Origin of the sequence: Flammeovirga sp. EKP202 (assembly GCF_014534745.1) — a bacterium.
Lineage (GTDB): Bacteria > Bacteroidota > Bacteroidia > Cytophagales > Flammeovirgaceae > Flammeovirga.
This window is the reverse complement of the sequence record NZ_JACVVP010000025.1, coordinates 57,672-103,692: the sequence shown is the minus strand read 5'-3', so window position 1 is coordinate 103,692 and position 46,021 is coordinate 57,672. Positions and strand designations below refer to the sequence as shown.

Annotated in this window: 34 protein-coding genes and 1 pseudogene (1 of these 35 running past the window's edge); 32 read left to right on the top strand and 3 right to left on the bottom strand. The window is 29.5% G+C overall.

Going from position 1 to position 46,021, the window contains the following annotated elements; genetic code table 11:
• Positions 1-515 (bottom strand): annotated as a pseudogene (locus tag IC221_RS16215) (IS4 family transposase); the annotation flags it as partial.
• A 70-nt stretch (positions 516-585) separates the two neighbouring features.
• Between IC221_RS16215 and IC221_RS16210 the strand changes: the two are divergent.
• The 3 genes from IC221_RS16210 (at position 586) to IC221_RS16200 (ending at position 3,483) form a co-directional block, all read left to right on the top strand.
• Positions 586-747 carry a transposase gene (locus tag IC221_RS16210; protein WP_188169972.1) on the top strand — a complete coding sequence of 54 codons (162 nt, stop codon included), beginning with the start codon at positions 586-588 and terminating at the stop codon, positions 745-747.
• Between the two features lie 278 nt (positions 748-1,025).
• Positions 1,026-2,249, top strand: a complete 1,224-nt coding sequence (locus IC221_RS16205) for a site-specific integrase (RefSeq protein WP_188169971.1) — start codon at positions 1,026-1,028, stop codon at positions 2,247-2,249.
• Between the two features lie 166 nt (positions 2,250-2,415).
• A complete protein-coding gene (locus IC221_RS16200) occupies positions 2,416-3,483 on the top strand; it encodes a Fic family protein (protein ID WP_188169970.1) in 1,068 nt (355 codons plus the stop codon).
• A 363-nt stretch (positions 3,484-3,846) separates the two neighbouring features.
• Here IC221_RS16200 and IC221_RS16195 read toward each other — a convergent pair whose 3' ends face one another.
• Positions 3,847-4,626, bottom strand: a complete 780-nt coding sequence (locus IC221_RS16195) for a helix-turn-helix domain-containing protein (protein WP_188169969.1) — start codon at positions 4,624-4,626, stop codon at positions 3,847-3,849.
• Between the two features lie 130 nt (positions 4,627-4,756).
• On the opposite strand from IC221_RS16195, the gene IC221_RS16190 reads away from it, so the two are divergent.
• The 6 genes from IC221_RS16190 to IC221_RS16165 all read left to right on the top strand — a co-directional run bounded on the left by IC221_RS16190 (position 4,757) and on the right by IC221_RS16165 (position 9,747).
• Positions 4,757-5,038, top strand: coding sequence for a helix-turn-helix domain-containing protein (locus IC221_RS16190; RefSeq protein WP_188169968.1), 282 nt, complete (start codon positions 4,757-4,759; stop codon positions 5,036-5,038).
• Positions 5,039-5,139: 101 nt separating this feature from the next.
• The gene (locus IC221_RS16185; RefSeq protein ID WP_188169967.1) at positions 5,140-6,528 is read left to right on the top strand and encodes a DUF3987 domain-containing protein; all 1,389 of its coding nucleotides are present in this window, start codon (positions 5,140-5,142) and stop codon (positions 6,526-6,528) included.
• 148 nt (positions 6,529-6,676) lie between these two features.
• Positions 6,677-7,834 carry a DUF6371 domain-containing protein gene (locus IC221_RS16180; protein ID WP_188169966.1) on the top strand — a complete coding sequence of 386 codons (1,158 nt, stop codon included), beginning with the start codon at positions 6,677-6,679 and terminating at the stop codon, positions 7,832-7,834.
• A gap of 1 nt (position 7,835) precedes the next feature.
• Entirely contained in the window at positions 7,836-8,864 is a 1,029-nt protein-coding gene (locus IC221_RS16175) for a hypothetical protein (RefSeq protein WP_188169965.1), read from the top strand.
• An 11-nt stretch (positions 8,865-8,875) separates the two neighbouring features.
• Positions 8,876-9,532, top strand: coding sequence for a hypothetical protein (locus IC221_RS16170; RefSeq protein WP_188169964.1), 657 nt, complete (start codon positions 8,876-8,878; stop codon positions 9,530-9,532).
• A gap of 11 nt (positions 9,533-9,543) precedes the next feature.
• On the top strand, positions 9,544-9,747 hold the full coding sequence (locus tag IC221_RS16165; protein WP_188169963.1) for a hypothetical protein: 204 nt from the start codon (positions 9,544-9,546) through the stop codon (positions 9,745-9,747).
• A gap of 238 nt (positions 9,748-9,985) precedes the next feature.
• Here IC221_RS16165 and IC221_RS16160 read toward each other — a convergent pair whose 3' ends face one another.
• Positions 9,986-10,738, bottom strand: a complete 753-nt coding sequence (locus tag IC221_RS16160; protein WP_188169962.1) for a metallophosphoesterase — start codon at positions 10,736-10,738, stop codon at positions 9,986-9,988.
• A 418-nt stretch (positions 10,739-11,156) separates the two neighbouring features.
• Between IC221_RS16160 and IC221_RS16155 the strand changes: the two genes are divergently transcribed.
• The 23 genes from IC221_RS16155 to IC221_RS16045 form a co-directional block, all read left to right on the top strand.
• Entirely contained in the window at positions 11,157-12,527 is a 1,371-nt protein-coding gene (locus IC221_RS16155) for a hypothetical protein (RefSeq protein WP_188169961.1), read from the top strand.
• A gap of 27 nt (positions 12,528-12,554) precedes the next feature.
• Positions 12,555-13,112 carry a lysozyme inhibitor LprI family protein gene (locus IC221_RS16150; protein WP_188169960.1) on the top strand — a complete coding sequence of 186 codons (558 nt, stop codon included), beginning with the start codon at positions 12,555-12,557 and terminating at the stop codon, positions 13,110-13,112.
• A gap of 95 nt (positions 13,113-13,207) precedes the next feature.
• Positions 13,208-14,389 carry a hypothetical protein gene (locus IC221_RS16145; protein ID WP_188169959.1) on the top strand — a complete coding sequence of 394 codons (1,182 nt, stop codon included), beginning with the start codon at positions 13,208-13,210 and terminating at the stop codon, positions 14,387-14,389.
• Positions 14,390-14,766: 377 nt separating this feature from the next.
• Positions 14,767-14,949 (top strand): helix-turn-helix domain-containing protein, encoded by a 183-nt coding sequence (locus IC221_RS16140; RefSeq protein WP_188169958.1) that lies wholly within the window; start codon positions 14,767-14,769, stop codon positions 14,947-14,949.
• The gene (locus IC221_RS16135; RefSeq protein WP_188169957.1) at positions 14,949-15,716 is read left to right on the top strand and encodes a BrxA family protein; all 768 of its coding nucleotides are present in this window, start codon (positions 14,949-14,951) and stop codon (positions 15,714-15,716) included. Before IC221_RS16140 ends, IC221_RS16135 begins: the two co-directional genes overlap by 1 nt.
• On the top strand, positions 15,700-16,275 hold the full coding sequence (locus IC221_RS16130) for a hypothetical protein (RefSeq protein ID WP_188169956.1): 576 nt from the start codon (positions 15,700-15,702) through the stop codon (positions 16,273-16,275). The genes IC221_RS16135 and IC221_RS16130 overlap by 17 nt, the downstream gene beginning before the upstream one ends.
• Before the next feature lie 12 nt (positions 16,276-16,287).
• The gene (brxC, locus tag IC221_RS16125) at positions 16,288-19,938 is read left to right on the top strand and encodes a BREX system P-loop protein BrxC (protein ID WP_188169955.1); all 3,651 of its coding nucleotides are present in this window, start codon (positions 16,288-16,290) and stop codon (positions 19,936-19,938) included.
• 23 nt (positions 19,939-19,961) lie between these two features.
• Positions 19,962-23,636, top strand: coding sequence for a BREX-1 system adenine-specific DNA-methyltransferase PglX (gene pglX / locus IC221_RS16120; protein WP_188169954.1), 3,675 nt, complete (start codon positions 19,962-19,964; stop codon positions 23,634-23,636).
• Positions 23,637-23,648: 12 nt separating this feature from the next.
• The gene (locus tag IC221_RS16115) at positions 23,649-25,466 is read left to right on the top strand and encodes an ATP-dependent endonuclease (RefSeq protein WP_188169953.1); all 1,818 of its coding nucleotides are present in this window, start codon (positions 23,649-23,651) and stop codon (positions 25,464-25,466) included.
• 1 nt (position 25,467) lies between these two features.
• Positions 25,468-27,708: a PglZ domain-containing protein gene (locus IC221_RS16110; RefSeq protein ID WP_188169952.1), complete on the top strand. Its 2,241-nt coding sequence runs from the start codon at positions 25,468-25,470 to the stop codon at positions 27,706-27,708.
• A gap of 9 nt (positions 27,709-27,717) precedes the next feature.
• Positions 27,718-29,769: a protease Lon-related BREX system protein BrxL gene (gene brxL, locus IC221_RS16105; RefSeq protein ID WP_188169951.1), complete on the top strand. Its 2,052-nt coding sequence runs from the start codon at positions 27,718-27,720 to the stop codon at positions 29,767-29,769.
• A 112-nt stretch (positions 29,770-29,881) separates the two neighbouring features.
• Entirely contained in the window at positions 29,882-34,102 is a 4,221-nt protein-coding gene (locus IC221_RS16100; RefSeq protein ID WP_188169950.1) for a DEAD/DEAH box helicase, read from the top strand.
• Between the two features lie 8 nt (positions 34,103-34,110).
• Entirely contained in the window at positions 34,111-39,255 is a 5,145-nt protein-coding gene (locus IC221_RS16095) for a DarT ssDNA thymidine ADP-ribosyltransferase family protein (RefSeq protein WP_188169949.1), read from the top strand.
• Positions 39,256-39,265: 10 nt separating this feature from the next.
• On the top strand, positions 39,266-39,961 hold the full coding sequence (locus tag IC221_RS16090) for a macro domain-containing protein (RefSeq protein ID WP_223241406.1): 696 nt from the start codon (positions 39,266-39,268) through the stop codon (positions 39,959-39,961).
• Positions 39,962-40,622: 661 nt separating this feature from the next.
• The gene (locus IC221_RS16085; RefSeq protein ID WP_188169948.1) at positions 40,623-41,846 is read left to right on the top strand and encodes a tyrosine-type recombinase/integrase; all 1,224 of its coding nucleotides are present in this window, start codon (positions 40,623-40,625) and stop codon (positions 41,844-41,846) included.
• A gap of 86 nt (positions 41,847-41,932) precedes the next feature.
• Positions 41,933-43,054: an ATP/GTP-binding protein gene (locus IC221_RS16080; RefSeq protein WP_188169947.1), complete on the top strand. Its 1,122-nt coding sequence runs from the start codon at positions 41,933-41,935 to the stop codon at positions 43,052-43,054.
• Positions 43,047-43,859 (top strand): hypothetical protein, encoded by an 813-nt coding sequence (locus IC221_RS16075; RefSeq protein WP_188169946.1) that lies wholly within the window; start codon positions 43,047-43,049, stop codon positions 43,857-43,859. Before IC221_RS16080 ends, IC221_RS16075 begins: the two co-directional genes overlap by 8 nt.
• 3 nt (positions 43,860-43,862) lie before the next feature.
• Positions 43,863-44,036, top strand: a complete 174-nt coding sequence (locus IC221_RS16070) for a hypothetical protein (protein ID WP_188169945.1) — start codon at positions 43,863-43,865, stop codon at positions 44,034-44,036.
• 112 nt (positions 44,037-44,148) lie between these two features.
• On the top strand, positions 44,149-44,361 hold the full coding sequence (locus tag IC221_RS16065) for a hypothetical protein (RefSeq protein ID WP_188169944.1): 213 nt from the start codon (positions 44,149-44,151) through the stop codon (positions 44,359-44,361).
• Between the two features lie 201 nt (positions 44,362-44,562).
• Positions 44,563-45,201 carry a hypothetical protein gene (locus IC221_RS16060; RefSeq protein ID WP_188169943.1) on the top strand — a complete coding sequence of 213 codons (639 nt, stop codon included), beginning with the start codon at positions 44,563-44,565 and terminating at the stop codon, positions 45,199-45,201.
• Positions 45,202-45,332: 131 nt separating this feature from the next.
• Positions 45,333-45,596, top strand: coding sequence for a hypothetical protein (locus IC221_RS16055; RefSeq protein ID WP_188169942.1), 264 nt, complete (start codon positions 45,333-45,335; stop codon positions 45,594-45,596).
• A 4-nt stretch (positions 45,597-45,600) separates the two neighbouring features.
• Positions 45,601-45,882, top strand: a complete 282-nt coding sequence (locus IC221_RS29585; protein ID WP_223241405.1) for a helix-turn-helix domain-containing protein — start codon at positions 45,601-45,603, stop codon at positions 45,880-45,882.
• A gap of 2 nt (positions 45,883-45,884) precedes the next feature.
• Positions 45,885-46,021, top strand: partial view of a hypothetical protein gene (locus IC221_RS16045; protein ID WP_188169941.1) — the 5' portion only. It continues 181 nt past the right edge of the window; 137 of the gene's 318 nt are visible here — the first part of the coding sequence; the start codon lies at positions 45,885-45,887; the stop codon falls past the right edge of the window.

Sequence of the window (46,021 nt, the reverse complement as noted above, 5' to 3'; positions counted from 1 at the left end):
ACCAAATAGTCCCACCATTTTCCTCCAATAAATTCCCTGTCAGCCGTTATATATTCTATAATAGATAAATCAAAGAGATGATGAAATCTATTGAAAAGCTCTTCCCTTTCTTTTTCATTTGAGTTACCTCTTTTATTTCCAAGGACAGTCCACAAGATAGGAAGTCCTACACCTTCATAAATCACACTTAAGTATAAGATATTGATATTCAATTGTCCAAACTTCCAATTTGTACGATCTAGCGACAGCTGTAACTTTCCTTGAATTGGTAACATTTTTAATAATAAGAGAGAAAATGCATTTTCATCAAGTTCAAATTCAGAGAAAAATCTTTGTATTCTTCTCAGTTTAGATTCAAGTTTTGCCGAAGAAGAAAATCCTTGGGAGAGTCTGTTAAAGTTGACAGTTTGGACTTTCAATAAACTTAGGATGATACAGCAAAGGCAAGTAAGTCTTGCTTTATTAAGCGTTAATGTTTTAGATAAGATTTCAAATAATGATGTATATTCGTTCATGCTAATCAGGCTGAGTTTAACTTTTTTGTGTGGTAACTTAAAATTAAACATTTTCTCTGATTAGCTTTTTTTGTCATGTACTAAAGACAAAATTACAAATTACTTCAACAGCAGGTCTACTAATGCTTATGCTGAATCATTTAATTCGAGGATAAAAGACTTTAGAAGGGAATTCAGAGGTGTAACAGATTTAAAGTTTTTCCTATTCAGAATTTCAAAGATATTTGGGTAACCTATGCCCACTTTTTGTTAGTGACCCTGTATTTTTTATATAACACCTTTCTAACAAAAAAAAACACCCTTACATTACTGTAAAGATGGTTTCTAGTGGAGTCGGAGGGAATTGAACCTTTTGTGTATTGCCGTCTATTATTGTCTTTTTTATGCTAAAAACGTAATATATCATCAAATTTATTGTAATATTGTTGATGGAAATGGATAGCAAAACAAAAATGTTATCCCCAATGTTATCCCCTTTTTTTAATCTCTCTTTTTTATTCATTGGTTATTATGGCAACTGTAAAATTATATTTGAAAGACAAAAATGCTCATAAAGTAACAAAAGTTATTTGTGCTGTGTCTGATGGAAGAGGTGTTTTTATTAAAGTTCCTACTAGTGTTTCTGTAAACCCAAAACACTGGAGTGTTAAGAATCAAAGAATCCTATCTGCGAATTCAAATGCAGTTGCTTTAAATCAACAACTTGAAAAATTTAAAAATCGTGTTTTCACAATTTATCTTGAAGCAAAAAATAATGGATTACAGGCAAATGCAAAATATATAAAGGAACAATTACATCCTAAAGAGAATACAGTTACTAAAGAAGAGAAGTTTTGGAAAGTTTTTGATAATTACCTTGAATTAAAAACAAACTCACTTTCTATATCTAGTATTAAAAAAATAAAATCTTTAAGAGTGCATTTAAGGAGTTTTGAGGAAAAGAAATATATCACTTTTGATCTTGAAAAAATGGATCAGATGATTTTTGAGAGACTTCAGGATTATATGTATAAAGATGCAGATCTCAATGTTCAAACCACTGCAAAGTATCTTGGTTTGTTTAAGACTTTCTTGAATTGGTGTAAATCAATGAAGATTGTTGATAATGATGATCACAAACAATTTTCTCTAACTCATCAGCCAGAAACATTAAAACCAATTTTAGATGATAAGGATATAGATAAGTTAAGAACTGTATCATTAACCAATAACTATTTAGATAATGCGAGAGAGTTGCTTATACTGTCCACGTTGACAGGTCTTAGATTTAGTGACTATAGTAAAATTAATTTATCTCAGATAAGAATAGATTCTGAAGAAAGAGAATATTTGGTATTAAGACAAACTAAGACTAATGAAAGGATAGAAGTCCCTTTAAATTCAGAATCCTCTCGTATTGTTCATGATCTGATTGATGGTAAAGTTAGAGCGATAAGTAATCAAAAGCTAAACCAGTATGTAAAAGAGGTCTGCAAATTAGCAGGTATAGATGACCTTTTTGAAGTGGATGAATTTAAAGGAACACAAAAAACAACTTATCAGAAACCCAAATATGAATTAATTACAACTCACACTGGAAGAAGAACATTTGCAACCCGTCTTCTTTTGAAAGGTGTTCCAACTAAAACAGTGATGAAGTTTACCGGTCATAAAGATGAAAGAAGTTTTTCTAAATATGTAAACATTCCAAAAGAGAAAGAAATGGACTTGGTAAGAATAGCATTAAGTGATTAGTAGTATTGTTCGATTAATATGTATATAAAGAAAATCAAGAAATCTTTACATAGTAAGTTTTGTATGTAAAGATTTCTTGATTTTCTTTACATAGGTTTATTTCTATGTAAAGAATTTTCAATTTTCTTTACATAGTATGTTTAGTTTGAGATAATTTTTGTGAGAAATGTGGGAATTAGAACATTTACCGTATAGAGAAATAGAACTTGAATCTAAAAAAGTTTTAAAAGCATTACCAAGAGCTCATTTTGCATTGGCTGAATTAAAAGGTGTTGCTTCCTCAATTCCCAATCAAGAAATTCTGATAAATACATTAGTACTACAAGAGGCTAAGGATAGTTCTGAGATCGAAAATATTATCACTACTCACGATGATTTATATAAATCATCACTTGACTTAGAGCGCCTTTCTTCATTGGGAGCAAAAGAAGTTCAAAATTATATTTCTGCTTTAAAGAAAGGGTACTATAAAGTTAAAAAAGAAAACCTTTTAACGAATAAGTCTATTTTAGCAATTCAAGAAGAGTTAGAAAAAAACAATGCAGGTTTTCGAAGCGTTTCTGGTACTTCATTGAAGAATGCAAAAACAGGAGAAGTAATTTATACACCTCCACAGAATAAATTTGAAATACAAGATCTAATGTCAAATTTGGAGAAATATATTAATATCTCTGAATTAGAAGATATTGATCCTATAATAAAAATGGCTATAATCCATTTTCAGTTTGAGAGTATACATCCATTTTATGATGGTAACGGAAGGACTGGAAGAATTATTAATATTCTGTATTTAATTTTATCAGGCTTACAAGATTTACCAATTTTGTATCTAAGTAATTATATCATAAAAAATAAACAAGAGTATTACCAATTACTCCAAGGTGTTAGAGATGAAGGTTTATGGGAACAGTGGTTATTATTTATGATAAAAGGAGTTGAAGAAACATCTAAAGACACAATAGCTTTGATCCATGAGATGAAAGGATTGATGATGCATTTCAAATATAAATTAAGAGAGAATTATAAATTTTATAGTCAAGATTTATTAAATAATTTGTTTAAGCATCCTTACACCAAGATAGATTTCTTAATGGAGGAATTATCAATATCTAGGGTGACAGCTTCTAATTATCTCAATAAACTTGCAACTGATGGTCTTTTAGTTAAACAAAAAATGGGTAATCAAGTCTATTTTGTTAATTATAGTTTATTTAAACTGTTGACTACCAGATAAAATATTTGAGTTGATGTTATGTGTTTTTTACCTCATATTTCACTAATTGTATTGCTTCCAAAACTTACCTATTAAGTAGGTACATCATCAATTAATTGGCGAGATTCAGAAAAGAATAGAAATGGATGGATATAAAGGAACACATAAAACAACTTGCCAGAAACCTAAGTATAAATTAATCACCACTTATACAGGAAGAAGAGCATTTGCAATCCCCGTCTTATTTTGAAAGGTGTTCTAATTTTGACTGTGATAAAGTTTACAGGTTATAAATGTAAAAGGAGTTTTTCAAAGTATTTAAACATAAGGAAAGAAAAATAAATGGATTTGGTACGTATTGCTTTTATGAATTAAAATTAAAGGTTATTTATCTCTATTTAGAGAATAATCATCCGATACTGCTCTATAGAAATCTTTAGGCCTCTTGATATTTTCATTATCCCTTTCTTTAATATATTGTGATGTAATATACCTCCAATTGAAAAAGCGTTCAACATTAAAATATTCAACTCTACTCTCGGAAACAAGCCCCCCCCCTGTAGCTAAAAATAATGGTTTTATTTTTTCTAATTTAAGTACTAATTCATTGATTTCATTAATTACAATCTCATATTCTGGGTGTAATCTTTCGGAGTCTATAGATTCATTTAGAAGACTTAATGCTTCTTCATAGGCATTTGGGTTATTTAGATTGACATTATAAATTAAAGTTGAAAAATGTTCATTAAACCAATCATTTAAAATGACAAAATAGTCTTTTAATTCTTCAGAAACAGATTGTAAGTAATCGATATAGTCCTTTAATTCATGTATTTTTGTATTTTCTCTAAAGATTGACCGACCAAAATTAACTTTATCTTTAATATCAAAAGTAGGTTGTGGTTCATCATATATTCGACGGCTCTGGAAACCAGGAAAAGAGCTATATGTGTTTACATTCTTATCAGTTTCACCATTTAAAATATAATCTGGGTTGGCACCCATTTTTATTAATGACTCAAGGATTTCGAACGTAGGTTTTTTTATATTTTTTTCAATAGCTGAGATATAAGGTTGTGTAATACCTAATTCTTTAGCAAACTCTCTTTGTGTTAGACCAAGGTCTAAACGGATTTTTTTTATTCTTTCTCCATAATTCTTCATTATTCTTCTCTTTATTTTTGAAAATGAATTCTAATTTAATAATATTGTATCACTGTTGTTGATTATAACACCACGTGATCTTTTTGATTCTAACAAATATAATAATTTATAAATTCTAGACAGGTTAATAATGATAGAAAATCCTTTTGAAGCACTATTTCTTAAGCTAAGCTCTATTGAATCGAATACAAAAATTCTTTCGGAGAAAATAGATTCTTTAAGTCAAGAGTCTAAAGAAAACAATGATATGTTGACTATTCAACAATTGTCACAAGAATACAGTCTTTGTCGATCTACAATTCACAAGTTTATGAGAGATGGAAGACTGAAATATCATAAATTTGGTCGAAAGACTTTATTTAAAAGAGAAGATATTGAAAAATGTATTACAACTAAAGGAAAACATATGTAACATTCTCTATTCAAATTAACCTGTGTATAAATAAAAAAGGTAAAACGACTGCCATCGTAATACCTTCTGATTTTATTTGTACACAGTACAAAATTATTACAATGACAAAAATAAACAATTTGCCAGACTTGAACAATATTTCAAGTCTGGAGGATACTGTATTGCCTAAAAATACAGCAAAAGAAGTCAACTATCCATTTCCTCTAGTTGTATTTCCAAAGTATATACAAGAGGCTCTATTAGAATTACAGGATGTATTTTCATTTGAGAAGCCATACACAGCGATGACAACACTTGTTGTTTTAAGTGTAATCATTGGAGGGAAAATGAGGGTGATTGTGAAAAATGGTTGGACTACAATTCCAAGTATTTATACAGCTATTATTGGTAACTCAAGTATTGGTAAATCGCCAGCTATCAAAATCATTTTGAAAGTGCTTACTTCTATTAATGAAAAAGAAATAGAAAGGTATGAAGCAAAGAAAGCAGAATGGGAAGCAGCTATTGCAGGAATGAATGAGACAGAGAAAAGGGAATTTATTTTAGAAAATAAAGAACCTACTCGTAAACGTTTAATCACTTCTGATGCTACACAAGAATCGTTATGTCATCTATTAGCAAAAGATTCTTTAGTGCTTTTTAAAGATGAGCTGATAGGTTGGCTAAAAAGCATGAATCAATATCGTCAAGGTGCTGATATCGAGTTTTTCTTGAGTGTATTTAATGGGCTTGTGGGTGAGGTAGATCGTGTAGGTAAGAATCTCTATGTAAAAGACCCTTTTCTTTCTATTATTGGAGGAATTCAACCTAGCATTTTGCCTCAACTTACAAAGAATGGAAATGGGGATAATGGATTTTTATATCGAATTCTTTTTGTCATGCCAGAGAGTGAGAGTGTGAACTACCTCTCAGAGAAAGAGCTTTCTAGTAATCGTTTAGATACGTTCTACAAGAAAATGGAAGGGTTGTATTATGCCTTACAGGACGAGGAAATGAGATATATTCCTTTATCAAAGGAAGCAAGATCCTACTTCATCAGTAGCTTCAATCATTATTTGAAAATTGCATCCGAAACTAAAGATGATGCTATTATTTCCGCTTATAAGAAAGTTGGTGATTACATGCCACGTTTTGCTTTGTTGCTTGAAGTACTTCATCAATTATTTGATGATCAAATTGGCGTATACATAGGAAGTGTATCGTTAGTAAGCATGGAGAAAGCTAAATTGCTTTGTGATTATTTCATTGGAACCGCAAATGTAGTGTTAGAGCAAACTCATGGTAAATCTTCATTCCAAGGTAATCATCAATCCTTTTTAGATTTGATACCTGAAAATACACTTGTAACAACATCTGAACTTCATAAAATCGCTGAACAAGTGGGTATTAAAACGTCAAACTTCAAAAATAGGTTGCTCCCAAAATTACTTGAAAAAGGGATGCTGAAGAAGACAGATAAAAGGGGTGAATATATCAAAACCGTCAGCTAGTGTATACTATGTAGATTTTGTATACTTAGGTGTATGTAACCCTTATTTTAGGTACTTAGAGGTAGTTTTTAGAGGAATGTTAGTCTACATTGTGTGTGTACTATGATGTAGACTAACACCCAAAAATTAATTAATCCATTCATTTAATATGACATTTTCAAACCCAAAAACATGGAGTATCAGTCTGGATACCCGAAGGGGAGATCACACCCCAAAGAAAGTGATATGCCCCAATTGTGGGAAGAAATCATTGGTACAGTATCGTAATTTCGATACAAATGAATACCTCCAAAATGATGAAGGAAGGTGTGACCGCCAAGAGAAATGTGGTTATCATAAAAAGCCTACTTATTCTAAAAATGATGTGATCTTTCGACCTAAAAAAATTACTGTCAAAGAAGAGTTTGATGTCCTAGAGAAGCGGTTACTTTATCAGCAAAAAGGAGAAAGTCAGTTTGCTAATTCGATATTAGACAAATTTGGAACAGGTGCCTATTGGCATTTACATCTGAAGTATCATTTGAATGCTTACAACTTCAAATTGAATCATACTTTGTGTGATGCCGTGATGTTCTGGCAAATTGATAAGCAGAACCGAATTCGCACTGCTAAAATAATGAAATACGACCCACAATTGAAACGAGTGAAGAGAGGATATTCAACGGATTGGTTTCATAGTATTTTAATGAAAGAAGGAAAATTAAACTCAAACTTTCATTTAAAGCAATGCTTCTTTGGAGAACACCTATTGAATCAAGATTTGAATAAAACTATTGCTATTGTAGAGTCTGCAAAAACAACGTTACTGGGGGAGCTTTGGAAGCCACAATATATATGGTTATCGACAGAAGGATTGAATGGTTTGACTCTTGATAAAGCAGAAGCATTAATAGGTCGTAAGGTAATTCTAATACCTGATTTTAGTGAACAATCTAGAGAACTATGGAAAGAAAAAGCAAAGGATATCCAATTGAAATACCAAGTGGATATACAGCTCTCAAACATAGGAGAATCATTAAATGACGGCTCTGATTTAGCCGATCTAATCTTAAGTGACAAAGAAATAATCAATAGTATCAAACAACGTTTTGGTAACGACTTAATGCTACACCCTAAAAATATAGTAGGACTTTATAAACCACTGTTTAAGAGTGGATATTCGTATTCCTTTATGGATATATATAATGTTTTAAGTGGTTGTAATACAGGTGTATATCCTGTATATCCATCTATGGATAATGTAATAATCTCATTAATCGAATGGGGTTGCAAAGAAATAATCAATGATAACAAAATAATATTTTAAAATGAGAAAAATTGAATTGGCAAACTATATAAAATTGGTCGATAGTTATGCTGAATTATTAGAATCAAGACCTTATGGAATGCGTTATAAGGCACTCTACAAAACAGTTCATGTATTGGTTTATTTTCTTCCAATTATGAGTATTTGCTCAGGAATCTGGTTTGTGAAATCAACATTTGATTTACTCTTTCAACCTATAGTCGCATTAATTACTTCAGCAATTGTGATATTGATTTGGGAGTATGCAAAGTCAGTGAGTATTTCGTCTTTGTTTCAATCTAAATATAGAAAAGAACCCATTGGTTTATTGGCAATATTAGCTTTGATATTTAGCCTAGGGAGTATTTATTTTTCTTGTAAAGGAATTGATCAATGGTATGTTGAAGTAAAGTTAGATACGACTGAAATAACCGCGAACTATGCATCTGAAAAAACTTCGTTGGATAGTATCGCTGAAACAAGGAAAAGTTTCTATGAAACAAAGCTTTTGCATTTGGATAAGGCAAGTAAGAAACGCTGGGGACAGATGCTTTCGAAGGAAGAAAATTTAAGGGTTTTACAGTATGAAGATCGTTTAAGACAAATTGATTTAAACCTTCAAAACGATAAAAAGAAGTTAGAAGGCATCTATCAAACCAAGATTAAGAAGTTAAGGAATGAAAGTGAAGAACCTAGAATTATTTTGGTGATACTTTTTCTTCTCATTGACTTAGGAATTGCATTTGGCTATTGGTTTATCGTCTACTACCAATATCAATCTGTCAACGAACTTTCCACGCTTATTAAAATAAAGCCAGATTGGAAAACAGCCTTGACAACACTACATCAAGAACTACATGACCATGACATAAAACATGGAAATCATAATGATAAAGGCGGTTTGCCTAGTACCGACCCTCTTTCTTCAATCAAAGAAAAAGAAGAAGCACTCTTGTCTGCAATACATAATGGATGCAGAGACATGAGGAAACTATGCAGTTTAGGGTTTAATCCCTCACAAGTTAAACAAGCTCTAAAGGAGCAAAACTAATTTCATTACAAATGGAAAAATTACAAGAACAAGTGATAGCCCTCTATGAAGAAGGGCTGTCCTATCGCAAAATTGGGGCAGAAGTAGGTTTGTCTCACGGAAAAGTAGGAGAGATTATAAGAGGAAGAGCCTCTTTGCAAGGAAATCCTCCTATGGATGGAACAGAACATGAACAGATTCATGATGATTTTGTTCCAACAGAATCGACTTCTAAGAAGTTGAAGAAAAAGTCTAAAAAAGACAAGGAAGCTAAAGCCATGAAAAAACAAATGGCTAAGATGCAAAGCGAGTTACAGTTTTATAAAGATGAGCTTGAAAAGAGTAAATCCAAAACGCAGGAGTTAAATGGTACCTTAGAATTTCAAGAAAAAGAAGGAAAACTTCAACAAGAAATAATAGGGCACTTTGAAGAAGTATTAGCTTTAGATGGAGTATCAATGTGCAATGAAGAGGTGTTGCATGTGTTTAATGAGCTTTGGGATTGGAAAAGGGAGGTCTCAGAAGCACCAAAACTCTTTAAAGCATTCAAAGAAGAGTATTTCCTCGTTGTCAAGCTTTCGGATTACTTTGAACAAGGACTAAGAAAATTTGACGAAAACAACTCTTTAGAGACAGTGAAATTTAACTTCTCACCAGAAGTAGTATCAGAAATCGAATCATTCATTTAAACCTAAAAACAATGCTTAATCTTATTTTAAAGAAGTATATCGATCAAGAAGAAGAATTCAACAATGAAGAGTCAATAGTAGATGTTGATCAAGAGGAAATCATAGATGATACCTCAGAAGAAGAAGAGTCAGAAGAACCACTTTCAGGAGGTTTTACAGATGATTATTACCGATTATTGGAGAAAAAAAGAAGTACAGAAATTTATATAAAATAGTACTAGCTTTTATCCCATTTTTAGAGCAGATTTTCCGCAAGGAGGTCTGCTTCTTTAGTTTTATACAGTTAGTCTACATTAAAGTATACACCGTAATGTAGACTAACTTTTATCTGAAAACTGTAAATACAGCTCAAAATTGAAGGTTTTGGAGGGTTAGTATACAAAATATACATAGTATACAGTATTTTTTTTAAACTTATTTAAAGATCTATTACGTGGTGAAGGAAATCAAAAATTATAAATGAATAACCTTCCCAATATCAAAGCTTTGATGTTCTCCTAATTGTACATACCCCAATTGATTTGTGAGCATTTGTGTATTTCCAATTTGGAAATCCATCATATTTCGGTGGCTATGACCGTATATCCAGTATTGAACTGTATTTTCAAGAATAAATTCTGTCTTATCAACACAAAATGCCTGATTTAAAACACTTCCATAGAAGTCGGGGTGGTTACATTCTTTACTTGGTAGATGATGTGTGATGACTATCTTATTTTCAGGTTTATTGATCTCAGATTGAAGGAAATCAAAACACTTTTTATGTACGTCATTATACTTTTCAATATCTATTAATTCACCATTATATTTAATACGGTGAAAATCATTCATTCTACGTTTGATGATGGTATTATGTGGTGAAATCTTAGACCAAAGCGTAGAAAAAATCAAGCGATAACCATCAATCACCATAGAGTAATTATTAACTAAATGAACATTGGGTAGTATATCCACACAATAATGGTCTAGCGTAATACTTAAATCAAACCCGTTATAATATTCATGGTTGCCAGGAATCAAAAATACACGTTTAAATTGTGTGGATACTTTTTGTATAAAATCCAATTCAGCAAAGTCTTGATCTAAGTAATAGGTATCACCTGCAATAATTAATATATCTCCTTCAACTTCTAACGGATTATCTTTTATCCATTTTCGGTTTTCCTCAAATTCAAGATGTAAGTCAGAGCAAATTTGGATTTTCATAACGTAAAATTTAGGACTTAGTCTACATTGAAGTATACAGTACAATGTAGACTAACTTTGACTTAAAAACTGTAAATACAGTTCAAAATTGAATGTTTTGGGAAGTTAGTATACGAAATATATATAGTATACATTGCCTACAAATAACCACTTAAATATAATGTTCACAACTTTTCTAAGTTTTATCTATTTTTCTTGTGTTAAACAATTGATTATTAGCTAAGTTTAAAACTACATCTTTGAATATACATCTTTTGACTTGATCGATCGATTAATAAATTATAATAAATAGGGGTTTTACCTCTTTTTTACACATTTAATAGTATAACTCTCGTATAACTTGTCAATCACATATTTAGTTGGGATAAGTACAGTTAATTGGAGTACTATTAATATTATTTGAAAGTTTAACTACAACATGCAAAATATTTTACCTTCAGATGTTAAGACTTACGATGACATCTTAAAATACAATGAAAACCTTTATATCCCATTTCGCAAAAATGCATTGGGACAAGAGGAATATCTAAATGTGTTACAAATCAAAGTTGATTTACTTAAAGAGGAACTATACAAATATAGAAATGATCTGGAAGGTGTTGAAAAAGATCTACTTGAAAGTATTGGAAAGAGGCTTCAAAAAGTATTACTAAAAGAGAAAGTATTCCCAGTAAAAGATGCACCTTATGAAGGAGATTACTTTATTACATCTTCTCCTTTTGATGAAAATCTATATTCTTTATCTACATTTCTAGATAAATTCTGTCCAAGGCAAAGTTTTTATGATCAGGTAAATTCATCTAAAGGCAGATCGTATGATGATGATTATGGTGGAGTAGCTTTAAATTACAGTAAGGTGCTTACTTCTTATGCAGATGATGATATTATCGATTTAAGAAATGAATATCAAAAGCCAGAGTACTTAGGGATTCATCTTGAAACCGGAACTTTTATTAAAGTTGTAAGAGAGAAGGAAAGATATCTCTATCTAAAAGATTTAAACCCAGTATCTAATTTATTACCGTTAGCCTTAGAGTATAAAATTACTACACCCACTAATGAATATGCTGGGCTTTTATTGGATGAAAGTTATATAACACTTCTCAATAAATACGCGGAAAAGGCTTTAAGTAATTATCGTGATGATGAAGCAAATGTCACTATTCAACTTACATCCGAGGCGTTTTTTGATACTTTAATTCAAGGAATCGAAACACTAAATGGGATGCATTCAGATGGAAAGGTTCATGGTAATTTTTATGCCGGTTGTATTGACTTCCTAGATAATAAATGGGTATTGAAAGATAGTTTAAACCTTAGCATAGGAGCAGTGAGTCCTTCAAAATACGATAAATATTTTGCACCTGAACAACTTCTTCTCCAACCTTTAGATGAAAGAACTGATATCTATTTTATAGGACTTGTGATCTTGAATTATATTGGAGCTCAACAATTTGGGAAGACATCGGATTATTATATTCCTGACGCTAATGGCATTGTAAAACATCAGATTTTACTTGATGAGCCATTTGTTTATATCTCTCCTGAGAGTTCAATTTTTGAGGGAAAAGGAGATAGTAAAAATAAATGGAGAGCTTTTTTAGAAAAGTGTCTTGCTTTTGATATGAATAATAGGTTTAGCTCAGTAGATATTCTTCTAGAGGAATTAAATATTTTGATTGAAAAATACCCTATTAAGAAATTAGATGCAAGTGGTCTTGGAGCCTTAGGACTCAAGACAGACGCCGCTTTGCTTAATGGAGAAGTAGTGTATGGGTATGATGTATAATATTTCGAGTAGTTAGTTATGATGAGAATGCAAAAGATCTTATTGATACTAGTAGTTGTGTTAGGAGTGACTCCATTAATACATGCTCAGATGTTTACAGATCAAGATATTGAAGAAATACGTTTTGAATTTATCCAAAGTGATGAAGTTATTAAATTACAAAATAGACTATCATCCAATATTCAACCTTCTGAAGCCTTAGATATAGAATATCAGATTGATACAATGATTATATATCACATTTTTCAAACACTTTCATATAGGGCTGGCGGTAGAATGAAAAGAACTTCTCTAGTACTCATTTGGGAATATGATAAACTGCTGAATAAGTACTATCAAAGATTAATGAGTGTTTTAAATGATGAAGAGAAAGAAAAACTAATTCTTTCTCAGAGGATGTGGATTCAGTTTAGGGATCGAGAAGATGATTTTAAAGGGGTATTATCCTGTATCAATCCGGTTAAGCACGGAACTATGACTACAGAAATTTCAAATTATTACAGAAGTGAAATAATAAGGCGGCGAGTGGAAGATTTTACGAACTATTTAAGTTGGTATTATTTCTTTGAAGTAGAGGTACATTAATTAGAAGTTTTTACGTTTTTGACTCTTTTTTTATTCGATAACAAAAAGGAGTATAACTAAATATTTTTCAAGCAAAATAAACTTACCCATTAGTGATGTTAAAATTAAAAATGAATGAAATTACGTTGATTAGTGATGGTGTAATTAACGTGTTGCATAAGAATTACTTTATCAATCAATCGGAGTTTGAAATAATCAAATATTATAAATCCTCAAATAGTTCAAAGGTATTTATGTTTGATGTAGTAAGTACTTTAAAAATAAAGTTGATTCTGCTGAATGATTATAAAAAAACATTGTTCAAAGAAGTATTCAAAACTCCAGAAAAACTGAAAAAATATCCATCACTTTATAAGGAGTTTAAGGAGGTTTTTAAACATCTAATTCCTCGAAAACCTAAAACTAAACCGAATAACAAAAAAACTAAAAAACAGAAGATAGAAGTAAAAAAAGAGGTAATTGATGTCCAAAAAGAGAATAGATCACTAAATAATACTAATACGGTAACAAGCTATACTTGTAGCTGGTGTGATGTAGATTTTGAAGATGGACACTTGAAAGTGAAACATCCTAAATATCAAACTAAATTAGCTTATCCCTTTGCAAAATCAAGAAAAAGTTTTGAAGCAGTAAGAGATCATATTGAAAGTAAACTACAGAGCGACACGCTTATTGTTCACTTAAAGGGATATAGTATCAGTAGAATTGAGGGGATAAATGATTTATATAAAGTGTTGGAATTGACTCCTTCAAAAAGAAATTATAAAGTACTAGATAGTCTCAAAGATAAACCAAAAGGTGAAATTTTAAGGGATGCAATGAAAAAGAAAAGCAATGCGGAATTGCTTCAGATTTTCACAATAGATCCTAAAAAGAAAAAGTATATCAAGAAATTGTCTGAAAAGCAGCTTGAGGATTATAAAATTATTCCAGTGGTGGAAAAGGTAAAACTCCATAATACTTACACTGAACATGATTCATTTATCTTTACTGTAAAAAGGTTAGGTACCTCAGAGAAAGTGTCATTGATATGGGAAAGCTGTTTGTCTGGAAAAGCAACCCATATTTTTACAACTAACATCCCGAGATATGATAAGATTGTGAATAATTTAGAGACTTTTATTACTGCTGAAGAAGGGTATAAGAGAAGTAACCTTTGGGATGCAAACCCCTCGTTGAGACAAAACTTAGGTTATCAAAAATCTCTTAAACACATCAGTTCTGAAACACTAATTGATTGGTGGTTTAAGATTCGTAACATAATACGGAATTATTAATATCTAATACGTTTATTATCATCTTTCAAAATACTCAAGAAATATTATGTATTACAACAATAGTTGAAGGTCTTTTAGTTGCCAACTAAAAGACAATATTAAACGAAGTACCTTGTTTTTTGAGAAATTAAAGTGGCCTAGTATAAGGAACACCTTGAGTGTTTTTTCAGGACATTACATTTGGAAGCTTAATGTGGGTATTTAAAGAAAGATTTTTATTTATTAGGTAATTAAAATCTTTATCCATTATTCATGTCTTAGAAAATGCTAAGTGATTATACATTTTTTATTAAAATTTTGGTTGTTAATTATGTTATTTATATCTCATTTTTCAAGACATTTTTATATATTCATACTTTGATAAAGTATTCGAAAAAATGAATAGAATTAAAGAAGTGTTAGAGGAAAAGGGGATAAAGCAAACTTGGCTTGCTGAAAAGTTGGGTAAGAGCTATAATATGGTCAATGCCTATGTGCAGAATAGACAGCAACCCCGATTAGAAGTACTTTATGAAATAGCAAAATTGCTAAATGTTTCTCCTAAAGATTTGTTGAAGTAATGAAATTGAATACTGATATAAATGTAGTTGGAGGAATTCCTGATTTCTACATGTTATACAAAGCATTACCCTTATTAAATGAAGATAGATCAAGGGTGAAAAATTTGATTGTAGAGAGGAATGAATTTGAGCTTCGAACAGAGAAGTCTAGAGAAAGGTTTATGCATTCATTATATTCTGCTTTTTATACTGAAAATAAGGATATTAATAAGTTGTGTCTAAACTTGATTCAGTATTTTGAGAAAGACGAACAGTCCCAAGCATTAATTTGTTTTTGGTTATTTAGTATAAAAAATGATCTATTTTTTGATCTAAATATTAATGTCTTTTTAAAGAGTTATTTCCAAGGTAAAGTAGGGCTTACTTCAAATGATGTTTTTGCTTATCTAAAGGAAGAGATTTTACCCAAAGCAGAAAATGTTAAGTGGTCAGAAAGTACATTGAAGTCTCTTTCATCAAAATACCTTACAATATTAAAGAAATTTAATCTCGTTGATGGTGTAAAACAAAGAACGTTTAAGACACTCACTATTACAGATGAGTTATTAGCGGTATTTCTTCATATCCATTATTTCAACGAAAAGAAAAATAACAATCTATTAAAAGATGACTTCGTGAAGTTGTCTTTTATATCACAAGAGTCACTGGTGGAAAGAATAAAGAAAATAGCTGGTAAAGGTCATATACAAATGAGCTATTTAGGAACTTCACTTTATATAGAACCAAAATATTCAATCAACAACATAATCGATGGCATATTTAGATGAATACAGAGCCAAATTTGACAACCTGAGAATTTGTCTTGATACTACAAATAGAAATCAACTACGAAGAAAAGCTAACGGGGGTAATTGCCTGCTCTTTACCTATCCTCCAACAGAGGAAGAGGAGTATATTACCAAAGCAAAGGAAATTTATAATAGTGATGAGTATGTCTTTATTGATGTTGCAGAACTATTTGTAAAATATATAGACCAAGATGGTTGGGAAGACTTTAAAGAATATTATAAAGATTTTTCAACTACACCTCATATTGTTTTTAGATCAGATGATGACGAAAAAGACTTATTTGATTTAATAATGGATAAAATAAATGAATGTGGTCTTGCAGAAAAAACACCAATATTAATTAGAACAGGAGTTCTTTATGGTACAGGCATAGAAAATGTCAATATCATGGAGGATAAAATTGTTATGGGTATGAAGCACCCTTTAATCATTTTTTACCCATCTGAAATAAAAGATGATACCCTTTATTTTTTAGGCATTAAGGCTGCATCTAAATATAGATGTACCATTGTTGACGAAATCAATTCAGTAGATTAAAAAAATAAGAAGATGAAAATCGAAGATATATTAAAAATAGATTTAACAGAAGATATTAAAAATGTAATTGACTTAGAAGATTCTTCTGAAGATGAAATTCAACATGAAATAGAATCTTACATTATTACAGACGGACTTGGTAAACACCTTTCCTCTTTTGTAAGTCAATATACAAGTAACATTAAAGAAACTGGTGTTTGGATTTCAGGATTTTATGGATCTGGTAAATCTTACTTTGGTAAAATGTTAGGTCATATTTTAGGAAATCAATCTATTAATGGTACTAATGCGAGAGATCGATTTATTCGTAGACTTAGTGGCATCAAAAATGAGTCGTTGATTGAAAATGATCTTAGAAATTTAGATGCAGTTCCATCAAAAGTTATTTTCCTGGATGTTGCAAAACAGAATACTGATAATGGTCTTGCATTTACATTATTCTCAAATTTTCTAAAGCACCTTGGATTCAGAAATGATTTATATGGCTACATGGAATATGAATTATTTATTGAAGGCAAGTTAGATGAATTCATACAAAGTGCTGAAAAAGAGATTGGTCAGCCTTGGATTGAAATACGCAAAAGTAACAGAACCATTGCAAGAGCAATGAGAAGAGGTTATTTAGCAATGGGATATTCTGAAGCTGAATTTGACGATACTAAAAATGTATATACAGAAAATATTAAAGCATTTTCATCAAGTAAACTTAAAGATGAGTTAGAAAAGTATCTTGTAAAGTTACCGGATGAAAGAATAGTATTCATTTTTGATGAAACAAGTGAGGCAATCAGTCAGAAAAAATTCACATTACTTGATCTAGAAGGTATAAGTGAATCATTATCTAGTATTAGTAGTAAGGTTTGGACCATAGCAATTGCTCAAGAAAAACTAGATGATGTAATTAATAATGCCAATGTCAATAAATCTCAGTTGATTAAAGTGACAGATAGATTTAAGACTAAAATGCACTTAGAATCTACAGATGTAGATGTTATTATCCGTAGTAGATTATTGCAGAAAGTTGATGGTCAACAAAAAGTATTAGAAGAGTACTATAATAAACATGAAGGATTAGTTTCTGATGCTACCAATTTAGCATCTAAATTTCCTACAAAAACAAATGGAGCAAAGGAGTTTGCTACTTATTATCCTTTCCATAAATATCAATTTGATCTATTACAAAAGTTCTTATTTAGTTCAAATGCTTTAGTAGCATCTCAAATAGCAGCAAGAGGTATGATCATCACTACTTTCGATGTTTTAAGAAAACAGATGAAAGGAGATGAGCTATATGACTTTGTAAATGCAGTAGATTTATGTACTGAAGCTCAAACAGCTCCTCCTGCTGATTTGGTGAACAAATATGATAATGCAAAAAAGATAATTGAGAGTGAAGATGTCTCTATCAATGGTGAAAAGCTTTTAAAGACAATTCACTTCTTAAATGATGCCGAATTAGTTCAAGTAACTGTAGAGAATATTACTAAATCTTATATCTCTGACTTTAATAAATACTACGAAGTAAAACCAGAGATAGAAAAAGCGTTAGAAATTTTAATAGAAAGTAAGATTCTATTAAAGGCGAATAATCAATATAAAATCACTTCTTCTTTAGAGGGAAAACTTCTAGAAGAAATGAGGGATATTAATATTGAACTTCATGTGAAGAAAAGAGAGTTAGTAAGCTATTTAAAGAATACAAATATCTTTAGACCAATAGCAACGATCAATGATGATTCGGTGACTTATAACTTTAGTATTTTAACTGATCTTGATGATGAGATTATTGGTTCTAATAACAAAGAACTACGATTTGTCTCTTATTCATTGTATAATATCAATGAAGAGAATAGACAAGATTTTGTGGAATCAATAAAAATGGAAACACAGGGTAATAAGAAGCAAATTACCTTAATACCACAAAATAAAGACTTTGATAAGATCGATAAGCTGATTACTGAAGTAAAAAGGTATGAGGAAATGGATTCTAAATACGGAGCTGATAGTGATCAGAATAAACGTAGTATTATTCGTGACTTTACTACGATTAAGGAAGAAAAGATTAAAGAGCTACAAAGCTTAATTGAAGATGCATATCATGAAGGTGATGTCGTCTACCTATATGATAATACACTTTTAGATAAAGAAACATTCAAGACTGAAATTAATCAGGTTCAGAAAAGATTAATCAAAAATATATATACTAAAAAGTTATCCACTCAACTCTCAGAGAGTATAGGACCCAAACTTTTGAAAGAAAGGAGTAATGATAAACTGTCAAGATTATTGACTGGTGAAGAGTTCAAATTCTTTGATACTAAGGGTAACTTTATTGGTGAAGGTTTAAAAGTTGTAGAAGAGATCACCCACAAGGTTAATGGTAAATTTATTGATGGTAAAAGTCTAGAAGATGAATTCACTTTAGCCCCTTGGGGATATGGATATGGAACTATTTTATCTACTTTAGCCGCAATGTTTAGGGCTGGTAGATTAGTGGTAAAAACGAGTGATGGAGATTATTTTAACTTTAATGATGCTATAGCTCAAGAAGTTTTCAATAAGACTGCAAAGTTTAAAAATGCACGTTTTAAAGCAATTACAAAGTCTCTTTCTTCAAGTGAGAAAAGTGATGCTGTAACTAATTTGTTAGACCTTAAAGCAGATAAAGTTTTAAGTAAAAAAATAGATTATTCATTAAGTGATTTTGAAATAGCAGAAGCAATTACAGATCTATCCAACTCTTATATTACTCAGGTGAAAACATTAGAGTCTTCTCAGAAAAGCTTTAATGAATACTTTAGTGATGTTCTAGGTTATAGATCTATGCTTGTGAAGCATACGAACAAAACAACAGAAAGTAATTATATAGAGAAAGTCCAGAAGTTTCTTGAAGAGTACAGCACATTTAAAGAATCAGTGAAGTACATCGGAAAGGTTGAGAAATTTATAAAGAATAACCTTGATAAGTTAAAAGGCTATATCCGTTTTGTAGTTGCTGTTAAAGCTGAGATGAAAAAAGCTTATCTTAGGAATGATATAATAACTGATACAAGCAACGAATTTGACCAATTAAAAGAAGCAAATATCATCGGTAACTTTAGCGACATCCAAGATAAAGCATCTATCATTAAAGATGAATATTATGAGTTGATGAATAATAAAGCCTTTGATATGACCAGTAGATATAAGGGTATAAAAAAGAAGGTACTTGATGCCAAACATGAACTGAATTCTTACCCGGAAGATTTAAACTTCAAGAGCAAAATTAAGTTAGATGAGATCTTAAAATATTGTGAAGATAGAATCTTAGAAGATGTTACTTTAGAATATAACACTACTTGTAAAGATAGTGGCTATAGTATTTCTGATATTTTGAACTTTATAGCTTTAGCAGATCAAAAAGAAAATGAAGTTGATACCGTTTCTTTATCTTTTATAAAAGAAAAGCCACCTGTTGAGGATACTCCAAAACCAAGTACGGTGAATGAGAGAGATGGATCACATACGCCATCACCAGTAGTAAAGACACCAAAAAGGTTGAAATTAACAATCAATAATCGAGTGATGACTGTTGCTGAGTACAAACGTATCTTGAGTGCTCAATTACAAGCTATGTCACAATTGGATGATGATGATAAAGTTGATGTAGAAGTAAATGCCTAACCTAACCATAAATAAGATATAAAATGAAACTATCAGAACACGTAGACGTAATTCGTCAATTAATATATAATGCCTTTAATAACAATTTCTCTAGAATGGGTTTAGGAGAAAAGAAAAAAATGGAAGTAGAAAAAGTACTTCCAGAACTTTTACCTAAACGAGAGAAATTTGAAGATCTTATTGAAAATCATATTGGAGAAGTAGGGTCTTATGAAGAAGCCAGAGAGAAAGCCTTAGATGAATTAACTTTTACATTATTTAATAGAATTGCTGCCATAAAAGTAATGGAAGCAAGAAATCTATTTCCTCCTATTATTACAAAACAAGAGGAGAGTGGAAATAGGTCTTTTGGTCATAAAGCATGGTTAGAAAATAACCCTGATATGCGATCAGAAGAATTAGAAGGTTTAAAGGACTATTTGAGATTTGAATTTGATAAACTTGGAGTTTCAATTCCATTATATAATGCTGATTACCCTTACGCTTTATTACCTGGTGTAATCAGCTTAAATGATATCATAGATGCTTTTAATTCGGTTGAAAAGGATAATGATATAGAGGATGAAATATGGAAAAGTGATGATATTTTAGGCTGGCTATACGAAAGCTATAATAATTATAAAAAAATAGCCCACAAGGAGAGTAAGAAAAAAACGGAATACCATAAGGTGAGTGTTCAGTCTCAAGTGTATACACCTAGATGGGTAGTTGAATTTTTGGTGCATAATTCTTTAGGGAAAATGTATTTGGAAATGTATCCAAATTCAGAAATAAAAGACGAATATAAAATTGTAAATACGCCAAAAAAAAGAGTAAGAGATAAAAAACCATTACATAAAATACAGCTAATTGATCCAGCTTCAGGGTCTGGAAATTTCTTACTTTATGCTTTTGATTTTTTCTATGCTTTATACGAAGATCAAATCGATAACTATGGAGCCGATTATGATGAAGAGGATATTCCAAAGTTAATTATTGAAAATAATTTGCATGGAGTAGATCTTGATGATCGAGCTATACAATTGGCTCAGTTGGGTCTTTGGATCAAAGCAAAACAAAAAGAAAGAAGTGTAAGTAAGCTTGCTTTTAACGTAGTATCTTCTGATTTCTTTTTACCAGAATACGAAACTGTAAAACATATCTTTGAATCAGAAGGGTATTTAGAATATGAACAGAGGAAACTTTTAGAAGAGTCTTGGGAAGAATTAAGTAATGCTTATAAGTTTGGTTCATTAATTAGAGTAGGTGAAAAAATTAACCTAAAAGCCAAAGAATTAGAAGGACAACTAGAGAGGGAAGTAGGGCAACAAACTGGTCTTTTTGCTAATGTAGATGCTAGAAAATATGCTGACTTTAAAGGTGGCTTCTTTAAGAACCTTGAAAAGGCAGTGGGACAATTTGCAAAGCAGAATGGAAACACATTTTTAACTGATAAGACAAAAGATGCAATTACCTTTCTTAAAATAGTTACAAATCAGTACGATATTGCAGCTGCAAATCCTCCTTATACTGATTCAGCTGACTTTGGATCTGAACTGAAAAAATTTGTTGAAGAAAATTATAAGAAGCCTTATAAGTTTCATACTAACCTTTATTCTACCTTTATCTTAAGGTGCTATGAAATGACAAATACATTAGGTAAAGTTGCAATGATTCATCCAAGAACTTTTATGTTTATTAAAACATTTGAGGATGTTAGAAAATTTATTGTTAATAAAACGTTTATCGATACTTTTATTGATTATAGTTTAGGGAAAATCTTTGGATCTATAATGGTTGATCCTGCATTTTATGTATTAGAAAAAACACATTTAACTGATAACAAATCATGGTTTGTAGGTTTAGATCCTTATACAAGAACTCCTGAAGAAAAACTTAAAAAAGAATATACATTAAATGCTATTGATGATGTAATAAATAAAAAAGAAAATAAAGACTCTTATTTTTTATCTCAAGAAAAGATAAAACAAATTAAAACGTGGCCCTTTATTTTCTGGATATCAGATTCATTTAGAGAAAAATTTTCTTTGCCTGCTATTTCAAGTTTTGCAGATATTAAATCTGGGTTAGCAACTGCGAATAATGATAGATTTCTAAGATATTGGTGGGAGGTAGGAAAAGATTATATTTCTATTGATCATAAAATTGATCAAAAGAAATGGGTTAGATATGCAAAAGGAGGTTCATATAATAAATGGTATGGAAATCTGTGGTTAGTTGTTAATTGGGGAAAGAATGGTGAAGAAATGAGAGAAACAGGTCGAGCAGTTTTTAGAAATAAAGATTATTATTTTAATAAAGGCATAACATATTCAGCAACATCTACAAAAGGAACATCCTTTAGAGTTTTACCCAAAAATTGTGTTTATGATGTTAAAGGAGCATCAGGGTTTGTATCTAAGGGAGCTAGTTTTAATTCTATTCTAGCAACATTTAATTCTAAATTAAGTTCATACATAATTAAATGTTTAAATAGTACTGTAGAAACTCAAGTTGGTGATATAAAGAGAATACCTTATAAAGAGCCAAATGATAATTTAAAAGATCTTTTAGAAGGTTTAGTGGAAAATAATATTTCATTGAAGAAAAGACTTCTAAAATATTCTATTTATGATTATGAATTTGATACAAACCCATTAAATCTAGATGGCTCTATACAAAAGAAGCTAGAGAACTATCAATTTGAAAATTTATTAATTGAACTGATAATACTTTTACAAGAATCAATCATTGATGATTTAATACTAGAAAATTATGACTTAACTGATAATGATAAATTATTAGTTTATAAATCAAGAGGTATACATTTATCATCTTTTAGTATAAATAAATCTGAGTTTGATTTTTTAGTAAAGTCAATAGAAAAGTATAACATTGAAATCAATAGTATAACATTAAGTAGGTTTATTTTAGATAGTTCAACTTTTGACAACAATATTGACTTGAGTTTACTTAATCAAAAAAAGAATAATCTAGAATTAATATGTTCAGAGAATAAAATTAATCCTGCTAGACTCTGGTATTATATTTCTACTAATTATAATTTAAATCAAGAAAAAAAGAGTGAATTATTAACCGAATGGGTTTCGGACTATTTAATGGATCTTTTTAAATCAAGTGATGATGGGATTTTTTCACTTAATAAAAATGGTCATAATAATTTATTTATAGCTTTTATAAATCTTTTAAATACAAAAAAATGTAATCTTAGTGATTTAGAGGTTCATCTAAATCAAGATATTTATACTTATTTTGAAAAATATTTTTTCAATATTTTTTTAAATCAACTTAACCTATTTCCAAATCTGCCTAAAACCCCCTATATATGGCACTTATCCAGTGGTCCTGAAAAGGGTTTTGAATGCTATGTAAGTATTTATCAGTGGAATAGAGATAAATTAATGAGATTAAGATCTGTGTATATAGAATATAGACAAAGAACACTGATTAATAGACAAACAGATCTAGCTGATGATAATTCAGCAAATGCACAAACAGAAAAAGATCATATATTCAATCAGTTAAAGGAAATTGACATCTTTAAGAAGAAGATTGATGAACTTTTAGAAGAAGGTTATAACCCTAAATTAGATGATGGAGTTGCAAAAAATATAGCACCATTACAAAATAAAAATATGTTGTCACATGATGTTTTAAACGCAGGACAATTAAAGAAGTACTTAAATGCTGACTGGTAAACAACAATAATAATGAGAATTAATTCAATTGAAATAAAGAATTTCAAAGCTTTTAAAAGTATTGAATTCCCATGCAATCAAAACTTTAATTTTATTGTTGGTGAGAATAACATAGGGAAATCTACAATTTTAGAAGCGTTACAATTATGGAAATTAGCTTATGAAAAGCTAATTAATACTACTAACAAAAAATTCTATGGAAGAAGTACTTCAAGGTATTTACCATTCGAGGAACTATCATTTTTAAGAGTCCCAAAAATAAATGATATTTTTAATGATAAATCTAACAAGAAAGTAGAAATTCAACTAACTTTCTCTCATGCAGAGAATGCAGAGAATGCAGAGAATGCAGAGAATGCAGAGAATGCAGAGAATGCAGAGAATGCAGAGAATGCAGAGAATAATGAAGAGGGTAATAACGATGAAGAGAATGAATACAAATTGAAAATTATTCTTGAAAAACCTTCTTCAATAGATGTATATTTTAGAGTTTCATATGATAATGCAGAGGAGTTTGAAAATTATTCAGAAAAAATAGAAAATCTAGGGCTCAATCTTAGAACAGCATTATTTATTTATAAAACACAACCAATCTTTCATTCAATAAAGAATGAACCTTTTTATAATAAAGCTCAATTATTAAAAAAGATAAGTTTAAGTAAGTCTCATGAAGTAATAAGAAATAAAATCTTAGAATGTTATGTAGATAAAAAATTTGAGAAACTTGAAGAAAGATTGGAAAGTGTCTTTAAGAAAAAGTTCAAATTAAAATTTAAGAATAGTAATAAAACAGATGAGGAATATGTTAGAATTACTATTGAAGAAGAAGGTAAAAAGGAAATAGATATTTCACTAATAGGAAGTGGTGTATTACAGGTTATAGAAATTTTTTCAACACTACAGTTTATAAATAAAAAAGATCATTGTATCAATATATTATTAATTGATGAGCCCGATTCGCATATTCATGCCAACTTACAGTCAGCATTAATCGACGAATTAAGATCAGATGGACATAACCAAGTTTTTCTTGTGTCTCATAATGACAAATTGATTAACAAAGCAGATGAAGGAGAATTGTTTTTTATTAATGAACATTCTCTTGAAGAAGGACAAATTATAGCAGTTCCTACTGATAGTTATTCTTCTGTAACTTCTGAGCTTGCTAGTGAATTATTAAGTTTGGAAGCAGAAGATAGGGATAAAATAATTGTTATTACAGAAGGTAAAACAGATCAAAAAATTTTAGAACATGCTTGGTCTGTCTTACACCCTGAAACAAACTCACCATTTGTATTTATTTGTTCAGGTGTTCATTCAGATGAAACAAAGAGAGAAGGAAATGCAGATCAAGTTAGAAGGACAATTGAATTAATGTCGTCTATTGTAGATGAGAATATTAAAATAATAGGTCTTTTTGATAATGATAAAGAAGGTAACTGTCAATTCAAAAGTGTTTCTACAAATGCGTTTTCTGTTTATTCAAGTGAAGAAATATACAGAAAGCATAAGACAAAGAACATTTTTGCACTTATGTTACCAGTCCCTGAACATAGATCAATATTTAGTTCATCTGATGATATAAATCAAAAATATTTTGTGATAGAGCATTATTTTTCTAATGAGGTTTTAATAGAAAATAATATGAAAGGTGCTAACATATTAGGTACAGAGGTTTTTAATATTGTTGGTAATAAAAATACCTTTTCTCTTACTGGGATTTCAGAATTAGATAATACTGCATTTACTCATTTTGAAATATTATTTAGTTATATGATAAACTTGTATGAAGAGGTGGAGACTACTGAAGCATTAACTGAAACACACTAACATGATAGATAACTGGTTTAAAGAAGACATTGAATACATCTATAAGTCACATAATATAGCTGTAATAATAGATCAATCTAGAGAGGGACAATTTTTAATTGACTTAATAAAGGAAAACTATACATTTTACCTTATTAAAGATGAATTAGATGATCTAAAAGCAAAATATGAGATAGAAAAAAACAAGAAACAGAGTAAAAAGTTTCTTATCTATACCCATTTGCCCAAAGATAAATTAAGGTTTTTAAGAGAGTATTGTGAAACAAATGGCAGTTTAGAAATAAAATACTTTGAAAACTATATCAAGGAGAAAGTTCATGACCATTTGAAACTTAATCTAAATATACCAAAAGAAGAACTTATTTCAGCTGCTAAGGTGAGCTTGGGTAATGATCAAACATATTGGATGGATCTAAGCCATAAGGGGACTGGTGAGATATTTAATCTTGAAAAAGAGTTACTTTCATTTATAGATGATCCTCATGAGTATGTTCAAAAATACGATGTTAAAGTTCAAGAAGTTTTTTATAAGAAAGTTAATGAACTCATTGGCCAAAATTACATTCCTAAACCAGTGGAAACACTGGCCAAAGAAGTTGTATTTACCCTTTTTGATGGATTATTAGAAGGAAATCCTAACAAGACTTTATTTGAAGTCTATAAAAAATGGTTGGATAGTAAATCTTGTCAACAAAGTTTAGAAAACTACCTAAGTCAATATACTTTAAAACAGAAGTCAGATATCTATTCGATACATCCAGATCATCCATTCTTAGATATGGATAAATTATGGTTAGAAAACCTTGGAGAAAATTTATCTGATAAATCATATCAAGCGAAAGCCTTATCAAAGATCAGACAAAGAATTAAGTCTAAAGCAACAAGACACCTACAAATAAATTTCTGGACAGAAGTAGTAGAATTAATCACATTTGATAGGAATCAAATAGCAATGCTAGAATCTTTGGAGGATTGTATCAAATTCTATAAAGATAAATTCTGGAAGCTAGACCATGCAATACGCGTATTATATGCATCTTTCTTAGAGAGTAGAAAAATTATCACTCCATTTCAACAACATTATAAAGAAAGTATAGATCTATTTTTTCATAAATGGTTTGCGTTCGTAGAGAACTACAAGTCTACTCAAACTGGTAAGCTTAAAACTATTATTGAAAACACTTCCAATAAGCTTGCAATAGTTGTAGGTGATGGATTGTCTTATGAATTTACACAAGATATTATTCAGAAGGTCAATAATAAATATAAGCTAAATAGAAAATTTGATATTATGTTGGCAGGTTTGCCTTCTGAAACCGAGCATAATATGAGTCAGCTTTATGTAAATACAGGGGATGTATTTAGCACAAAAAGAGAAAGAGAGAATTATCTTTCAGGACAGTTCCCAGATAAAAATATGGGGTTTGTTGATCTTGAGTCAGTAACAGAATTGACAGATAAAGATTCGGTGCTTATTTGTAGTTGTAAAGACCCAGATAAACTAGGGGAGACGTATCAACAAAAAGCATTGAAGTATTTTGATAGCATAGCATCACTTTATGCTCAAAAAATTGAGCAATTACTACAGAATGGCTATAGTGAAGTACATTTAGTAACAGATCATGGTTTTGTACTTACAGGCTTATTAGAGGAATCAGATAAAATTGAATTTTCTAGTTACGGAGATGTTCAAAAAAGTGAAAGATATATCTTGTCTAATTCTCAACAAAGCATAGATAAGAACTTATATATTGAAAGAGAAATCAATACTAAAGGATATAAATATGCTTATTTCTCTAAAAGGTTAGGACCTTTTAAAACTCCAGGTGTATATGGTTATAGCCATGGTGGGTTAACTCCTCAGGAAACAATTATACCTCATTTAAAATGGGAAAATACGCCTTCAAGTACTTCAAGTAAATTAAATGTTGCAATAGACAATAAAAGAGATTTACAAGATGTGACTGGAGACCTATTCGGTTTGAAAATTAAAGCAGAATCAGAGACACTTGATGCTTTTTCAGCCTTTAGGAAAATAATATTACTATTCTTCCATAACGGAGAAAAATATAATGAGAGTGATATAATTTCAATAAAAAGAGGTGAAGAGATAAGTAAAGAATTTCAATTTAGTGGAAAGTCTGAAATTGAAATTAGAGTTTTAGATGCATCTACGAAAGAAAAATTAGACTCTGTGACAGTAAAACAGAGTACAGCAAGAGATTTAGGAGGATTATTTTAATATAACATCATGATAACTTTAGATAACTTAGACCACAAGCTCTTAGATAACTTTAGAGGTTACGTGGTGAAAAAAGATTTAGTACGACTTATAAAAGTAGGAGCAAACGTACCAGTATTTGTACTGGAATACCTTATTGCTAATTCTTGCTCAACGGATGATGAAGAGAAGATCAGAAAGGGAATGGAAAATGTGAAGAACGTTCTTTCACAACACTATGTAAACCCTGAAGAAAGTAATTTGATTCAATCAAGAATTAGAGAGAATGGTAGTTACAAAATCATTGATAAAATCTCAGTAAAGCTTGATACAAAGAAAGATGTCTATTGGGCTCAACTTCAAAATAGTAATATCAAGGATGGTGTCATTTCTGATGAAATGGTTAGTGTTCATGATAAGATGCTAATGGGAGGTATTTGGGCTATTATAGATGTAGAGTATGATCCCCTTAGCAAAGAAGGGAATACGATGCACCCTTTTGTCATTAAAGAAATTAAACCTATTCAGTTATCAACTTTTGATAATTCGAAGATTATCCAAAAAAGAAAGGAATTTGATAAGAAAGAATGGGTCAATGTCCTTTTAAGAAGTTGTGGTTATGAGCCGGAGTCTGAAGGAATGAGTGATAGAGTAAAAATGTTACTCCTATCAAGATTAATACCTTTGGTTGAGGCTAATTTTAACTTTATTGAGTTAGGACCTCGATCAACAGGTAAATCTTTCGTATTTAAAGAATTAACACCCTATGCTGTGTTAGTATCTGGTGGTCAAGGTACAGTAGCAAAACTTTTTGTACATGGTAGTACAGGTAAAGTTGGAGCAGTCGGTCAGTGGGATGCCATTTGTTTCGATGAAGCTACTGATAAAATTTTTAAGGAGAAAGATGCTATTCCATTAATGAAAGATTATATGGAGTCAGGCTCATTCTCAAGAGCTGGTGCAGGTGGAGAAATCACAGGCGTAGCCTCAATAATATTGAACGGTAACATTAATCAACCTGTAGAAACAGTTCTTCAAACTAGCCATTTGTTTAGTCCCCTTTCAGCAGAAGTAAGTAGCGATACGGCATTTTTAGACAGAATTCACTTTTATCTGCCTGGATGGGAAATGATAAAATTCTCACCTAAAAACTTTACAGGTGGTTTTGGCTTTAGTACAGATTACTTTTCTGAATGTCTTAAATCATTTAGGAAATTTACCTATACAGATGAACTTGATAAATACTTTACATTAGGAGCTCATTTAAAACAAAGAGACACAAAGCCTGTTAAGAAAACTGTTTCAGGTTTTATCAAACTTCTTCATCCAGATGGTAATGTAAGTAAGGAAGATGTAAGACAATATCTTGAAATAGCTATCGAAATGCGTAGAAGAGTTAAGGAACAACTCAAACGCATTGGAGGTATGGAGTTCTGGGATACTAACTTCTCTTATATTGATAAAGAAACCCAAGAAGAGACATTTATTGGTCTACCAGAGGAAAAAGGGTCAGCACTCATTGAATCAACACCACTTCCTCCAGGAGTTTGCTATTCATGTACAAGTGATGGAGATAATCTAGCATTAGTAAGAATAGAAGTTGTAACAACTCAAGGTTCTGGTAAATTGAATATATCAGGAGTAAGTAGTACGGCTGTAAAAGAGAACATAAAAAATACATTCCAATACATTAAGGCAAATGAAAGTTCAATTTTAAATGAACAACATTCACTTAAAAACTTTGACCTAACAGTACAAATAACTAAAGTTTTAGGCTCAACATTAAGTACAGGTATCGGTTCGGCAGTATATATGGCTATTATATCATCTATATATAAAAAGAACCTAAAACCAGGTCTAGCAGTATTAGGAAACATCTCTATCGGTGGAGCAATTGAAAGAGCCATCAATTTCAATGATAAAGTGACAATGCTCTCTGAAAACGGGGCAAAATCAGTCATTGTACCTATGGACAATCTTACAGAACTTGCAACTGTACCGGCCAGCGTATTAGGTAATACGGATGTACCCTTTTATTCTAATAATAATATGCTAATGCAAAAAGGTATCTTGGGGGATTAATGATCCTCCAAGGTATTCTTGGATTTAAATTGAAATACAATAATATCTAATAAGTTAATGGTTATTGAGATGTTAGAAAAGTTACTTATAGATTCTTTAACCCCCTTGAATAATGGATCAAAAATTAATTAGTATCAGTCAAGCAGCAAAAAAACTAAATGTAGATCATCGAACTCTTATAGAGCAATTAAAGAAGAATGATATTGATGTAGGGTCATCTCTTCATGCAAGGATTACTGTTGAACAATTTGAGTTATTGAAAAGAATAAACTCACAATCTAATGAATTGAAAGAAAATAAAGGATTTTTCTCTAAGCTTTTCAAAAATAATAAAAAACTAAAAGTTGATTCTTCATTAAGTGTAAATGAAGATCATATTAAGAAAGAAGAAAATACAGAAATTCCTAAAGCTAGACCCAAATTAAAAGTAGTAGGTAAAATAGATCTATCTCATAAAAAAAGTATAGATGATGATTCAGATAAAAAATCTTTCAATCCTTTAGATAATAAGCCCAATATAAAAACTGATAATGATTCTGAAATAAATGCGAAAGCAGAAGAAATAAAAGGATTAACTGTTTCTGGTAAAGTAGATCTATCATCTTTTGAAAATAGAAGGAAGAAGAAACAGAGACCAGGAACTTCGGATAGTAATACAGGTCAAAAGAAGAGAAAGAGAAAGAGAGTTCCTGTTGGTGGTAATTCTGAGTTAAAACATAATACTGAACAAAGAAGTACTATAGAAAAAAGAGGTAAAAGAAATGACTATAAAGGAAGTTATAAAAAAGGGGAATATCGCAATAAGTATAAAGGACAAAAGAAAGAAGAACAAAGGAATCCTACTGAAGAATTATGGTATAGCTATATAGATGCTAAACAAAAGATGTTAGCAGATAAATTAATGCCCTATAGAGTATTAGAAGAAGGACAAGAGGTAAACAAAAAATTCGTAAAACTAAAGTTAGATGACTCATTCCCTGTAGATAAAGTGAAAAATGTAATTAGGGGAAAATTAGGAGATAGTATTGAAGAAATTGATCTTCAAAATGGCTTTGTGAATTGTGAGTTTGGCTCCAAATTTCCAAAAGAAAAACTAGAAGAATTAGAATTAGACCTTAAACCTCTCTTTTTTGAATTCACACCCAAACCTGTTATTGAAGGATCTATAAGAGCAAAGAAAAATATTTTTGAATTTGTTAGTAATCAATTAAAAGAAAATGGAATAGATGTACAATTTCAAAACCATAAAAGTGATAGATTTTCTTTCGCACAGTTAAAACTAAAAGATATTGAGGCCTTCGATAATGTAATTTCTAATCATGGATTATCTAAATACTTCAAAAGGGAAGAGAGTTTTGGTGTAAAATTTATTAGTCTTATGCCAGATTTAGATGCATGGTTAAGGGATAAAGTAAAGTCTAAAGGTTTTGAAAACTCATTTGAGTTTTATTCTTATAGAAACCCTGAAATGAATATATTTTCTATAGGTGTTATCAATAGTAAATTAACTCAGGATAGAGAAAAGGAGTTATTGAATGAATTAGGTTTTGAAACTAATTATAAAGAATGTCAGTATGAACTGATTGTAAAAAAGAGTAACAAGGACATCGTAGTAAATATACTAAATAAAGAATTTTTACACGACAGTTTAATTATAACAGAAGAAGATATTGAAGATTCTACCTATTCAAAAATAAAGCTTAAAAAAACAATTTTTGGTATATACAATGGAATAGAGGAAGTCGATATCCACTCTTATCTATTTGGACAACATTTAAAAAACATAGATGGGGTTCACCAGGTATATTATCAAGTTGTAAGAAGATACTTATATAAGAATGGATTAAATAGTTGTAATAATACATTTAGAATTGAATATAGTAATGAGATTTCTGAATCTTTATCTAAACTTAAAAATGTTCAATTTAGATCATTCTTTCATCCTTTATATTTTGAGGTTAGTAATCAAACGGAATTTGATGAAGCAATAAGTATATTGAATGCTTTACCTAATCTGAAAAATAACTTTAAAGATGATACTGTACCCACATTTAAAATAAGAATTGAAGCTATAACGAAGATAACTCAATATGAGAAAAATTTGATTGATCATTTTCCTGATATTGAAACAACTATTTCACCAGAAGGCGACGAGTTGTCATTCAAGTATTTTTATGATCTAAATAAGGTAGATTATCATGATCTTTTAGATTACTTTGAGAAAAGAAAAGGTGAAGATTATTTCTCTACTGAAATCAATGGAGAATTTGAAGTTAAATTTATTTTAAAGCAGAGTGATGAACTAAGAAAAGAAATATTAAATTCTAATTTTAAAGGTTTCATTGGGGATGACTTTTTCATTAACCGTCATTATGATGATAAAACACCTCAATTAAAATTAAGAGAATATAAATTTCCTGATTTAAAATTTGAGATTCTTGAATCATCTTCAAGTTTAGGAAATATAAGAGATATTTCACCATCACTAAAAGGAGATGTAGAAAAAATATTACGTCTAGAAAATACTGTTAAAACATTATCTAAAGATGGAAGAGGTGGTAATAATAATAGGTTTAAAGATTTCATTTTTGATTCTTCTAAAGCAAAACCGATAGAAGATAAATCAAAAATTAAATTAAATTCTGATGAGTATTTTAGATTAAAGGATAGGGCGAATACTAAAACATTAAATGACTCTCAATGGGGTGCAGTTTTAAAATCTCTTCATGCCGAAGATTTAGTATTATTACAAGGTCCTCCAGGTACAGGTAAATCAAGTACCATTTCAGAAATTATCTGGCAACACTTATTAGATGACCAGCAACATAGAATACTTCTTACTTCAGAATCAAAACTAGCTGTAGACAATGCTATTGATAGAATTGATATAAGTAATAATAACCTTATAAAGCCAATACGATTTGGACGGAATATCGAACCAGAAGGGATGAAGTTTTCTATAGATTTAATTAATAATTGGGCAAATAAAGAAAGAGATGAGGAACCTGAAGAGTATAAATCAATAACTCAAATATGGGTTGAAAATATAGCAAGAAGAGTATCAAAATCAGAACGTAATATCGATCCTAGATTATTTGAAGAAATTCAAAATAGACTTATAAATCCATCTAAATACCTAAGAAAGTTATTTTCGGAAACCTATTTGGAATATGTTAATGTTGTAGGGGCTACGTCTGGTTCAATTGGAGAGAAAAGTTCAGAGGGAAAACCAACAGGCTTTTATTATTCTTACGTAGAAACATTTAAGCACCATAAGAACAAAAAATCAAAAAAAAGTAAGCATAATATTTGGTTTGATACTGTAATTATGGACGAAGCTAGTAAAGCTGTGCCTCCTGAATTAGCATTGCCCTTAATGTATGGAAATAAGTCAATAATTGTAGGTGATCATAGACAATTACCTCCAATGCTCGATGAAAACGAAATCAAGCAGGGATTAGTAAGAGTTCGACAAAGTAAATTACTTAAAAATATAACTGAAAAAGAGTTAAATGCTTCTCAATTTGAAAAGCTGTTTTTAAATCCCAATGCTGACTCATCAATTAAAGCAACATTCGATACACAATATAGGATGCATCCAGATATAAATGATGTTATCAAACAGTTTTATGTTGAAGATGGAGGATTAAACTGTGGTTTGCCAAGTAATAATGTTAATTCACCTGATTTTGAAAACAAGATGTCAAGGTATCATGGAATTACGACATTTGATAATAATGGTGATGAGTTTATAAATCCAGATGTACATGTTATGTGGGTCGATGTAGATGAGCCAGAAGTCAAAGAAGGTACTTCGAGGATTAATATAAAAGAAGTTGATGCTATAAGAGGGGTTTTAAAAAGTTTTGAAAACTCTGAATCTTTCTTAAAATTTCAAGAAATTCAAAAGTCAGCTGAAGATAAAGAGATAGGCGTGATTAGTTTTTATGGTAGACAACTTAATTATCTAGATGAACTTAAAGAAGAATTTAATATTCCTCTGAGAGTTCGAACAGTTGATAAGTTTCAAGGAATGGAACGTAATATTGTTATTGTTTCAATGGTTCGAAGTAATAAAATCGCAGATAATTCATTTGCAATTCCAAATTTAGATCTTTATCCAAATAATAAAGGTTATAGACCCCAGGAAACGTTAGGATTTGCAGAATCTCCAAATAGATTAAATGTAGCATTATCAAGAGCTAAAAGACTTCTTATTATTGTTGGTAATAAAACACATTTTTCAAGACATTCTATATATAATAATGTAGCTAATACAATAGAGGAAAATCCTAACTCTAAGATTATTGATTATAAACTAATTGAACAATAGACCTAATTATGAGAAATATAACAGAAAAAAAAATTGGATTAGAATTAACAAAAAACATACGAGAAAATGATTCTTCATATTTAGGAAAGTTAAATTATAGTTTCAATATCTATGAAAAGAAAATTTCAGCAATTATTGAGAAGGGGATAATTGTTGATGACATATTTGTCCTTCTATGTAAAATAATCGAGCAACAGTCCAATGAATCAATTGGAAGTACAGCATTGGCTAAAATTATTGGGTTTAATATTGAAGGAGAAACTTGTGATTTAGCTGAAAAAAATATTTACAATACTTTAATAAACTTTTTAGAAGAAAATTTTTTGATTAATAATCAATATAATGTTCTCTCAATTACTCCTATAGGTAAACGCCTTATTTCAGAAGGGAAGCTTTTTAGTTATTCAAAAGGTGAATTTATTTATAAATCATTTATAAATTTTGATAAACATCGTGATATAAATTTATTTAAAGAGTTTAAACTTTCTCATAAAATTGTGAATGAAGAAAAGTATATTTTTTCTGATTTCGAAAAAGGAATATCAAAAAATAAGAGCTATCAACAAGTGCTTGATGGTGTATATAATATTGATTTTCAGATTCTCAATGAAATAAATGCAGTTCTTATGAATAAGGAACGTTCTTCAAAAGTAGTAGATCTAACTAAAACAGATATAACTATCAATGATGATGTTCCATCTTTAAAAATAGATCTTTATTGTTTTAAGAATTCAAATGGTACAATAGTATTTTTCCCTTTCTACAATAATATTTTCTCAAAGTCATTACAAGATTACATTCATGGTGAGGAATCTATTTATCAGTTTGAAGTTTTAAGAATTGAATATCAAAATCTTATTTCTAATGATAAATTTGAATTTGATATTAATGACTTAATACAGTTTCATGATGTTATTGATTGGTCTTTTTTACTAAGTAATAATAAGGTGAAATGGAATCAAAATACTATAGATTTTCTTTTAGAACTAAACCTAAATATTTCAGAGTCATTATCTAAAACCATTCCAATCAATATATTTATTGACTTAATAAATACATCAAAATATGATGTATTATGGGATTGGACAGTATTAACTAAAAGAGTATCATTTGATTTCTTATTTAATAATATAAATAATGAAATTTATCTTTGGGATGAGTTCGAGTTATCAAATTTACCATTTGATCAAGTATATAAATTATTTAACGCTGACTTTAGTGAACTTGATTGGAATTATGAATTGATTACTAGTAATATTTTAGAGGTTAATCAAGGTTTGTTTTTTGAATACATTAACAAATTCCCCTGGAACTTAGAAACAGCTTTAGATTACTTAGATGTAAATCAATCTTTAATTTTATATAATTCTCTTGACCGTGAGTTTCACAAATTTATACCCTATTATCTTATTTACAATAATTTATCAGACCTTAATTTTTCATTGATAAAAGGAATTTACAAGGAAGATCAGAATGGTTGGGATTGGTTAAAAATAACAACTAGAGAATGGGAGTTAAATAAAGAAGTGGTAATAACTGACATAAATTTCTACGAATGGGATGTAGACTATATTAATTCAGTATCTGATGAGAAATTATTAGAGGAAATTTTTTCGAAATGCTCTAATGAAGTCAGAAAAAGATTCAACTATAAGTTACTTATTAATAAGCTATCAGATAATTTCTTAGTTGAAAATTTAGCAAATTATGCTGAGTTTTGGGATTGGGAATTAATATTAATAAGACTTTTAAAGTATAGAGATGTAGTAGAAGTTTTAGTTAATAATAATACGTTTAAAGATTTATTATCGAAGCATTGTAATCATAAATTTACCACAGAAAAACTTTATTGGTCAGAAGATTTAATTAATCTTCTTGATAGTTTAGACTTGATTAAATGGCAGACAATACCAGAGGTTGGTGAAGTACAATATCGACAAGGTAGATTTGTATCATTTGAAGGTTATAAAGAAATTGAAGAATATGTTGTCTTAGCTAAGAAAGAACCTGGTTTTGATATAAATAGTTATGTTGTATGGACTAAAAATTTATTTAATAAGTATAACCATTATCTAACTACATCAGAGTCGATAGAGAATTTATCAAGACGTATTAATGATATAAATATTGTTTTAAATAATAAATCATACAGGTGGTCAATACCAGATTTGATTAATAATTCTTTGATAAATCTGAATAACTTAGACTTTGTAGATTTTATCAAAGATAATAATACCCATTCTGTAAATACCTTATTAGGCAAATTAGATGATGATTTTGTTGATTCTAATTTCAGTGAACTAATATTTGAACGTAAGCTTCTTATCAATGAATTGTCTTTACCCATTATAGAAAAATACTTGATTGACAATTTAGATTTCAGTTGGGATTGGGATTATCTATCGCATATTTTATCTGTAATTTTTTTAATAAATAATTATGATCATTTAGAAGAAAGAATTGATTATAATATAATTCATACTAGGCTAAGTAAAGTATCTAATGATATTGAAAGAAGTGAATTTGATGAATTATTCTCTCTAATTAATCCAAATCTCTGGGATAAGGATATAGTATCGCAGTATCTATCTTCTGATTTTATTATTTCAAAAATTGATGATTATGAATGGAATTGGAGTAGGATAACACCAATTTTACCTATTGAATATATAAAAGATAATCTAATCAATTTAGAAAACGATTTGGATTGGTCGTATTTAAGTAGTTCAGATGATTTTACTATAGACGAAAAAATAGAATTGATAATACAAGGTGTAGGATACTGGGACTGGGATTACTTGTCCAATAATTACATTCCAGTAGATGATATAATAGCTAATATCAATAAATACTCCAAGTCATTATTAAAGAGTAATTCAGAAAACCTTAAAAAGAAAATAACTCAAATAATTCATCCTAAAAAATTAGATCAATACTTGAGAGATAAATCTTTAATTGGTTTATGGGATTGGAATTATCTATCGTTTTCAGATAATAAAAAACTAAGATTCAGTGAGGTAATACTGGAAAAGTATGAAAACTATTTAAATTGGGATACAATTACTAATGAAAGTATTAATGCCTTAAGGGTTACCCCAAAACTATTGTTTAAATATAATGATAAATGGAATTGGGATCTTCTGTCTAAAAATAAGAAGTTAAATTTCAGATTAGATTTATTGATAGGTGTTACTAGAGGTTTAAAATGGGACTTTGATTATATTTCTAGATATAGTTCTTTTATTAGAGATAAAGATTATCTAGAGAAAAATCTTGATGCATTTTCTGAATATATTAATTGGTCAGAATTAAGTCATAATCCATATCTTAATATAGAAGCTGAACTAATTCAATCATATATCGATAAAGATTGGGATTGGAATTATTTATCAAAAATAGAAGAAATAAATACTGATGATAAATTATTAAAATCTGAAAAACCTTGGAATTGGGAGTATATATCCGAAAATAGTTCAATTTTTTCTGATGAAACTAAGGTAGAATTATTCACTAATAAAATTCACTGGGGTAAACTATCAAAAAATTCTTATATAAAGCTAAATAGGAATTTCCTTGAAAAATATAAAGAACAAGATTGGGACTTTGATTCTTTATCAAAAAGAGGTGACTTTAATAAAGTTGAAAATTATAAACTATTCAACAATGAAATAAGACCTTTTGTAAAATCTTTTATCACGAATTTATCAGAAGACATAAAAATTAGCTTTATATCAGATCTAGCTAATGATGGAGTACTAGATGAAGATATTTTTAATGCTATTTTAAGAAATCAATATTTATGTATTGAGACTAAAGATATTAAAGAATTAAGTTGTTATGGTTATAATTTATCAGGATTACTTTTAAATGATAAGTACCAATCAGAAAGTTATGCCATTGAATTATCAACTGCTGGAGTTGATTTAAGTAATGTAATCGGAAGTATAAAAACTACTCTATTCTCTACAGAGTTATTATCATCATTACAAACTCAGAAGAGTAGAAGAATTTGGTCATACATTTCAGGGAGTGACTTATTATCCATTGATAATAATACAATTCATTTATTTAAAGATTATTTGGATTTCAATATTCTTTCAAAAAGAGATGACTTATCAAAAGTTCTTGAAGAAGGTGTTGCAAGTTGCGAATTATGGAATTGGTATTCATTATCAAAAAATAAAAGTATTAATTTCTCAATGGATATAATACTTAAATATGAAAAATATTGGGATTGGAATTCCTTAAGTAATAATTCTGTAATTCAAATAAATGAAGAGATTTCTTCTTTCATCAATAAAAAATTAGATAATGTATATGGTGCAAAATTTTATAAAAATTTAAAGAAAGAATTTCCTAAAATATATCATTTTGCACATTTAGAAAATGCTTCTAATATTATTAATCAGGGTAAAATAATGAGTCGTAATAAGGCTGAAATGAAAGTAGATTCTGCAGGAAGTGTAGTAGGGAGAAAACACGATGCACATTCATATGCTAGATTTTATTTTAGAACAAATACCCCAACTCAATATTATAATGAAGGATTAGGTAGAACTCACAAAAAAGGTGAATTAGATTATCAAGCTAAAAAGTTAGGTTTTCCAAAATGTCCAGTTCCTATTTTCTTCATTATTGATATTGATGAAGTATTTGCAAAATATCAAGATAAATGCTTTGTTTCAAATGGAAATATGCAGTCAAATTCTGCTAAAGTTTGGAATATTAATGATGGGTTAAAAGTATTTAATTTTGATCATGTTTATGATACTTTCCCTTTTAATTCAAATGATTTCAATAATGATTTAAGAAAGTATATTCTATATTCACAACAAGAGTTCTTGATATTAAATGAAATAGATATTACCATATTCAATTCATTAAAAATTGTTTGTAGAAATGAAATAGATAAAGAGTCATTGTTAAACTTGATTGATAACAATTCTCCATTAATTACACATATCGAAGTGAATCCTCAGCCGTTTATGGAGAATAATGCTTTTGTAAATAAGTATGGTGAATCATTTAGAATAGATTGTAATAATGAATCTAATCCTCCAGGAAAGTTGAAGTTTGAATATTCTCCAGATAGAGTTTATTTTGAAGATTACAATAAAAATATATCTTGGTTAGTTTATCAAGGTTCTAATTAAATTCATCATTATGTCAATAAAATATATAAAAGGAAATATTTTTAATACTAAATGTCAAACTGTTGTAAATACAGTGAACTGCGTTGGTGTTATGGGAAAAGGTATCGCTCAAGTATATAAATTGAGATATCCTAGGATGTTTATTGAATATAAAGAACATTGTAAGAACAAATTAATTCAACCAGGTATTCTTTGGATATATAACAAGCAAAAGAATGCACCCTGGATATTAAACTTTCCAACAAAAAAGCATTGGAAATTTCCTAGTAAAATAGAATGGGTAGATCAGGGGTTAAAGAAATTTGTAGAAACATATCAAGAAAAAGGAATCACATCAGTTGCTTTTCCATTATTAGGTACACATAATGGAGGTTTAGATACAGAATTAGTTAAAAAGTTAATGGATAATTATCTTAGCCAATGTAATATTGATGTTGAAATCTATGAGTTTGACCCGAATGTAAAAGATGATCTTTTTGATAATTTTAAATCAAAATGGAATTCACTTGATAGCTCGAAAATTAAGGAAGTAACTGGAATCCAACCACAATATGCTAGGAAAATATCTGAAATTATAGATTCAGGAGAAGTTAATTCAATAATAGGTTTAGCAAATTATAAAGGTATTGGTGAAAAAACTCTTGAAAAAGCATTTTCTTATGTACTGAATCATAAAGGAGGTAACCAAAAATCATTAGATTTCTAATATAATAAGTATATTAATTGTACTATTTTAATAAATCAGGATAAGTTTGTCGAGTGTTTCAGTATGACATTCGTAAAACACCAGTAAAAACGTACTTTTTATTGGTTTTGCCTCCGTGTTGCTTCCGTTATGATTACGTTATTACATCCGTGAAACAAGCTTAAAACGCAGGTTCTACTTTCGTTTAAATTGTACTTTTCAAATGCAATCTCAATTGGTTATTAAAGTGCTCAGTTCTAAATTTGAAGATAAATAGTTGAAATCTGATGCTTTTGGGTGGGATCTTGCCTACAAGAGAGATTCAATCGAGAAGAATAAGATGAGTTAAAGTATACTTTAAAATACAATTGAAGTATGAGATTGAAAATGTAGTGAAGTTGGTTAGAAAAATGTTATCCCCAATGTTATCCCTCTTAAACAAAAAAACCGCCCTTACATTACTGTAAACGCGGTTTCTAGTGGAGTCGGAGGGAGTCGAACCCTGTAAAAATGAATGTAAGCTAAAATTCAAAAACCTTTCAAATATAGCTAAAATCAAAGATTTGATATAAATACAGATAAATACTAAACCATATACGTAAAAATAAATAGCCCCTCATATAGCCCCTCAGTTAATTAATGGTTATATTTGTAAAGGAATCAAAAATAACATAAAATCATCATGGCAACGGCTAAATTTTTTCTCAAAGATCAAGGGAACGAAAGGGGCAAAAGTTTGATAATGCTAATTCTTAGAGATGGAAAAAAAAGACTTAGGATTTCAACGGGTGTAAGTGTAAAGAACCCCAAACATTGGAAACACGAAAAGCAAATTATTAATGATGGGGGAAGTTCTTCAAGAGAGTACAATATTTTTTTGAAAGATTTTCAAGCCAAGGCATTGAAGATTTTTTTAAATGCTAAGAATATGGGGCTTGATATTGATGCTTCTTATTTAAGAGAGAAATTAGATACAAAACAAAAAGCTGTTTCAACAAAAGCCAAGTTTTGGGAAGCATGGCAAAAGCATTTAGAATTAAAAGAGAAGAAACTAAGTGTTTCAAGTATCAAGAAGTTTAAAAGCCTTGGGGTACATCTTAGAGGATTTGAGGAAAAAAGGAATGTGATTTTTGATCTTGATAAGGTGGATTTGTTTTTAATGGAAGCCTTACAAACTTATTTTGAAGAAGTTGCCAATTTGAACGTACAAACTACTGCAAAGTATTTAGGTCTTTTTCGTACTTTCTTGAATTGGTGTAAAATGGCTAAAATTACTAAAAATGAAGATTTTAGAGAGTTTGTAATAAAACACCAACCCGATACTTTAAAGGTGGTAATGACCTATGAAGAGTTAGAACTTATCAAGAATACTACTTTTGACCAAAGCAAGTACAATAATGCGAAAAGCCTGTTTTTGTTGTCATGTTGGACGGGTTTAAGGTTTGGGGATGGTTCAAGAATTGACGAAAGCCATTTGAAAAAAAACGATTCAGGGTTTTATTTAGCTATTCAGCAAGAGAAAACAAAGGAAGCAATTGAAATACCTTTAACAGATGATTGTTTAAAAATTGTAAGAGCTTTAATTGATGGAGGAGTACACCCCATTAGCAACCAAAAGTTAAATAAATACGTGAAAGAACTTGCTGAAATATTGGAGATTAACGAACCTTTTGAGGTACACGAATACAAAGGTAATTTAGTGACTACTAAGAAAGTACCAAAGTTTGAATTAATCACAACTCATACAGGAAGAAGAACTTTTGCTACCAATTTAATGATAAAAGGTGTTTCTCATAAAATTGTAATGAGTCATACAGGGCATAAAGATTTTAAAAGTTTCTCCAAATACATCAATGTTCCAAAATCTGAACATGCGAATATTATTAGGATGGCTTTGGGAGGATAATTATTTATATCAAATTTGATAACAAACTTACCGTAATTTTTTTGCGGTGAAATTATTGTGATAACTTTACTCAAAATAAAAAAGTTATGTTAAAAAAAATTTCAGTATCTAATTTTAAAGGCTTTAAGGATGAGTTTGTTTTTGATTTAGGGGAAACAAATGGATACAGCTTTAATCAAGAAGCAGTTATAAATGGAATTGTTAATAATGCTATTGTTTATGGTGCAAACGGTGTTGGGAAATCTAATTTAGGTTTGGCAATATTTGACTTGATAAGTCATTTAACCGACTTAGAAGGGGGGAATACTCAGTATGTGAATTATAAGAATGCTTATGATGTAAATGGACTAGTCTCATTTAAATTTGAATATGACTTTGATGGGCAGATAGTGTTATATAACTATTCTAAACGAAGCCGAGAAGAAATTGTCAAAGAAGAGTTTTTTATCTCTGATAAGAGGGTTGCATATTTAGAAAAAACGACAGAAAAAACGTTAGTTGAAATAGATTTGAAGGGAACAGAGACATTGAACAAAGACCTATCAAATAATAATATATCACTTCTGAAATATATAAAAAATAATGCAATATTAATTGATGATTTTGAAAAAGAGGTTTTTTATAGATTTTTCAATTTTATTGAAGGAATGTTATACTATCGTTCAACTTTAAATGATAATTATTTAGGTTTAGTTTCTGGGAATATAAGTTTAGATGATGATATAATTGAGAATGGATATTTAAAGGATTTTGAGGTTTTTTTAAATAAGGTTGGGATTGAATGTAAATTAGATACAGTTACAGTAGCTGGTAAAAAGGAAATAGTAATGAATTTTGAACATAAACAAGTTCGTTTCTTTAATATAGCATCCTCTGGAACTATTGCGTTGACATTATTTTATTTCTGGTATCATAGAATTAAAAACTCAGATAAAGTTAAGTTTATTTTTATTGATGAATTTGATGCATTCTATCATCAAAAATTAGCTAAATTGATAGTTGAGATACTCAAAAAGACAGGCGTTCAATTTGTTCTTACAACTCATAATACATCTATAATGACAAACGATTTGCTAAGACCCGATTGTTATTTTATTATGGATAATAAACAAATTAAATCATTGGCAAACTTAACTAATAAAGAGTTAAGAGAAGCACATAATATAGAGAAAATGTATAAAGCCAATTCATTCAATATCAATGTCTAAAAATATTTTATTTGTATTTGAAGGGGAACAAGAAAAAGAAATTTTCAATACTTTTATAAGTAAGATTAAAATTAATGATTTCTCTGTATGTTGTGCTTATTGTACTACAATTTATCAATTATATAGAGAAATAAAGGACGATGAGGATTTAGACCTTTTTGTATTACTAAAGGATATAGAAGGGAATAGAGAGGTTTTAGAAGGTTATTTGAGGGATGATTTTGCCGAAATTTATTTGTTTTTTGATTATGATGGTCATGCACCAATTGCGAGTGACAATGACTTAGACTCTATTATAGATCTATTCTCAGAGGAAACAGATCACGGGAAAATTTATATTAATTATCCTATGGTTGAATCATTGAAACACTATAACCCAAAACAATTTAAATTTTCAGAATTAACTACCTCAATACAGCTTCCGAAAGGAACTTCTTATAAAGGAATTGTCAATTCTCAATGTTTACATGAATTGAAAAAGTTAGAGAATTTTGGTTATAAACAATGGCAAATAGTTGTAGACATTCACCTTAAAAAAGCAAATTTATTAGTTAATGGAGAATATTCTATGCCTACTTATATGGTTGGACAAAAAGAAATTTTTGAGTGTCAAAGGTTATCATATATAGATCCAAACAATGAAGTTTTTATTCTTAACTCTTTTCCATTGTTTTTATTTGAATATCATGGTTTTGATGTTATCACTAAATTTTTAAAAACAATATCAAGATTTGAGTATGAATTAAACAAATTAACTACAAAGGAATTGATTGAAGTTAAAAATAATTTAATTCAAATATTATAAACCATGAAAACCAAACCCAAAAAGCCCCAATTCACCCAAGAAGAAAAAGAAGAAGCTAGAAAGTTTTTAAAGCTGGATGACATAAACCACCCAATAATAATAGCGTTTTTGAGTGGTGATTATGGAGAAGTTTACGACCCTAAAACGGGTTTATGTACTACAAAAGATATAATATAGATATGGTCGGGGCGTGAATGTCTCGACCATTTTTCATAACATGCTATTTCTATAAAACAAACTTTATATTTCCTTAACTTTGACATAGTTAACCATTAAAAATAGGAGGCAAATGACAAAGGAAACAATACAAAAAGCGAATAATACAAGACGGGCAAATACTTTAAAAAGGTATCAACACATACAAAACAGGTTTACAGAAATTTATAATAGCTCTCCAAAAGGTTTAAGGTTCTCCATGGATTCAGTAATTGACCAATTAAGTGATGAGTTTGCGTGTGCTGTTTCAACGATTAGAACAGCATTGAAAACGGTTGATAATTAAGTTTTTAAGGCTTGGGCTGTGTGTTTTGTTGTTGTTTTTTCGGTGGTTGATCTAATTTGTTAAATTAAAATTAGTTATACAATTATTACAACTATTTTTTGATGTTAGTTTATATTGCAAAGTGAGGGGCTGTTTTTAAGGAAATAGCCCCTCAAACAGGAATAAATTATAAGATCAAAACAAAAGGAATAACATAAAATCATGGGTAAAATTACGGTTAAACATTATCTAAATAAGAAACTAAAATCAAGGTTGTTAAATAACGTTGAACATTATCCATTATATATTCAAGTCGTTTATAATAGAAAAAGTTTGAGGTTTAAAAGTTCAATTGCTTATAATGATGGATTTTTAAATGATAACGATTTGAATATGGAACCTCTTAAAAGTTTTATAAAAATAGAGAGGGATAATATTGAAAAAGTGGTAAAAGTTCTTTCTGATAATGATGTGGATATAGTAGATGCTTCTAAGATAAATTTACTAAGTCAGAATTTATTTACTATTCTAAATAATACTTTTGGAGCCTATTATACAGAGTTATATTATGAAAAATATGAGGAAGTAGATGTACCTATGATGATTTCAACTGGTGATTTTCATGACATTTATGAATTAGATAGTTTTCTATATGGAGCAATTCAAGATAAATTAGATGATAATATTCATCTAATGTTTAGAATGATGGTTGATATCATGGTTATGAAAGAAGAAATAATGGTTTGTGATTATTTATATGGAAATGGTAAAGTAAAACTTAAAGAGTTTGTTCAAAGTATTTATGACGATAAAGACTTAGAAATTATCCATAAAGAGATTGACAGGATGTTAAGTTTATAGCTGTATAAGATGGAGTTTTAATTAATTTCATCTTTTTTTATGTATTATGTGGAATAATTATTCAACAAATGTTGAATAATTATTCCACTTTTTTATATTTGCATTATACTTATTATTAAAGTAATGTAACTATGAAAGAAAAAACCATTGCAGACAGAAAGGAATTAGAGGACTTAAAGAGTCTTTTGCCTTATGGTGGGATAAGTGAAATCTCAAAAAAAGCTAATCTTCCATACTCTAATGTTCAAAGATTCTTCGTGAGTAGACGAAGCCCATCAAATGAAGAACAAGAAATCATCTTGAGAGCATATACTGAGGTATTGCAAGAAATGGAACAAAGTCGTAAAAAGGCTTATAAACAAGTAGCCAATGTTTTATTAGAATTAGCCAACTAAAGCCATGCAAAACCCTTTTGAAACCATCGAACAGCATTTTAAAATGCTTATGGAGAATCAAAACAAGATTCTTAAACGCTTGGAGGAAGTCGAAAAGAGCGTACAAAACAAAGAAACCTTTAAAAAGGTAATGACCCTAAAAGAAGTAGCTGAACAATTGCAGATATGTAAACCAACAGTTTACAAACTCATTAATGAGGGTAAAATACAAGTGAGAAAATCAGGTACAAGAACACTTGTTTTAGGGGATAGTGTAAGAAATTATTTAACTGTAGAACCAAATTAATCATGTTTGATAAAGCACAAGAACAAGAAATTATAGCCGTTAAATCGAATTTAGATGAACTTGCGGTAATTGAAAGGCTTGGGGAAGAAGATCAAATTGCACAATTAAAGTCATTGGTGGGGAATCTCAGTGTTGAAAG

Excerpts from the sequence above, each read along its gene's own strand:
- pglX (WP_188169954.1), top strand. The coding sequence starts at position 19,962 with ATGAAACTATCAGAACACGTAGACGTAATTCGTCAATTAATATATAAT.
- IC221_RS16115 (WP_188169953.1), top strand. The coding sequence starts at position 23,649 with ATGAGAATTAATTCAATTGAAATAAAGAATTTCAAAGCTTTTAAAAGT.
- IC221_RS16135 (WP_188169957.1), top strand. The coding sequence starts at position 14,949 with ATGAAATTGAATACTGATATAAATGTAGTTGGAGGAATTCCTGATTTC.
- IC221_RS16095 (WP_188169949.1), top strand. The coding sequence starts at position 34,111 with ATGAGAAATATAACAGAAAAAAAAATTGGATTAGAATTAACAAAAAAC.
- IC221_RS16205 (WP_188169971.1), top strand. The coding sequence starts at position 1,026 with ATGGCAACTGTAAAATTATATTTGAAAGACAAAAATGCTCATAAAGTA.
- IC221_RS16175 (WP_188169965.1), top strand. The coding sequence starts at position 7,836 with ATGAGAAAAATTGAATTGGCAAACTATATAAAATTGGTCGATAGTTAT.
- IC221_RS16200 (WP_188169970.1), top strand. The coding sequence starts at position 2,416 with ATGTGGGAATTAGAACATTTACCGTATAGAGAAATAGAACTTGAATCT.
- IC221_RS29585 (WP_223241405.1), top strand. The coding sequence starts at position 45,601 with ATGCAAAACCCTTTTGAAACCATCGAACAGCATTTTAAAATGCTTATG.
- IC221_RS16165 (WP_188169963.1), top strand. The coding sequence starts at position 9,544 with ATGCTTAATCTTATTTTAAAGAAGTATATCGATCAAGAAGAAGAATTC.
- brxL (WP_188169951.1), top strand. The coding sequence starts at position 27,718 with ATGATAACTTTAGATAACTTAGACCACAAGCTCTTAGATAACTTTAGA.
- IC221_RS16100 (WP_188169950.1), top strand. The coding sequence starts at position 29,882 with ATGGATCAAAAATTAATTAGTATCAGTCAAGCAGCAAAAAAACTAAAT.
- IC221_RS16080 (WP_188169947.1), top strand. The coding sequence starts at position 41,933 with ATGTTAAAAAAAATTTCAGTATCTAATTTTAAAGGCTTTAAGGATGAG.
- IC221_RS16110 (WP_188169952.1), top strand. The coding sequence starts at position 25,468 with ATGATAGATAACTGGTTTAAAGAAGACATTGAATACATCTATAAGTCA.
- brxC (WP_188169955.1), top strand. The coding sequence starts at position 16,288 with ATGAAAATCGAAGATATATTAAAAATAGATTTAACAGAAGATATTAAA.
- IC221_RS16170 (WP_188169964.1), top strand. The coding sequence starts at position 8,876 with ATGGAAAAATTACAAGAACAAGTGATAGCCCTCTATGAAGAAGGGCTG.
- IC221_RS16060 (WP_188169943.1), top strand. The coding sequence starts at position 44,563 with ATGGGTAAAATTACGGTTAAACATTATCTAAATAAGAAACTAAAATCA.
- IC221_RS16090 (WP_223241406.1), top strand. The coding sequence starts at position 39,266 with ATGTCAATAAAATATATAAAAGGAAATATTTTTAATACTAAATGTCAA.
- IC221_RS16185 (WP_188169967.1), top strand. The coding sequence starts at position 5,140 with ATGACAAAAATAAACAATTTGCCAGACTTGAACAATATTTCAAGTCTG.
- IC221_RS16065 (WP_188169944.1), top strand. The coding sequence starts at position 44,149 with ATGACAAAGGAAACAATACAAAAAGCGAATAATACAAGACGGGCAAAT.
- IC221_RS16130 (WP_188169956.1), top strand. The coding sequence starts at position 15,700 with ATGGCATATTTAGATGAATACAGAGCCAAATTTGACAACCTGAGAATT.
- IC221_RS16075 (WP_188169946.1), top strand. The coding sequence starts at position 43,047 with ATGTCTAAAAATATTTTATTTGTATTTGAAGGGGAACAAGAAAAAGAA.
- IC221_RS16180 (WP_188169966.1), top strand. The coding sequence starts at position 6,677 with ATGACATTTTCAAACCCAAAAACATGGAGTATCAGTCTGGATACCCGA.
- IC221_RS16160 (WP_188169962.1), bottom strand. The coding sequence starts at position 10,738 with ATGAAAATCCAAATTTGCTCTGACTTACATCTTGAATTTGAGGAAAAC.
- IC221_RS16070 (WP_188169945.1), top strand. The coding sequence starts at position 43,863 with ATGAAAACCAAACCCAAAAAGCCCCAATTCACCCAAGAAGAAAAAGAA.
- IC221_RS16150 (WP_188169960.1), top strand. The coding sequence starts at position 12,555 with ATGCAAAAGATCTTATTGATACTAGTAGTTGTGTTAGGAGTGACTCCA.
- IC221_RS16055 (WP_188169942.1), top strand. The coding sequence starts at position 45,333 with ATGAAAGAAAAAACCATTGCAGACAGAAAGGAATTAGAGGACTTAAAG.
- IC221_RS16085 (WP_188169948.1), top strand. The coding sequence starts at position 40,623 with ATGGCAACGGCTAAATTTTTTCTCAAAGATCAAGGGAACGAAAGGGGC.
- IC221_RS16190 (WP_188169968.1), top strand. The coding sequence starts at position 4,757 with ATGATAGAAAATCCTTTTGAAGCACTATTTCTTAAGCTAAGCTCTATT.
- IC221_RS16145 (WP_188169959.1), top strand. The coding sequence starts at position 13,208 with ATGTTAAAATTAAAAATGAATGAAATTACGTTGATTAGTGATGGTGTA.
- IC221_RS16155 (WP_188169961.1), top strand. The coding sequence starts at position 11,157 with ATGCAAAATATTTTACCTTCAGATGTTAAGACTTACGATGACATCTTA.
- IC221_RS16140 (WP_188169958.1), top strand. The coding sequence starts at position 14,767 with ATGAATAGAATTAAAGAAGTGTTAGAGGAAAAGGGGATAAAGCAAACT.
- IC221_RS16195 (WP_188169969.1), bottom strand. The coding sequence starts at position 4,626 with ATGAAGAATTATGGAGAAAGAATAAAAAAAATCCGTTTAGACCTTGGT.